This window comes from Paenibacillus sp. JCM 18996, from assembly GCF_055392555.1.
The window spans coordinates 920,936-977,949 of sequence record NZ_AP043884.1 but is presented as its reverse complement, the minus strand read 5'-3'; the positions used below and the strand labels follow the sequence as shown (position 1 = coordinate 977,949).

The window sequence follows — 57,014 nt, the reverse complement described above, 5'->3', positions numbered from 1 at the left end:
TAAAACAATTAAACAAATTGTCATTTTGGAAAAATACTACTTCACAAAATCCGTATTTTGTACATATGTACTCAAAAAGACTTTGCGCCCGTGGAAGTTTCATTACCCTTTCTGATGACACAAAGTTCCCCTCAAAAAACAAATTAAGGGGAACTTTGTGTCACAGCGATCCCTTATCCTTTTCCCTCTGTTTTCCGCAAAAAAATTAAGCCATGATCTCCCACATCTTTTCGCTGACTTCGTAGGATGTTTTCTCATCCTGTAGACCTCGGATGATATCCTCTACAACGGCTTCCATCAGCGCCAAATGGCCTTGAACCGAGGCACCAGCCACGTGTGGTGTCAGCAATACATTCGGCAGCCTGCGGACAGGATGATCGGCGGCTAGCGGTTCCTTTTCGAACACATCGAGCACTGCGAAGAAACGTCCGCTTTCCAATGCTTCCATGAAGGCTTGCTCGTGGAGGCATTGAGCGCGGGACGAATTGATGAAGATGGCTCCGTCCGGTATCCGGGTGATGAGCTCACGGCTTAACATTCTTTCGGTGGCCGGCAGATTCGGAACATGTACGGAAATAATCGGGCAGCTCATGACTTCCTCAAGCGTTGCCCGTGTCACGTTTAATTGGGCCGCTGCTTCCTCACTCAAGTAAGGGTCATAAATGAGCACATTCACATGAAAAGGAGCCAGCAGCTTAATAAAAGCCCGTGCCGTAGAGCTGGCGGAGACGATACCGATCGTGCTTCCCGTCAGCTCTCTCCCTTTTAGCCCCAGCTCTCTCCACTGTCCGACGCGAAGCGACGCATCGAAAGTGGGCAAATAACGCAGCGACGCAAGTAGCGACGCCAGACAATATTCCCCCACGCTTAATGCGATTCGCGGTGCTGCTGAAAAGACACGTACGCCTTTGGAGAAGATTGGCTTCGGAACAAGATACTTGACCGTACCCGCCGCATGCCCGACGGCACGAAGCTTAACCGCTTTCTCTAGAGCTTCTTCGGTAATGCCCGGAGATCCCCAGCTGGTAAGGATCACTTCCGCCTCGCTGATCATGTTGACCAGCTCCTCCCTTGTGTAATCCCGCCCTATCTGATTCCAGGTCGTATCAAAATATTCATTTAGTAGCGCACGGCACTTCTCGGAACATACTTCTTTCAAACGGGATTCGGGTGGTAACACGAATGCTTTCATTTTCATAGGAGGCCCTCCTGGTCGTTTAATGAAAAGAAGCTTTAATATCTATGTTAATGGCGCTGTTGTCGATTTCCGGTTTGCGATACGCAGAATTATGAATCATTTTGTTCAGCGTAAGTTCATATTCATCAGCGTTAATCGGTAAATACTGCTTGTAGCCCTGGACAGCGGATAATATCATGGCATTAACCATCATAAGCGAATTTATGCCTTCCGCAGCTGGGACCAACGGAGCTTTACGCTCGGTAATGGCCTGCAGGAAGTCCGACAAGATGATTTCATGGCCCGGATCTCCGGCATCGCTCAAATCGAACTCGGTCCATTCATGCTGCAGTGTACCAAACGCATCCTGAGAGGTTTGAATGTATTCAAGTGCCGATGCGGAATTTAAATAAAGCTTAATCTTTTTATTCTCACACACCAGCTTACCGTATTCACCGGCAATCTCCAAACGATCGGTGCCCGGGCTCTCGGAGGTGGAGGCAATAAAACTGCCAATCAATCCATTCGCGTACTCCATGATGGAGTGAACCTCGTCTTCCACCTCAATATGATGATACTTACCAAAAGAAGCGGTAGCCGTAATCGCTTCGGGCAGCCCGAAAAGCCACCATAACAGGTCAATGTTGTGGGCACACTGGTTTAACAGCACTCCCCCTCCTTCCCCTTTCCAAGTACCCCGCCAATTACCGACGTTAAAATAAGCCTGAGGCCGGAACCAGCTTGTATTTATCCAGGAAAAGCGCATGAGCTTCCCCAGCCGGCCTTCGGAAATCATTTTTTTGATCTTGACCCAGTGTTTAGATGTTCGCAGCTGATAAAAGGCGGCAAAAACGAGATCCGGTTGAAGCCGTTTCTGTTCCTCATGCGCTTCCAACATACGATAGGCGTCTTTGATGTGCGCTGCTATCGGCTTTTCCACCAAAACATGCAAATTTTTCCGAAGAGCCTCTATGGACATGTGGGTGTGTTGGTAATGAGGTGTGGCCACAATGACGGCATCCAATCCGCCCGCATCCAGCATAGCCGTAAGATCTGTGTAGCCACGGACCTGATATTCAGCGGACAGCTTCCGGACCTTTTCTTCCGTCTGGCTCCAGATGGAATCGACCCGGCAGCCGGGCATCTTGGATAGCAATTCCAAGTAATGCTGCCCCATATTGCCCAAGCCGATTAAACCGATGTTTATTTTTCGCTGCATGATGTTGATGTCACCACCTTTCCGACAGCTATAAATTTACCGCTGGATCAGGTAATGGTCTGGAGCTTGCCGCCAAATCGTAGCCGAATCCGTTCCCTTTTACACTGTCAAACCGTATTTTCCCATGCTGACGGTTGTATAACCCGGGATGAAATCGCGCTTCATAAGATGAGGCTTCCGGGTAAAACTGCATCCCGTTCGTTTCCACACCCATAATCGTTCCGGCATGATAAGCAAGAAGAACATGCGGGATTTGCGCCAGCATCGGGTTGGTTAAATCCTGCACCATCAGCGTCATGCCATGCGCTTTGGCCCAGCACATACTGAGCATAGCGCCGGTTTGTGTCTTGCACGTTTTGAGCGCGACTCCCGTCCATCCGAGCGTCCGGCCCAGCTTAACCAGCTCCCAGTCATGAGCGCTTTCATCCATAAAGAGCGGCTTTCTGGCACTCACACTGCGAACATCCAGCCGATACGCCTTCAGATCATACGGGAACGGCTGTTCAATGTACAGGATCGCTTTAAAAATATCCGGCTGCTCCACCATTAAGCGATCCAATATATGATTTACGTAATCGCAGTCGGTTACTTGACAATTAAAATCGGCCGTAAGCCAAGTCACTTTACGTCTTAGAGCAATTTGCCCTACCTGGACAAGCCGGTTATAGTCCCAATCCGAGTCATCTCCAGTCAGCTTGACTTTCAGGCATTGCAGCCCATCGCGTTCAATCCAATCCTCCAGCGTGTAAGGATAGCCGTCATCCGTCTCGTCACCTGTAAGCTCATGGGCAAACAGCTTATCCTTACCGCCGACCAAGTGCCAGGCGAGCAGCGCCCTCTCAGGCGGTATTTGGAAAAAATCCTCAGGATATAAGCCATCAAAGGAAACATCAGTATCTTCAGCCGGCCTTAAATACACGGAAAGATCCGCATTCATATAATAGCCGTTAAAGGTTTGATATACGGGAACCTCATTGGTTTGCCCATAGGCATCATAGAGTGCGATATCAAATAGGGAAAAGCAAACGAGCGCCGCCAAATAAGGCACAGGCTCCGACAAACCGGATAAGGCGTTAAAACGGTCGACAAGCTCAAGAAGCCGCTGCTTTTGATACCGATAGCCAAGCTCAAAAGGATGCCCCTTCTTTTTCCATTGCGCTAAATCCTTGGCGATCATTTCACAAATCTGTTTCAGGGTTTGCTCACGAACCTCATAGCTTAACGAACTGGGCCACACCCATTGTACGCTCAAGGGCGTCTCTCCCCAACCTTCCGCGCTTTTACCTTGCCGGTTTATTGTCCGAATACATACTCTTGCGCAGGTGACATGCGTCAGCACCTCCGCACCAAATTTCAAGGGAACTCGGGTTTCAATCGGCAAATAATAGAGTTTAATGCCTTCAATTGAAATATCGTAAGGCTTCATATAACCCTCTCCCTATAAGAATTCTATATTATGTTTAGTAAAGAATTAAATTATATCTTCAAACAAGTCAAAATTTTAGCGGCCTGCTAAAGGACAAGCCGCATAGAGCGTCAAAGACGTCGAAGCTGATAAAACTCATGTTAGGTACGGCTTTGGATTTATCCCGTCATGTCATGATAGCGAGCTGTTCCCGTTTTACCTCGAACAGCAACGGCTCCTGTTGGTACATTCTCCGAATGTCTTCCACCATGAGCCTGCCGATCCGCAGCCGGGAGTCCGGATTCACACCGGCCAGATGCGGCCGGGCGATCACGTTGGGTAGGTGCCTGAACTCGCTCTCCGCCGCAAGCGGTTCAACCTCGAACACGTCGAGTGCGGCGTAGAACCTCCCCTTCTTCAGTTCCTCCAGCAATGCGGATTCATCAACCAGATCTCCGCGGGCCGTATTGATGAACAGGGCGCCGTCCTTTATCAGCGAAAGCTGCTGGCGGCTGATCATCCGGTAGGTCTCCGGCACCTTGGGCGCATGCAGAGAAATAATGTCTGAGCCCGCCATTACCTCGTCAAGCGCCGACAACTGCACACCAAGCTCCCGGGCCGTTGCCTCAGGTACAAACGGATCATAGGCCAACACTTTCACGCCAAATGGCCGGAGCAGCTTAATGACTTCGCGGGCGACCATGCCGAGGCCGACCAATCCCACAGTTTTGTCGCGCAGCTCGAACGTTTCCATCCCGGCGTGTTTTTTGGTCAATCCCTGCTTCATTTCGCGTTCCACCGATAATATTTTATGTCCGAGCCCCAGCACCAACGCCAGCACATTTTCACTGACCGAGACGGCGATCGCAAAATTGCTGTTGAGCACCCGGATTCCCCGGTCAAAGACGGACCAGTTTGGAAATACCGGACGGATCGAACCGGCCATATGCGCCACAAGCTTTAGCTCATCCGCAGCATCCAACACAATATCCGTCACCGGTGTCGTCCTCCATGAGGTAACGAGCGTATGCACGCCCGGGATGCGTGCAATCAGCTCCTCTTCCGTCAAAGCGCGGTCGAACGGATTCCATTCCACTTCCCCTAGCGCTTCGATTTCCGCCATAGTCTGCTCGCTGAAAAAGGAAGAGATCAAGTCATTCTGAATTAACACAAGGATTTTCCGCAAGTGTCTCACTCCTTTCTAATATCCGCCCTGATTGATGGGAGCAGATTATTTTTTCTTTTTGGCATCCAGCGCTTTCTGGTAAATCTCCAGATATTTCTTCAAGTTCATTTTATCGAGAGTGCTTACATAGTTGCTCCATTCCTTGTCGATATCCGCTTCACCGATAATGAATTTCGCAGTCTTCGTCTTCACGTAATCGTTGATCGTTTTGTCCAGCTCGGCGAGCTGCTGAGCATCGGCTGGAGCGAAAAACAGAGGAGGCACGATTTCATCGATTTTCGGTTTATAAGGCTCGTAATTCTTTTTGGTCACATCATAGTACATCTTTTCTTTATCCGGCTGCTTGAGCACGGCCTGACCGGCATACCAATCCTTGTCGGTCCGGTAATTTAAGCCGTATTGCGACCACGATTCGTTTTGCACGCGCCCGAATGGAACCAGCAGCCGGTATTTAGCCGGATTGCCGTCACGACCTTTATCTCCAGGTTTGGCATCATCCCACGAGGAGCCCTTCACACCAAAGTTGGAATACAGATTCGCTTCAAAATCATACATGAAGTCGGCCCAGCGCATGGTCGCTTCGGGATATTTATTGGCACTTGTCATGATAAAGTTGCCGCCCCGGATTTTATCATAGGCCAGCCATGTCGTCTTCTGGTATCCGTTCGGCCCTTTCACAGGTGCGATCGGTTGATAGTCCAGCCAGCGGTTGCTCGAGCCTTCCACGATGGTGATATCCGATGGCGAGTGTGCCGGGATAGCGCCGCCGATGGCGATATTCGGATTCTCGGCGATTTTTTTCAAACCGTCTCTGTCCAGCGTGAACGACTCCTTCGACAGAAGCCCTTCCTTGAACAGGCGGTTCATGTATTTCAAGCCTTCCTTCCACTCATCTTTATTGTAGGCGACGTCGATTTTTCCATCTTTCACAAGCATGCGCTTGTAGCCGTCATCATAAATAAACGAGTTCATAATCCACACATCGATCTGCGATTTAGACGGACCGCTACCTGTGGAGATTCCGCCTACGAGTGGAATTTCGTCCGCCTTGCCGTTGCCGTTCGGATCCTTTTCCTTAAACGCCTTCAGCATTTGATAAAATTCCTCAGTCGTAGTCGGCTCCTTCAGTCCTAGCTTATCGAGCCACGGCTTATAGACGTACATCTTGTAATCGAGAGAGCAATGGTAGCATTCATTAATATAAGGCAAGCTGTAGATTTTATTGCCGGGTGCGGTAATCGCGCCCTTCACTTCCGGCATCTCCTGGAAAATCTTCTTCGTGTTGTCGCCGTATTTCTCAATGAGATCCGTAAACGAGACGAAGATGCCTTGCTCGCCATAAATCATCTGCTGCTCCGGAGAGACGTCGACATTCATAATAACGTCCGGTAAATCGCCGCTTGCCAGGGCAAGGTTCAGCTGCTCCTTATAGTTTTTGACATCGGCCACAATCCACTGCACATGCACGTTCGTCTTGTCCTCCAACCACTTGGTATAGCCGTTGGTTTCGAAATTTTCGACCAGCGCATTGCCGGCGACAAAAACCTTTAACGTAATCTTGTCGTTAACCACGGGAAACTTTCCAGGGGGATTCACCTTCGATGCGTTCGCGCTTTCCTTCGTTCCGCCCTCTTTGCCGGCAGGTGCTGGCGTTTCCTTCGAGCAGCCTGACAGTATCAGCGCTGAGGCAATTCCCAAAGAGAGCACCATTTTCAAAGTTTTTTTCATGCCTTTGACCTCCCTATACGGTAATTTCGAAATTTCCGTGCGGTGGATCCTGGATGCGGCTACCCTTTAATTGAACCGATCATCACGCCTTTGACAAAGTGCTTTTGCACAAATGGATAAATGATGAGAACTGGAACTGTTGCAACGACGATCAGGGAATACTTCAGTAAATCGGCCAATCCCTGCCTTGCAACGAGGTCCTCTTCACTGGTAACCATACTCGGGTCAATCTGGTTTTGCACAAGAATACTGCGAAGGACGAGCTGAAGCGGATACAGGCTGCGGTCCTTTAAATACAGGAGGGCGTTGAAATAGGAATTCCAATGGCCCACGGCGTAGAACAAGGTAATCACAGCAATAATCGGCCCGGAAAGCGGAAGCACGATGCGGAGGAGAAACTTCCAGTCGGTACAGCCGTCCACCTGGGAAGCCTCCAGCATTTCATGCGGGATGTTCGTTTGAAAATAAGTTCTCGTAATAATGACGTTAAACACGCTGAGGGCGGAAGGCAAAATCATGGACCAACGGGTGTCCAGCAGGCCCAGATCCTTTACAAGCAAGTAGTTCGGAATAATCCCGCCGGAAAACATGATCGTGAAGACAAAAATAAACATGATTCCATTGCGGAAGACAAAATCTTTGCGGGATAACGGATAGGCCGCCACAATCGTGAGAATGACGTTGATGACCGTGCCGACAACCGTATACAGCAGGGAATTGCCAAAGCCGATCCAGATCGCTTTGTACTCGAACACCGCTTTGTAGCCCTTAAGGCCCGGATCGACCGGCCACAGCCATACTTTTCCGGAAATAACGGCATCGCTCGAGCTGAAGGAAGCGCTTAAAATATAGACCAGAGGATACAGTACGGTCAGGAAAAAAAGGCTGAGTATGACATAGTTAACCACATTAAAAATCCGGTCGCCGGCTGACTCTCTAATGTTTGCGTTCATAGACTCCCTCCTCTTTACCATAAGCTGCTCTGGCCCAATTTTTTAGCTATGCGGTTGACCGTGATGAGAAGAATCAGGTTGATGACATTTTTGAACAGGCCGATCGCTGAGGAGTAGGAGAAGTTGACCACATTCGAGGCGAGGCCCACTTTGTACACGTAGGTGTCAACAATCTCCGAGGTGGTGAGATTCAAGGGGTTTTGCATCAGGAACGATTTCTCAAAGCCGATCTCAAGCATCCGACCGACTTCCAGAATAAGCAGGATCACGGCAATCGGCAGGATGCCGGGAAGATCGATATGCCACATGCGCCGCAGCTTGCTCGCTCCGTCCACCACCGCTGCTTCATGAAGCGACGGATCGATGCCGGCAAGTGCCGCGAGGTAGATAATGCAGCTGAAGCCGACATTCTGCCAGACGCCGGACCAGACATAAATACTGCGGAAATAATCGGCATCGCCTAACCAGTTGACGGCCTCGAAGCCGAACGCTTTGAGGATAATATTGACGATGCCGATCCGGGGATCAAGCATCTGAAAGATGATGCCGACCATCACGACAACTGAGATAAAGTGCGGGGCGTAGGTGACCATCTGCACCGTCTTTTTGAACTTTTCGTGCTTGACATAGTTCAAGCTCAGCGCCAGCAGAATCGGGAACGGAAAACCGGCAATCAGCTGGTAAAAGCTAAGGGCGACCGTGTTCCACATAATGTTCCAGAATTCATACGATTCAAAAAAACGAATGAAGTGCGCAAAGCCTACCCACGTGCTGCCCCAGATCCCTTTGACCGCCGAAAAATTGCGGAACGCGATTTGGGCGCCGTACATCGGCACGTATTTGAAAATGACAATATAAGCGAACGGCAGAGCCATCAGCACGTAAAGCTGCCATACACGGAGCATATCCCGGCCTAGGCGAGTCACTTTGCCCGAGATTCGGACCGCTGTTTTTTCTTTCACATTAGCAATCTCCACGATCGCATCCCCTTTCCTTTCCAACCGGGATCTTCTTAAGGCTTCATCATCTTCCTTCCAGAAGAGCCTGAGCCAATATGATCTCGGCCACTTCCATCGTCTTCAGCGCATCCCCAAAATGAGACGAGGGCAGCTTCCCTGCCTTGACACAGTCTATAAACTCCCTATGCTTCGTGCGGAATCCGGCATATTGGTAAAGCTCCGTTCCCTCGCCGATCTCCCTGGCGTCATATTCGACGCCTTGCGTATCTCCATCGGCATAAAGTACGCCCTTGCGCTCATGCTCGGCTTCCGCGCAAATGTTCGGGGCATGCATCTCGACCGAGAAAATCCGCCTGCCGCTGGACCAGCTGTTGATTAAGTAACCGGCGGAAGCGTTATCAAAATGCATTGTCGCCGAAATAAAATTGATATCCGGAACGTTGACGCGCTTGGTGGTGCTTTCCACCTTGACGACCTCCCCGCCGCACATCCAGCGCAGCGTATCTATCGAATGGACGGTATCGTCCATCATCCGGTCCCGGGCATGAAGATAAGGCTGCATCTCCGATTTATAGAACCTGCAAACCGCATGGGTGATCGGTCCGCGCTTCAAGCATTCCTCCCTCAGCTTCATCACCATGGGTGTACTGCGGCGCTGAAAGCTGACCTGGGTGATGCAGTTGTTTTTTTCCGCGGTATAAGCGAGCATCCTGGCCTGATGAATCGTGATGCCGAGCGGCTTTTCTATGTAAAGGTGAAGTCCCTGCTGCAGGCACCACATCCAAATGTCGAACATCAGATGAGGCTGCCCGATGACATAAACGGCGTCCGGCTTCACTTCCTGCACCATTTTGCGGTAATCGTCATAGCGGCCGGCAACATGGTACTTGTCAGCGGTTTCGTTTAACGCCTTTAGAGATAAGTCGCAAATGGCTGCGATTTCTACATCCTCGAAGGATGCAAGCGAAGGATAATGTACAGAGTTCGCCATACGGCCGGCGCCGATCATCGCTACTTTAAATTTAGAGGACATGCGGTAAGTACCCCCTTAATTCTGATTCTCGAATAAAGATTTAGCGAACGAGATATCTTCTTTAATCAAACGGTCTACGCCATGCTCATTATGGTATTCGGCGGTTAAGCAAATCACACCTTGATATCCGCGCTTTTGCAGATAAGCGGCCGTTCTCGGCCACGAGGCGAGTCCTTGGCGGCCTGAGGTGAAATAAGGTTTCCACTCCGCAACCTCGGCCTCCGGTCCGTTCTGTCTGCGGTAGAACGCATTCTTGAAGTTAACCATACACAAATGCTCCCAAACGATATCTAGGCCATGCTCCGGCTGCTGTCCGGCGAGCGCATCGTGTGCTGCATCCCAGATCGCCCCTACAGTCTTCTGATCGAAGCCCTGCAGAAGATGTCTGAGACCCATGGAGTCCACGACATAATTGCCGTAATGCTGCTGGACTCCGACCTGAACACCGTATTTCTCGCATAGCGGAACGATCGATTCCAACTGCTCGCGGGCTTTGCGCTCCGATGCAAGATAGCCCCCGTCCTCGTGCTTGATCGCAGGCATGACGCGGATCATCGGAATTTCGGCTTCGGCACATGCGGCAAAGACATGTTCATCGGTTGAGCTTGCCACGTTATATATCTTTAAGCCGTGATCGGCAAACTGCTGTACGAGACGGGGCAGCTGAGCGGCCTGGGAAGGCTCGAGCTGAAAGCCTTCACGGAGAGGAAACTCGACGCCGTCAAACCCCATTCCTTTTACAAATGAGCACAACTCCCACACGGATAACGTTTTCCAAGGCTTCGTAAATAACGAAAACTTGGTTGACATGAATGCACATCCTCTCCATGAAATGGTTTATTGTAAGCGTTTCCATTTATTTACTTCTATCTTAGTTTGCATTTTATTTTATGTCAATATTTAAATTAAGATGCATCAAAACATTTCTTTTTCATTCTTCCTTCGCCATTTTTAAAAAATAAACAACCCTTTTGAAATCGGTGTCTAGTTTATTGGACCCGACTATTGTGCCTATTCTCGTAATAGTCAGGATTATTTCCCAGCTTGTGCAGCACCGGTTCGGTAATTTCGTTTAACCGACGCAGAACGTCCGCACTAAGCTCAATTTGGGCGGATTGCGCGTTCAGCATTAGCTGCTCGGCATTGCGGGAACCGACAATGGTTGAAGTGATCCCTTCATTCGCTATAGCCCAAGCCAGGGACAGTACGCCCATATGAAGGTTTAATTCATCCGCCAGCTGCCTGATTTGAACTAAGGCCTCCATGATTTCCGGTTCAGCCCCCTCTTCGCCATGCCGGGTCCCCTGTCCTCTGGAATGATGAAAATGCCGGGACCTCGCCTGCATTGGCTTAATTTCCTCCAGGGCTTGGTATTTACCGGATAAAAGCCCCTGCTGCAGCGGCATGTAGCCGATCACACCGATACCCGCGTTCCGGCAGTAAGGCAAGACTTCCTCTTCGATAGCTCTGGACAGCAGATTATAGGCCAGCTCGTTTGTCGCGATCGGGGCTCCGGTGTGCAGCACCTCGCCGAGCTGGTTGACACCGTGATTGCTGACTCCAATGTGACGGATTTTGCCCTCCTGCTTCAACCGCTGTAGCCCCTCGAATACGTCTGCTAGACTTGGCGGATTAGCGATTAGCTCGTGGTCCGATGTAAAATGCTTCACCGCCAGCGGATTTACCGGCCAGTGCAGCATATAGACATCGATATAATCGGTTTGGAGACGCTTCAGACTGCCTTCGCAGTGCTTGCGCACCAGATCCGCCCGCACGTTTGCCGTACTGATCTTGCTTCCGATTATCGCCTCATGTCTGCACCCTTTCAGTGCAAGTCCGAGCGAGCGCTCGCTCTCCCCGTCGTTATATACCTCTGCCGTATCAAAATAATTGATCCCCAAATCTAAAGCTTGGTGTACGACCTGGTCAACATCCCGTTGATCCTGATTTCCCCAATAAGAGCCGCCGCCATATTGCCAGCAACCCATTCCGAGCACGCTCAGCTCGAGGCCCGACGACCCCATTTTCCTTCGTTTCATAGCCGCAGCTCCCCTCTGTCCATCTTTATTATTCGCGGACGACTCCCTTTTTCAAAATCAGATTCCCCTTAAAAGAAACGTCGCTTGTAGCGATAATTGCATAGGCCCTTCGTGCCCGTTCGTAGAACGCAAACCTTTCCACCAGTTCGAAATCAATAAAATCGGGCTTTACAAACCGGATCAGCTCCAAGTAGGTCCCCCATACCGGCGGTGCCGGATCCGCAGGAAGCAGCGACATCACCGCTGCCGGCCTTTCCACTGCATAGTCCAGCGGAAACAAGGGGATCATCGCTTGAAGCAGTGGGGGAATGTTGTGGCCGTCATACCGCAGCAGTCTGTGAGCGTTCGCAGCGGCCGGAAAGTTGCCGTCTGCAAGCACAATTTCGTCCCCATGGCCCATCTCCATCATGATTTTTACCAAGTCGGGCGAAAGGATTGCCGGAATTCCTATTAACATTTCTGTGGCCTCAAATCGGACTGTTAAAAGGTACGAATTTTCTTAATTTTCTAAAATGTTTACAGGGAGATTTTAACACCAGAATAACCTTCTGTAAATATTTAAATTATCTTTGTTCTCTTTGTGTTGTTACCCGACTTTTATATGTTATAATTGGAATAATCTTCGACGACAGGGTGCATTCGATGAATCAAATCGATATTAAAGATCAAAAAGGCAGTAAGCTGGCCATTTTGCAAACGCTTCGCGTCCACGGCAGCATGTCGAGGATCGAGTTGACCCGTGTGACCGGCTTAAGCCGGGCCACGATTTCCATCTCCATTGCGGAGCTGATTGAGAACAATCTGGTTTATGAAACCGATAACCGGCTATTGACCAAAGGTCGTCCGGCCACTACCGTTGAGCTGGCCCCGGGCTCTTGTATTATCATCGGGGCGGATTTGGATAACAAAGTTTGGACACTGGGGGCTTTCGACCTCATGGGCAATGTGGTGAAGTCTGTAAAAATTCCGGTCAGCTCGTTTGAGCCCGAGGCTACGTTTCGGACTTTAGCCTCTCAAATCACTCAGTTCGTGGATGGTCTGGAACCGAAGCCCGTACCTTTGCTTGGACTTGGTGTGCCGGGTTTGGTCGATGCAGGACATGGGATCATCCGAAGCGCGGCAGATCTGGATTGGCACAACGTGCAGGTCGCGGAGCTGATTCACAGGGAGATCGGCTGGCAAACCGTTGTTGTCAACCGGCACCGTGCCCGAGGCTTAACTGAATGCCGGTACGGCGCCGGGCAGCAGTATCACAATATGATATATATCGGTGTGGGAATGGGGATTGCGGCGGGGGTTTATATCGATCGTCAGTTGCTGTCCGGCTCGCTGGGGGGAGCCGGCGAAATCGGACATACGACGATCGAACCGGATGGCCCTTTATGCCCTTGCGGCAATCAAGGCTGTCTGCAGACACTATCGGCCGGACCTGCTATGGAGCAGCATTACCGCAAGCTGGTCCGTTCTTCTGATCTTCCGGTATATTCCGATCAAATTATCGATCTACAGACGGTTAAGATGCACGACGTTTGCGCAGCTGCTGAGCAAGGAGACATGCTCGCCGCTCAGGTAGTCAAAACCGCTGCTTCTTATCTGGGGATCTCAATGGCTAATTTACTTAACACATTTAATCCTGAAGCCTTCATCCTCGGGGGCACAGTACCAAGCGCGAGTCTGATTTTTGTGGAAACGGCCACGAAAGTCATGCACCAGCGGGCGATGCGGCCATTAGCTTCCGAAACCGTGGTCAGGACATCCATTTTTAAGGACATCGGCGGTGCTTTGGGTGCAGCCAACTTTGCCTTCGACAAGAACATCTCGATATCTTTTTTCACTTAGTTAGATATGACAAAAGAACCTCGCACTAAGAGGTTCTTTTGTTCATTAGACGTTTATTTCTGCCCAACAATGTCCTTTATCGCTTGCTCTAGTTTTTCGCAGCACTTTTGGTATGCCGAATTTCTGGAACGACGTGAACTTTCCGGACTGACATTTTCCGATCGGCTAAGGATACATGTTCATGTCCATTTCGGCTATGGATACAAGTTCTTGTCCTGCGCTTGTGACAAGAACTTGTATCCATAAAACAAAAAAACCGCGTGCTACGCGGTGCTTAATCAATATATGTTCTTGTCCTCCGACACTTTTGTACAATAATAATGTTCAGCGGCGATCTCTTTGCGTTATCGTCTCCATTAGTTGAGGCAGTTCATACCACGGTTAATCGAGATCGTGAGTGTAAACATCCCAAAATAGACGCCAATATCCTTGATCATCCTTGGCCAGATGGATTGTTTTCTTCAATCCTCCGCTTAGCTCAATATTCACAACAGCTACATCTTTCATAAGTCCTTGCGTACTGTAAAATTTATATTCGTCTAAGTGGGCTTCCTCCGTCGCTGTTGCCAGCTTAGGTGGTGTTTGCATCGAATTGAACTTTTCTTTCGCATGGTTGCCCGTAAGCTCCTCCACCTTGGCTACTGAAGGATGGATCAGATTCCAAGCTGCCTTATAATCGCCTTTTGACGCGAGAAAATAGTACTGCTGTACAACGTCAATCGGATTGTTGTTGTAATAATCCAAATAAAACATGCAAATGTTGACCATGCCCTCTTTGTGATGAATATCGGCTGGAGAATAGATCGAAACCCGGTATAGACCATTGACCGACTTCTCCCCTTTATCGGAGCCTAAGTTTATTTCCGTTGAAAAGGTCCCATCCTCGTTAAGGTTCACATAATGCTTTGTGCTGTCAACGATCCCTCCGCTCGGATTTTTCCAGCCTACATTGATCTCCAATTTGTCGCCAACTCGGTTCTGTACCTTACCTGAAATACGATACTTGGTTTCAGTCACCTTCTCATATCCTTGCTTCGGATTATCCAAAGTTACGCTGCTGAATTTAATCATGCCGTCTCCAGGCGGCTGATTTACCTCTAATGTCCAATTCTCTGCCGGACTTAACGCAGCCGTCGACGGATCATATTTCGTTTCTTTCAAAGGAGTCCTATATAACATATCCAGCTTCGTGTTCAAATTTTTGATGAAGGTTACGGCTTCCGCTCTTGTCAAAGAATCCTGCATTTGATAACCGTCAATGCTTTTATCCGTTTTTCCTTCGGATATATTCGTATCGAGAAGGAACTGAATTGAATCTTGGAAGTTATAATTTCTTCCGCTTGCATTGGTGATCAACTTCGCAATATACATGCGTGTTTTCGTTATATCAGATGTAGTAGGACTCATAAGTGCTCCATACCAGCCCATGCCGCCGGCATAATTGATATAAGGCGCTCCCCAATCCGTCCATTGATTTCCTTCCGTAGTAAATTCCGTCGGCTTGTAGGTGCGAATCAGCATGGCAAGAAATTCTTTTTGTCCAACCGGCTGGTCCGGCTTGAACGTCCCGTCTGGATAACCGTCGACGGTCTGATTGTCGGAAGCCCATTCAATCGCAGAACGAGCCCAATGATCCTGAGCGACGTCTTTAAAACACAGACTCTGCGCGGATGACGCTGAGATATTTAGATTGCTGAACAGACAGGCGGATAATAGTGCTGTTGACATAAATCTTTTGTAATTTCTCAATATCTCTCACTCCTACCGGTAATGTATGTTTCAAGTGAGTAATAAGATATTTGTTTAGCGTCATTTGTAGTTTGTTAGTTTTAGTAGGCATCAAGTTGCCGGAGAGCAACTGTAATTCAGCTATCGTATCCACTAATATTGTCTTAAGTAACCCTCACACATCACTCTCGTCTATTCATGATAATGCCCCAAGTCTCCCAAACATTTTTACCCCATTTCATCAGCATCGCTTTTCGCTTCATCTATTCTTCTGAGAGAACATTTGCAACCCACAAAACATATGGCATTGATGGAAGATCAAAGGCTTTCCATTGAAATTTACCTTTGATATTAATTACTCTGCTTTTTAAAACTTCTTTTCCACAATAAATTCCGTTAAGACAGTAAGAAAAATAAAATTATACTAGATGTGGTCATCACACCTTTTTTATTGCTGTATAAGGAATTTCTAAATCTCGTTTTAATGCTGCCAAGCTGGTTATACCTGTTAAGGTAATAATCAGCTTTTCTTCTTGCAAATCAACTTTTCTACTCATTCTAAGTACCTCCTTGGCATACCAAAAATTTAAGAACATTCTCGAAAAAATAGAATAATTCCGATTCTGACCATTTTAGGAACTTTTCGTGGAGCGGATCATGTGAAGCGAAATTGGGAGCTGTACGCACAATACGATTGGACAGGTCGCTCCATCACTTGCCATCGAACGCAAATCATGGAGTTTTTTGGCTTTCGAGAGGATACCGTCCACTGCGAATTTTTGAAAAAAGAACCTTCAATCCTAAGATAGATCAAAGGTTCTATGTTCTACACATCCAAAGAATTAACTATAGACCGGTTCTTTTTGGCTTAGACCAAGCGTCTGCGCTGTTGAAGTGTGAATTTCTTGAAGAAGCTCCGGGTTTTCCGCGAGTGATACACCATAAGAAGGAATCATTTCTTTTATTTTCGGTTGCCACTCTTTCATATGTTGAGGGAAGCATCTTTCTATTACTTCAAGCATGACGTGAACGGCAGTAGAAGCACCCGGAGAAGCACCTAGCAATGCAGCTATCGAGCCATCAGAAGCACTAACAACTTCCGTACCAAATTGCAGTGTTCCTTTACCGCCGGTCTCAGTGTCTTTAATAACTTGCACACGTTGCCCCGCTGCCACTATATCCCAATCCTCGATTTTGGCCTTTGGGATAAACTCTCGCAATTCTTCCATGCGCTTTTCATTCGATAACATAACTTGCTGGATCAGGTATTTTGTCAACGCTATCTCTTTTATCCCTGCCGCCAACATAGTGAAGACATTACTCGGTTTTACGGAACCTATCAAATCAAAATTTGAACCTGTTTTTAAAAACTTTGGTGAGAATCCGGCAAACGGTCCAAACAGTAATGATTTTTTGTTATCGATATATCTTGTATCAAGGTGCGGCACAGACATTGGAGGAGCACCTACCTTAGCTTTACCGTATACTTTTGCGTGATGCTGCGCTACAACCTCCGGATTGTTACATACCAAAAATAGTCCGCTTACCGGGAATCCACCAATATGCTTTGACTCGGCAATACCGGTTTTTTGTAGTAAAGGCAGGCTACCGCCTCCACCGCCGATAAAGACGAATTTTGCCGTATGGTATTCTATTTTACCGCTGTCGATATTTTGTACTTTCACTTCCCACGAGCCGTCGCTGGTACGTTTGATATCCTTAACACTATGCTTGTAGTTTATATCGACGTTTTTACTCTGTAAGTGATCAAACAACATGCGTGTTAAAGCGCCGAAGTTGACATCCGTTCCAGTGTCAATTTTTGTTGCCGCTATTGGTTCATTCGATGTACGGCCTTCCATTATGAGCGGAATCCATTCCATCAGTTTATCGGGGTCATCAGAAAATTCCATCCCTTTAAACAGGGGGTTGTTTGACAAAGCTTCAAAACGTTTTTTCAAAAACGTTACATTTTTTTCCCCTAGTACTAAACTCATATGTGGTATTGGCATGATAAAGTCCTGCGGATTACTTACCAGCTTGCTGTTTACAAGATAAGACCAAAACTGTCTTGAAAGCTGAAACTGTTCATTAATTTTTATCGCTTTGCTAATATCTATTGATCCGTCAGATTTTTCGGATGTATAGTTAAGCTCACACAGTGCAGCATGCCCTGTTCCCGCATTATTCCATTCGTTAGAGCTTTCTTCTCCTGCGTTTGCGAGCTTTTCAAACACTTTGATTTCCCATTGCGGTGCTAACTCTTTCAATAATGATCCCAAAGTCGCGCTCATGGCTCCGGCACCAATTAAGATAACGTCTGTTATAGTCTCTCTGTTGCTCATTTTTACCATCCTTATACCCTAAAGTTTGCAGAAAAGACGGTAGGCGCGACCTAGTCACACACCTTTTCTGTCTCAATTAACCATCATAGTGTATTATACTTATTTATAGATTAAAAAATCTACTATTCTCTGATAATTATAAACTATTTAAAGGTGGTAAAAAAGTTATAAATCCGTACACAAGTTTGAATAATTGCTCTAAATACCAATTCATCCCTGCTATTAAACTAGTGTATCCGCTTTATTTGCCCTGATTAACCATTATCCCAGAAAGCAAAAAGCCGCAAATTACGCGACTTTTAATGGGATAATGTTCTTGTCACCTTACTTTTTACAGTTCCCAATAGGGTTCAGGCAGAGTATTTTTTGTAATACTTCCCCATTTTTCCCGTCGATCCCTGGAAGTCGTGTTTTGTTCCAATCCACCATGAAACCATTTCATCTAATGAAGCCCTACTAAAATGCACCTCCCATGTTTTTAGCATCTACGGCTGCCATTTGAAAGGCATCAATCTGTTCTACCACCCTATGCGTCGGAAGGTAACAAAGCTCGGATGAAGGATAGGCTTCCTTCTACCTGGTCCTCAAGCAAACCGTGCAATATTAAAGCGCCATCAAATTTAACGTCTGAAAGCAGCTGCAAATAATGCCTATAATCAACTATGCCTTGACCGGCAGCTGCAAACTCAGATTCTCTGTCAATAATAATATCTTTGGCATGTGCAATTACTATATGTTCTCCCAGCAGATCAAAACTCTCGCTCAGCACGTCATTTAACGGTTTTTTTTGCCCGGGATTATACAGATTAGCCGCATCCATCACAATTTTCACGTTCGATGAGCTTATTTCATTCAGCAGTTTTTTTGCTGTTTTTGCATCGTATACGACATTGGCTAATTCAGGCTCGATTCCAAGATCAACCTTATATTCTTCGGCGACCGCAACCGCAGCAGCCATCGTATTCATCAAGTCATACCAGGCTTCGCCACTGCGGTTATCGGGATGCCGCCGCCACATGTTTTCGGTATTCCTGGTACCTGTACAAAGCGTAATAACCGATGTACCAAGGCTATTGCTCGCTTGTGCCAGCACTCGGAGTCGTTCAATCCCTTGCCTACGATTTTTTTCATCCGGATGCGCCATATTAAACGTACCGGAAACGGCGCACATTTCAATGTTCCGCATCCGGCAAGCTTTTCCGATCGAGCTTGCAAGCTCAGAATCAATCTCATCCGGCATCGATGGCAGTCCTGCGCAGGACATATTAAATTGAATCGAACACAGGCCATGTTCTTTGATTGCGTCCAGCACTTCTTCAACAGTGTTCCGACCAAAAGTTTTCGCGAAAATTCCTAATTCCATTACACAGATCCAGAAACGTCGGATAGTTTTACTTTCCCGCCGATTTCCGCTGACCTTGCTATCGCCACCATAGCCCTCATATTCTGTACGCCATCAAAGACTGTAGCCCCCAACATAGGTGCTCCGTTCAGAATCGTGTCGGCGAAGCCTGCTAGCTGCAGTTTATAGAAATGTGCGTCCGCGCCAAGTGGTTTACGGTACAGTCCATCCTTCACAGAAAAGACCTCCACATCACTCGACTTAAATATCCATGGATTGTAGGTTTTAGCGATTACGCTCCCATGCTCCCCATAGACCTGAAAACCCTCATGCCAATCCATGCGTACAGCTACCGTAAGATCAAGCTGACCTACTGTGCCATTCACATATTCGATTGTACAAAGCCAATTGTGTGCACCGAACTTTTCGGTATGCCAGGCATATACACTTTCGATTTCTCCACCCAAGTATCTGGCCGTATCAACAAGATGACTGCCATGGGTCATCATGAAATAACGCTGTCTATCAAGTTTGGGGTTGCCTTCAGGTTTTTTGGCTGCTTCGCTGGTAACCATAATAGGCATCACATTCTCAGTCATTACGTACCGGTACGTTGAATCGCAGTACCAGGCTTTCAGCGCAAGCATCTCGCCCATTTCTTCTTGAATAAATTTTCGCGCATACTCGATGCCGGGATCGAAACGCTTCATGTTGCCCACCTGAACAATCAAGTTCGCACTGCGGACGATTTCTTCCAATTCCTCGCACTCCTCTATGGTTACACCAAGCGGCTTTTCCACGAGTACATGCTTGCCGGCCAAAAGCGCTTTTTTGGCCATTGGAACATGAAACTGATCTGCAATACCAATCACGACAGCTTCCACTTCCGGGTCTGCCAGCATCGTATCGTAATCGTAATATGCAGCCTTTGGATTGTATTTGCTATTCATTTTTTCCACCAAATCATGAGCTACATCACAAATGGCATACAGCTCCACATTGCCTGCTCTAGTGCAAGCTTCTAAATGAGCTGCTTGGGAAATGACTCCGCATCCCAGTACTCCAACTTTTAACTTACTTTGTTCCGACCTCATTCTTTTCACCCTTCAATAGTTAGTAGAGTGGTTGAACTACATAAACATACCCAGACCAATGACAAGAGAACGCCAATCATTGCTCATTGCCACACATCTAAGTATTCGTGAGGACTGTTACGCTTTCCTGCCCATTGGTACACGATGTGACCAGTTCTTACTGTTGAAACTCAATTATTTCAGCTTGAAACCGTTCATGATCCCATCCCAGGCCTGGCTTGATCCCCTCCAATCGTCTCCCGGCGGTACCATGACAGAGCAAATTCCATCTAAGCCCCAGTCCTCGTGCATTGCTTCTTTCGAGCCGTCCAAATGTTCATTCACGATCAACAGCCGAAAATCACCTGTGATTATCGTCTTTAAAGCTGCTTGCAGCTCTTGCGCTTCGTTCATCGAAGTTTGCGTTCTGACAAACAGCACAGGTGACCTCTTTACTGTTATAAAAAAACGTTTTACTCTGCGGTTGAGCTTTTCTTTGAACTCGGGATAAGGCTCCCACCATCGGTCTGCCGTTTGGCTCAAAGGAAAATCGTGAAAAGAAATAATATCATTGACACTATCCCAAACGACAAAAGAATCCAGCGTTTTGTCAAAAAGCTGGAGTTGTTTGAATTCCATAAAACCGTTAAAGCGGTTTCGAATCAATTGGGTTAAATGGGGTACTGATTCAGACACAAACCAATCCAGCGGGCCTGCAGACTGCCGCAAACCAAGCCTTTGCAGCTGGTGAGCTGTTTGGCACGTTGACCCCAGGCTAATGTACGCCTTATAGCTGCCAATGCAATCATTCCATTTCACGAGCATCCCCCGTTGCTGAGATTTCATTTGATGCCAATATATGTACTTATGTCATGATATGGTTGGACTCATATCGTTGAAACTTTTGTGTAAATCCAACTGTGTTTATGTTACTATTTTGGAAGATACTTCCTTATCAAATCGGCAGTAAAGAAAGAACGACCGCCAATGAGGCAAACGCCAGACGCCGAACGTTCCTTCAACCAATTGCAAACGCCCTGCCTGGTGATCGATGCTGCCAAAATGAAAGCCAACATAGCCCTCATGGCCCAAGCTGTGGCAGAGCTGGGAGTCAACCTCAGACCTCATGCCAAAACTCACAAAATCCCCGAATTTGCACGGAATCAAATCGCTGATGGGGCATCGGGCATCACCGTGGCCAAAATCTCGGAAGCCGAAGTTATGGCTGTACATGGAATTGACGACATTCTTACCGTCGGAGTCGACAGCGAAACCGGGGCCCAAAGGCTGGAGGAACTGGCGTTCAGATTTAACCGGACATTGAGAGTGCGATTGGAAGTGGATATCGGACTCAAACGCACGGGAGTTGATTATGGAGAGCACGGAATGATCCGCATCGACAATAGAGATACCTTAAAAATCGGTGACCTTATCCATGTTATACCAAATCATATTTGCAGCACCTTGAATCTCCACAACCGGGTGTATCTGTTGGAAAATGGATCTTATCGGGAAATTGAAGTTGCCGCTCGAGGCATGCTGGAATGACAGTACGTTCTGGGAAAAAGGAGACGATGAGCCGTACCGTGCAGCTTTTAAACTCGGTAAGCGCGGGTTAATTGCTGAGGATTATGCCACAGACCTAATTTCGGAGCTTCATGCTTTGATTCTGAGCCTTCCAAGACAGCGCGTTCCTCTTGCAACCGGGCTTCGAGGCCCTCCGTCTCATCGCTGCCCCTATACCTCTACACCATTCCTGCGAAGGAATGCTGCCGCAACGCCAAATCCGGGTTGTTTACTTTTGGTTTAAGTTCCGTCATAATTACCCTCCTATTCCAAGCCTGAATAAAATTCGTCAACCGGAAACATGTTATTTATTAAATGGAAAGTTCGGACAGCCACGATTTTTTTTAAACATTCTTTTAGAGGAGGCATCAGACAAAATTATGGAATGGTACGAGAGATTAAACGATTATTTTCCGGAACATGAAATGAAAAACCCGCAGCAGCTAAAAGAATTGATTGAAGAAAACGAAGTGTATCACAAAGAGGAAACAGACAACTATATTTTACTATATGCCGAATTTCAAACATTCATTTTTATCGATTATTTACTTGTTACATCCAACTCAAGAGGAAAAGGGATTGGTACTAAAGTACTCGACAAATTAAAGGAGAAAGACAAGTTAATCCTATTAGAGGCAGAACCCCGATCCTCGGATAATCCTGATTCACATAAAAGACTTGCATTTTATTCTAAAAACGGTTTTAAAAAAGCGGAACTTATTGAATACACCCGTGTAGATAAAGAAAACAATCCGTATAAAATGCATATTCTGTACTGGTCACCGTCCGGAATGCCGCAATCTATAGTGCTGGAAAATATGGAAAAGATCTGTGAAGATATTCATAATTTCAAGGCAAAAAAGTATTATGGCAAACTTGTCGCAGACCCTGACAAGGCGCTCGAATGGAGACAGTAACTGAACTGAGTTACAATATTTGGATGAGCCACAGCGACTTAAAGGTAGTTTTTCTTGGTGTGGAAAGTTTCATTTCACGTTAATCCTTTAGAACTTAAACTCCCTCTGTAACAATAAAAAGAGACACTCCCAGAGTGCCTCCCTTCCTTCATTCGGATCCTCTTTAGTTGCTGATAAACCTTTGGCCGCCTATTCTTGTCAGGATGGCTTCTTCTCGCGAACCGAACCTTTCCAGTGCAGACTGATTCACACGGGTTCCTCCCGGAGCAAACTGGGATAAATACAGGAAATCCGGATAAATCACAAGATCCGTCAAATAGGCCGGTGTATGGCTTCCCGGTTTTCTGTGCCTGTTGAGCTTGGCTATCATTCCCTGCGCGGACTGAATCCCGATCCCGTGGCCGTAGTACAAATCTTTGCCCATTTTGACCACGTTCTCGCCCTGCCATTCGGGGGTCTCCGGATTGACATCGGGATTCTTGAAATATAAAATATCGCCGGAATAAGCGCCAGCACTCCCCTGTTCCTGAATGAGCCGCAGATCATCATCATAGTGCCAGTCGTACAGAAGCAAATCGGCGAAGAGCCGGTTAAATTCATGCTCCTCTATGGAATCCAATACAGCTTTATAGAGAACAATGACTATCGCCGTTGAACATTCAAAGGCGTATTTATACCCGTTCACAAAAATATCCCTGATCCCCTCAGCTGCAGTCACCGCCAGCTTAAGTGAGAAGCCTCCGTCACTTTTCAAATGCCAGAACCTGGCGTTGCACCGGGATTTGGCAAAAGTCGTAAACTTGGCCCCGCTCCGGTTTAACGCCGCGGCGGCCTCTACCAGCTTCACCCGAAGCAGCATTTCAAATTGCAAATGTGAAACCGATTGGTATTGGTATGCAACCGGACTTTTCCGTTTCTGCTCATATATGCTCTTCGCAAGCTGCGGCCATGTGGAAACTGCAACGGGCTGATCATCACCGGCAATCAAAATCATAGTACCCTGTCCTTTACGCCAAATTGTCAGTCTACGGCATAATATGAGGTTAGGGCTTGTTGGGTGTTGCAAGGATAGAATAAACGGGTTTTATCAGAAAGCGGGAGCAAACCTGGGATTTGACCGGGTTAAGTGAATCTAAATAAGTGCAGTCACAACAACCGGTCCGATCAGTCCAGAAGGCAGCGCATCGTGGTCAATGGAGTTGGCAAGACTGTTTGTAACTGCGATGACGAGTTCATTTCTCCCTGTCTTTAAATAAGCTCCGATATCAAGGGTATAAGGCTGCCACATTCGCACTCCGGCTTTTTGACCGTTCACCCATACTTCTGCGATTTCATGCACTTCTCCCAAATCAAGCAAAATGCGGGCATGCTGCTTCACTTGGTCGACTTCAAATGTAGTGTGGTACTGAACGGTTCCCGATTTAAACTCAAATTCCTTCCGTGAAGACCAAGAGCCGAGTCGTTGCGGCATAACTGGGAATTCAGGAGGCGCCTTCACACGCCACCCATCGGTGAGGGACCGAATACTTCGCACTGTCGGGGCGGCTTGATTGATTCGGGGTGACAGGTCCTCGGCAGTATTGATACGGTAAATTATGCTCTGCCTTCTCTCCAGACACAGTGAAATATGCATGCCTCGCTCGTCCGTTGATTGCACTTCGGCGTTAAGTATTTCTCCCTCCCAAGCATCCCATTTTTCAGCGCGGCCCGTCTCACAAAGAGTGATTGTTCCTTCATAGCGCTGCTCACCTTCGTTAACCAGTACAAAAAAATGGCTTCCTCCCTTCACTACATGGCTCACACGGATATGGACGGAAGCCGGTTGCAAGGTTATGTCTTGAGGCAGATGTCTGTTGAGTATCGGAATGAGTCCGTTCACATCCGAAATCTCATATGTAAATTGCAGATGGTCATCCAGTCCTTCAGAATGAAGGCTGATTACGATCCCGCCGGCTGCTCTGAACTTGGACAGGGCTTGCACGGTTTGTTCTTCCAACTGGTTCCCGTCTTCGACCAACAGTATAGTATAAATATTCTCAGCGATTCTTACGGTTCCACCTTCAAAAATGCAGGATGAGATCAGAAGGCGTTCTTCCAAATAGTTGAATTCTCTCTGATTCTCATACAAAGGCTTAACGATTCGCCAAGGCAGCCAGTCCTCTCTGCACAAAACTCCAATGGAGGTGACATTTCGGTTGTCTGTCATGAGCCAGCTCATTCTTTTCACATATTCGGCAAAAAGGTTGTAATGAGGCCACCATATGTTGTTAGGACCAACATCGGGCGGACGTTCGTTCACTCGGCGCGATCCGTCAATGGAATAATAGAAGGCATGAGGGCTCAGCAAATTGACACCTCGCACAAACAGCCAGTCCATATACCACTTGATATCCCCGGCGCTTAAATTCCAACCTCCGCCTTTGCCGCAAACACCAAATACCTCATTTAAATTTCTACGTCTTTTTCTATGCCGTGCTGAATCAGAAGAGCATTTGGCCGCTGTGCTGTGTTGTCCTTCCAATGCTTTTCCATCTTCCGGCGCTACCCATCGCCAGACCACATCCTGCCCGGGAATGTGAAAAAGTTCCAACAGCCCAATGTCTTCACTTCCCGCCGGGTGGCCTGTCAATGCAATGCCATGGAGCTCGCACCATTCACTAAGCGGCTTATAGTAGGAGGAGATCAAGCGTTTTTGCACAGCTTTACGATAAGTTCTGCGTATTCTGGAGAAGTCCTCACCTTCAAGCCACAGCAGCGGCAAATCCGACTCTTTGCTGCCTTCCTCGATATATGCCTCAAGGAAAGCTGAAGTCCATGGTTGCAGACCTTTCCTATGTCCGCGGCCCAGGATATCCGGCTCGTCGGTAAACATAGCGGTGATGGTATTTCCGAAGTACTTGCCTACCCATTCATAATATCGCTCATACGTTATCTGAATAAATTTACGAGTAGCCATCGGGTTCAACAAATCCGCAGACGCCGGGGCATCCGGTTCTCCGTCGTCTTCTCCGAAATGAATCCCTCTGATCGTTCCGCCGGAGTAAGCTTCAATAAATAAAAGAACAGACCAATCCTCTACATCAGCACACTCAAAATAGATCTCATTATCCTTCGCTTCCAGAATAACGGTGGCTTTCGTATCTATGGTACGGTCGGCTAGCTTTTTTACGGCCTGAGCCGAAACGAGGACATCGTCTGATTCCAGGATCGCAGACAGAGCGATCCTTTCCCCGCTTCCGAACTCGGCCATCTTCAATCCCCGGCTTGCATATTCGGGATTTCCTTCCACCACAAGCCCTTTAGCCGACCCTGAAGGGTACATCGCTTCATCGTAAAGAATGACGGTCATGCCCCGTTCGGAAGCTTCTTTCACCGCTGCTTCAACGAGAGACATGTACTCATCTGACAAATAAGCAATGCTCCTGGGGATCCCCAATCTTGGATGAATCACGAAGCCTTTGACCCCTTTTTGCTCAAAATCCCGGATTTGCCTTAACAGCTCTTCCTTGGTCAAAGCATCGTTCCAGAACCAAAAAGGAATTGGAGTGAACTCATCCGAGGGGGTCAGAAATTGTTGTTCCAATGTTCTTGCCGTCATATTTGCATCCATTGTCTCATTCGCCCAACTTTTGAATAGATGTGCTCAAGTCCATCTGCCTCCCTGGATTAGTTTACACTCATGGATTCCGTATCTCCGCCGCGACTCGGCAACAGGAACAGCCATTGGCCGCTGTCCATGATCATAATCGCGCCGCGTCCCGGCTCCACCGGCGAACGCAGCTTCAAAACGGGCACCCGTTCATACCAAGCGACCGATGCGGCAACGTCCGTCACCGGAACGTAAGCGCATTCAATGCGCTTTAACAATGCTTTCTTTTCCATGCAAAACGCCTCCTCATATTAGTTGTACAAATAGCAACTCAGTGCTTGTTATTCTGGTTGTTTGATTTTACGCTCTCGCTCACGCCTCGATCGGCAGCAACACCTGCTCAGGCTCGATGTTCGTATTTTGTTCTTATTCGACGCAATCTAATATTTTCCTGCTAACTTCCGGTCAAACATATAGTTTTATCACTTCCGATAATTTGATCGATATCCGAACACAAGCTCTTGCCCGGCTTGAGCAAATACGGAAAATGAAAGAGGAACAGAGACTCACCATTCAAGAACAATCGTGGCTTACCAGCCGCTGTCATGTTTAAGAGCTTCTTTATATGGTTAAGAAAACAAAATAACACATATGAAAACCAAAAAGGAGTGTTGAAATTGACAGCGGAAAACAGAGAACTGAACGATAATAAAGCGGCAAACATTCACGGGGCCAAGGGCAGCGGGGTCATAGAGCAATCCGAGAGGGGCAAGACAGCGGCCGCAAAAGAAGCGCAGATCGCAGCGGAAGTTGATCTGCACCATATACTAACTACTTATGGCGAACCTGTGACCGATCCCGAGAACCAGGAAGAAACGAAAAAAGAAAAATGAGCCAAAAGTTCATTTCCTTATAAAAAGCTGCCCTTGACACATTTAGGGGCAGCTTTTAACCGTTTTTCCTATTATTCCAGATTGCCTTCAGTGGTTGTTTCCGACTGCTGGCCAGCGGCGCCGGCTTCACTGTTTAATTTGGATGCCAGCTGCTTTACTTGCTGCTGCTCCTGCTCGCCTTCCGCGTTAGCCAGGGCCGCATTCAGTCCGTGAGAAACGACATTCTGCTCTTTGCCTGCCATTATGGTTCACCCCCCTCATTATGCACTACAAAGTATCTCTCCAAATCCAACTCATTATTACAACAATTCCTTTAACGATGGATGCCGCAGCTGAATAAATCAAATTCCATAAGTATAAAATAACCTTCAACTGGAGGTGTAACCATTGAGTGGACAAGGCAGCCTTGATCAAGAAGAACAGCAGGACAACCGTATTTTCAACAACAGACCGCCTGGTATTGCAGAGGATTTTGACATCATCGATGAAGAAGATAAGCTGGACCAAGTTTTTATGCCCGATCAAACAGATGACAAGAATAACACCGTCAATAAGGACAAAAGCCGCTGAACGCGGGATCTTGCCACGTCCTTGCGTAAAGTGAGCCGTTTACCTGATGGCAGGGCGGCTCGTTTTTTTCTGTTAATGCATTGCTCATCCCCGCTCCCCTCTGGGCAAAATATGGTTTGCCATTTACGTCTTCATGCGAGAAAAAGGAGAATCATGGATAACGCAAAAAGAAATGAGCATGAAAAAGCGCGGCTGCAGTGGTGGCAGCTGTCTTTGCTCGGGGTAGCCTGCACGATCGGCACCGGATATTTTCTTGGATCCAGCATCGCGATCAAAATCGGGGGGCCTTCCGTTCTGATCGCCTTTTTGCTGGCGGCTCTCGGAACGTATACCGTATTTGACGCCTTGGCAAGAATGACGTCAGCTGAGCCGCTCGAGGGGTCTTTCCGCTCTTACGCCAAAAAAGCCTATGGCCAATGGGCGGGGTTCAGCAGCGGCTGGGTATATTGGTGCTCTGAATTATTAATTATGGGCAGTCAATTGACGGCGCTCTCTATCTTTTCGCGTTTTTGGCTGCCGAATGTGCCTTTGTGGATTTTTGCGGCGTCATACGGGATTTTAGGGATTGCAGTGATTTTAACAGGAACGGCAGGTTTCGAACGTCTGGAGAACTTATTCGCCGTGATCAAAATAGCGGCCATTCTCATGTTTCTTATCATTGCGGCGGCGGCGCTTTTAGGACTTATCGACGGACAGTCGGCGAGTTCGCCGAGTTTTCCGCGAACGATCGAGACCTTTTTGCCTAATGGGGTGATGGGGCTTTGGTCTTCCCTGATCTATGCGTTCTACGCGTTTGGCGGCATAGAAATTATGGGCCTCATGGCGATGCGCCTGCGTAAGCCGCAGGATGCGCCGAAATCGGGCAAAATCATGCTCTCCCTTCTCGCGTTTATCTATGTGCTTTCGCTCATTTTGGCCATCACGATGGTCTCATGGACGTCTTTCCACTCCAAAAAGAGCCCTTTTGTCGTGGCACTGGACAGCTACCCGCTGCCATTTGTACCGCATGTGTTCAACGCCGTCCTGATTATTGCGGGATTCTCGACGATGGTCGCTTCCTTGTTCGCGGTAACGGGCATGCTGGTCACCTTGGCTGAAGATCATGACGCCCCTTCCCTCTTCACCAAAAAGCGAAAAGGTAAAACGCCGCTCACCGCTTTGGGTCTTACCACCGGAGGGCTGATAGTCTCCGTTCTTTTGTCGCTTATGATGCCGGGCCACATCTATGAATATTTTACAACTGCGGCCGGGCTGATGCTCCTGTACAACTGGCTGTTTATCCTGATCACGTCGGGCCGGTTGCTGGAGCTCTCGTTTTTGGGGCAGTTGAAACGCTATACCGGCGTCGTTCTTTTGCTGCTCGCGGTGAGCGGAACCGTTTTTCACGCAACGAGCCGCCCCGGATTTTTCATCAGCCTGTTGTTTATCGTCATCATTGCTTTGGTCACCCTCTTGATGCGCTTTGTATGGAAAAAACGCAGCGGGGCCGGAAACGGGGGCGAACTAAAGAAACAGCGCTTTGAACGCTTCCACTCCGAAGTAGAGACCGAACCCGATCAGAGACAACCCCGAAAGTACGGAGATAAATCCAAGGATTCGGCCGGTTAGCAAGTTCCGGAAGCTGCTCGCTATACAAGCCATCGTCACATCCCATAACAAGATCCCCAGTATGATGGCGAAGCTGTATAAAACCAGCTCATGCTGATGGTAAGTAGCTGCGGTCTCCGCCAGCACGGAACCGTAGATGCCAAGCCAAAAAAGAACGGTCAAAGGGCTGGACAGCGACATGAGAAAACCGGAAAGAAACGATTTGGCTGGAGACTCGTCGCTTTTATGACGTGTGGCCTGAATTTTTCCCGCTCCCCGCAAACTCTCCAGCCCCGTGTAAATTAATATGAAGCACCCGAACAGCCAAAGAAACGTTTTCATAAAAGGGGAATTAAGGAAGTGGATAACGCCCATATACACTAAAAACATATACAACGCATCCGCGGTCATCGCTCCGACGCCTACCAGCCAAGCTTGCAAAAAGCCGTTTTTGATGCCCCTGTCCAATTGGGCGGCATTGATCGGCCCTATCGGCGCTGACAACGATAATCCCAAGAAAAGATAGCTGATAAATATGCTCATTGCATATCCCCCTGGTCGTTTATGTTTGCATCAGGCTCGTACATATTTATGCACAGCCCGAAGAAACTATGACACCGCCAGGCAGGCCCATCTTCTTGTCCTGCAATGAATGCATGCCTTGCACGCAAGAAACTTTTTTTGGGTATGAACGAAAAGCACCTCTTCAAGCAGCCTAATAGGCTTCCTTGCAAGAGGTGCTTTATCCATAAGCTATTTTTTCTTGTTCTTCGCGTCGTAAGCCTGCTGATACACTTCCAAATAGCGCTTCAGGTTCATATTGTCGAGATTTTTCACATAAGAATCCCAGTTTTTGTCGATATCCGAGTCGCCAGTGACGAACCGGGCCATCATTTCTTTTACGTGGTCAAGTATCGTTTTCTCCAGGTCCGCTATTTCCGAAGCTTGGTCGGCGGTAAAGAATACAGGCGGCAGGACCTTGTCGATCGGCATTTGGTTCGGTTCCATTTTTTGTTTGGTTTCGTTGTATAGAATGACTTCCAAAGGCTGCTCGGGATTTACTGCTTCACCCAGACGGAAATCGTCCGAGCGGTAGTTCGGCCCTGTCTGCCCCCAGTTGAAATTCTGCACCCCTCCCCAGGGAGTGAGCTGCTTCCATATGGCCGGCTTGCCATTGATGCCGGTTTCTCCCTTCTCCGCATAGCGCCATTCTTTGCCTTCCGTGCCTGCGTACCAGTGCAAGGTGGTGTCAGGAGAATTATACAGGAAGTCCGCGAGGCGGAAAGCGAGTTCCGGATTTTTGGCGTTCTTGGTGATGATATATTGTCCGTTGCCCACTACGTAGGGATGATAGGCGGCTACTTGAAAGCCGCTTGGCCCTTTTAACGGAGGCACTGCCACATACTCCTTCCATCTGCCGCTTTTTGCGCCCAACTGGGTGAGCGAGCCCATATTATGCCCGGATGAAGCTCCAAGAATGGCTATATCCGGGTTCTCGCCCAGCTTTTTTAACTGGTTATTGTCCTGGGTCAAAGCTTGCGGATCTATCAGGCCTTCGGCATACAGCTTGCGCAAATACTTCAAGCCTTCCTTCCACTCCGGCTTATTGTAAGGCACCGTCACTTTTCCGTTTTCCAGGTACAGCTTCTTGTCTCCGTGGTCGTAAATAAACGAGTTCATCAAAAAGGAGTCGATCATCTGGGTGGTGAATAAATGGCTGCTTGACGCTTGGATCGAGCCTGAGAGCGGAATTTCATCCGCCTTTCCGTTTCCGTTCGGATCCTTGGTTTTAAACGCTTTCAAAACCTCGTAAAACTCATCTGTCGTCGTGGGCATCTTCAATCCCAGCTTATCAAGCCATGGCTTGTAAATCCACATCCTCTGCTGGTACATGCAATGATAGCATTCGTTCACCTGCGGCAGCGCGTAAATATTACCGTCGGGTGCGGTGATCAAATCTTTATAAAACGACTTCGCTTTGAACATTTTTTGAATTTCTACGCCATGCTTGTCAATCAAATCATTTAAAGGAAGAAATACTCCCTGGTTCCCGTAGATCATCATCTGCGTCGGCGACACGCCGAAGCCCATGATCACGTCAGGGTAGTCGCCGCTCGACAGCACCAGATTCAGCTTTTCGTTAGCCGACTTTTCCGGTGCCACTTCCCATTCGATGTGCACGTTCGTCTTTTCCTCCAGCCATTTTGTAAAATCGTTTGTGGCAAAATCTTCAACGCTCGCGCTTCCTTTTACCAGGATCTTCAGCGTCGATTTTTCCTTCGTGATCGGAAGCTGCCCGGGAGGATTGAGAGTAACCGATGATTTTCCCTTGTCCCCTGTGCTGCCGCCGCCGGTTTCCTCTTTTCCCGAACATCCGCCTAATGCCAAACTGAGACATAGAACGAACAACGAGATAACGGTCACTGTTTTTTTCAATATAAAACCCTCCTTTGTTAGTTGGCGAGGCGCGGCTATCCTTTCAAAGAACCGATCATGATCCCTTTTACAAAATATTTCTGCACGAACGGGTAAACCGCCAGAAGCGGTACGCTGGCCACGACAATCAAGGAATATTTCAGCAGCTCCCTGAGCCCTTCCCTTTTCGCCTGTTCCGCTACGTCCATCATCATGCTCAAATCCACTTCATTCTGCACCAGAATGTCCCTTAGCACCAGCTGCAGCGGATACAAATTCTGCTTTTTCAAATACAGCAGCGCGTTAAAGTAGGAATTCCAGTGTCCCACGGCATAAAACAGCGTGATTACGGCTATAATCGGACCCGACAAAGGAATGACAATTTTCCATATAAACTGAAAGTCGGTGCAGCCGTCGATTTGGGACGCTTCAAGAAGTTCATCGGGAATGGTGGTTTGGAAGTAGGTTCTTGTGATGATCATATTCCATATCCCCAGTGCGCCCGGCAAAATCATGGACCAAGTGGTGTTCAGCAGTCCCAGGTCCTTGACCACAAGGTATGTGGGAATCAAACCGCCGGAAAACATCATTGTGAAAACGAACAGAAACATAAACACATTTTTGCCGTAAAAATCTTTTCTGGACAAGGGGTACGCCGCGAGAACCGTCATTACCACGTTAATCAGCGTGCCGACAACCGTATAATAGAATGAGTTCGCAAACCCGCTCCAGATCAGCTTGTGCTTGAATACCGCTTTATAGCCTTCCATTGTCGGATCTATGGGCCAGAGCCAGACTTTGCCTGAAATGACCGCCTCCGAATTGCTGACCGAAGAGCTTATAATATAAATAAGCGGGTATAGGATCGTAACAAGGAACAGGGATAAAATCAAATAATTAATAACAGTAAATATCCGGTCGGCCCTTGATTCTTTTACAATCGAATCTTCCATAAGGATCCCCTTTCCGTTCCCCGCTTACCACAGGCTCGCCTGCTTGGTCTTCTGGGCAATCTTATTTACGGCTACGAGGAGAATCAGATTGATGATGGATTTAAACAATCCGATGGCGGAGGAATAAGAATAATTCATGGCCTGGGACGCCAAACCGATCTTATACACATAAGTATCAATGATTTCCGAAGTACGCATATTAAGCGGATTTTGCATTAACAAAACTTTTTCAAACCCGACATCCAGCATGTGGCCGGTGTTCATAATCAGCATAATAATCGCAATCGGCATAATGCCGGGAATATCGATATGCCACATCCTCTGCAGCTTGTTCGCCCCGTCTACCACTGCCGCCTCGTGAAGCGAAGGATCAATGCTCGACAGCGCGGCCAGATAGATGATACAGCCAAAACCGACACTCTGCCATATGCCAGACCAGACATAAATAGACTTGAAATACTCGGGTGTGCCCATAAAATTAACCGGATGCAATCCTAAAGCATGAAACATATGATTGACGATTCCGTTTCTCGGATCAAGCATTTCGAGGATAATTCCTACCATAACTACAATAGAAATGAAGTGAGGTGCATAGGTGATCATCTGCACCGATTTCTTGAAAAATTTGTTTTTTACGTAATTCAGGCTCAGTGCAAGGATGATTGGAAACGGAAACCCCGCCAGCAAGCCGTAAACGCTCAGAACAATGGTATTGCTCATGATCCTCCAGAAATCATAAGAGTTGAAGAATCTGACGAAGTGTTTCAAACCGACCCACTCGCTCCCCCAGATTCCTTTTGTCACTATGTAGTTCTTAAAAGCGATCTGGGCGCCATACATCGGCATATATTTGAAGATAATGATGTAAAGCAGGGGCAGAGCGATAAGCACATAGAGACGCCATACTTTTTGGATCTTTTTTAAAGGTATAAAGCTCTTTGCCTTCGCGGCGGCATTGGCCTGCATTCCCGGGGACGACGTTTGTTTAAGCGCTTCCAATTTCTCACCTCCTCATTGCTTCGCTGATTTCCATAGAAAATTGACCTGGTTGCGGTGCGGACAAAAATTTTTACCCCTCCTTCCCATTATGGTTGCGGCCTTCTTGGGCCCTGCTGATGGTCTGCCTAATCCAACGATAAGCGACTTACCGGGCGATGTAAATGTGAAAGCTTGTGGTTCGATGTGCAGGCATTCAGAACCGCTTTGTGCATTTGTGTTCAACTTGTGCATTTATTAAGAATACGCTTTCATTTTGCGCTTGAATCACGGAACTTCGTAGTGCTGACCCCATTGATTCGTTTAAACGCCCTGCAAAATGTATTGGATGAACTGTAACCCACCTGCTCCGCAATTTCGTAGACGGGCAGTACCGTATTCGCCAGCAGCTCCTTGGCCCGTTTCATGCGCAGGTGTTCCAGATAATCGGAGAAGTTCTCACCGGTCTGCTCTTTGAAAAATTGGGACAAATACCCTTTGGATATTGCAAAACGGTCCGCTACCGCTTCCAGGCAAAGGCCTGGCTCACCGTATGAATCGTGCATCAGCTCTACGATGTTTACCATAAGCTCGGTATTCTGGCTTTTCTTATGCTCATTCACAAAATCGCACACCTGACGGTAGGTGGCGACGAGCGATGTGAAGTTATTGTCCAATCCCTCGAAAGAAGCCATATCCCCGGAAAACGGCTTCATTTGCTCCAGAGCCTCGCCTTCATCCATACCGACCTGGGGCAAAAGCTTTACGATGGTCCCCCACATTTCATTCATAAAGAGCCGCAGCATCGTCACCGACAGGTTCCGTTCATCGAAATTAATCCGGTGCAGCTCTTGAAGCAGCGATTCCACGCCGGTTTGCTCACCCGCTTTTGCCATATTGCTCAGCCGGTGCTCCAAATCCGAAGGGTAATAGTATCCATTGGTTTCTTTAGGCAGCTCATCAAACCTCATGATTCCGTTCCTGTTTCGCCAAAGCAAATATTCCAAAGCCCGTTTGGCTTCCTCGTAAGAACGCGAAACATTGAGCAGGTCCTGATAGATACCGCCTAGAGCGAATCTCGCCGCCATATTCAAGCGGGTGTGGATCGTGTCGCTCAGCCGCCTTATCTTTTCTTCCAGCTTGGCCGCATCGTGCATGGGCGGATCGGAGCCGAAAGCGAACAACAAGGCGAACTGGTCTTCGGCCACATCATGGCAATGGGCGTCGCCGTTTGTCTCCTCGAGCAGTATCTCCTTGACCATGACGCGTTTGACATCCAGCTCTTCCAGGGCGCTGCGGTTAAAGATACTTTCGTACCCCCGAAGCTGGAGAATGGCCGCCATGTAATATTTGGCTTGCGTTTCTATGCCGACATGCTGAAGAAGCACAGGGAGTTCGTTTGGGGATACATATTCGCCCTTCAAGAGACGTTCAAAAAGGGCTGCCTGCAGCAGAGGGGCCTGCTTCGCCATTTTTTCCTTCATTTCATGATTATTGTCGATCAGCTCAGACACGGTATCCCGGATAAAACGGTACACATCCGAACCCGTCTCTTGCCGCCCGCCTGTTCGCTCCAAGATCGTTTCCATGATGGTTTTCAGCGGACGGCTGTTGCGGTAAGCAATTAAATAAGCGGTGAATAGTCCCAAGCACAAAAAAACGAAGGTCATGGTAAACGTGATTTTTTTGATATACAGAACTTTTTTGAGCACGACATCCGCTGGCTGGGCTACCAGATAGGTCCAGCCGTTATATTGGGAGGTGGTGTACGTGATCATCATCTTTTTACCGCCGACCTGCTGCAGCATGCTTCCCTGCTTGCCGGTTAAAATGCTTCGATCAACCGCATAGGAAGCATCGGAGGACACAGAGCTGACGATGTCGCCGTTCTCGTTTAAGATATAGGCCCACCCGCCGCCGGAGAGGTCAAGGCCGCCAAGCAGCTTGCGAATTTCCCGGCTGTCTACCGTAATGGCGACCGTTCCTTGCGGAGAGCCTGGCAATCCCAGCGATTGAATATAGGTCATCAGGGAATAATTGCTTCCTTTCACCGATACATCCTGAGTCGGCAGCACCTTCCGATAATTGTATTCTCCCATGAACAAACGTTCCCATGTTGGCTTGTCCATACTTAGATATTTGAAATATTCATAGAAATCCGGGAGCGTGTAAGTGGAGCTTTCCGAAAATACAAGCCTGCTGTTCTTGTAGACAACGAAATAATTGAAAATAAAATTATTCGTCAGGCTGAAATTGTGAATGCTTTTGCGGGTTTCCAGGATGCGGTAGGTGTTAGCGCCTTCAAAAGGCTCCGTTATATTCTGGAACTGCATAATTCTTGTATCATTAACGAGCTGAATGGCAATGGACGCGATCTCGGAGAGCCTGCGGTCCAGGATATCCCTGCTCTGCTGCAAAAGATTCATATTGCCCGTGATGACCTCCCTTTCCATTTCACGCAGCGTTTTATTATAGATCACCCAACCGAGCAGTAACGGGAGAAGCAAAAATAACATGTTAGGTATCAGAAGACGTAAGAAAACCCCATGCCGGCCTGCCTTGTTCCGTTTTACCATCCACATTTGGTTTCCTCCGTCGCTCAGCTTGACTCCATTGTAAAGCAGTTTTTTCAGGCAGACAACGAAAGAAAAGGTAATATTTTGAAAAAATCAGTCGGGTAAAAAAACAGACTGCCGCGGCAGCCTGTTTGAAATGTATATCCATTCCGGGCATACAACCTTTATTGTTCTCCCAAAAGCTTTCTTAGGCGGCCCGGGTAATCCGTTATAATGCCGCTCATTCCGTACTGTATCGCTTTCTTCAAATGCTCTTCTTCATTGACGGTCCAGGCATAAACGCGCAGTCCGTGCTCTATGGCTTTCTGCACGTCACCCCGGCGAAGCCTTGGGAATCTTGGATGCAGGGAATAAACTTCCAAGCCGGATGCTTCAGGCAGCTTCCAATGCCGTCCGAGCCATAAGTCGTACAATAGCCCGATCTTCACTTCGGGAGCGATCTCCTTGAGGTTGTGCAGACATTCGTAATCAAAAGAGGACACGACGACGGAATCCATCCGGTTCTTCTTCTTTAACAGCTCGGCCAGTACTGGTTCCAGCTTGCCGGTGTGGGCGCCAGCTTTGATCTCAACGTTAATCATGAGACTTTGCGGCGCCAAGTCGAACACTTCCTCAAGCAGAGGAAGGCGTTCGCCTGCGAACCTTTCGTGGAACCAGCGGCCTGCGTCCAGCTTCTTTAACTCTTCCACTGTCATATCGTGGATCGAGCCCGTGCCGTCCGTAGTCCGGTTGACGGTTGTATCGTGGATAACGACGAGCTGGCCGTCCTTCGATAGGTGCACATCCAATTCAAAAGCGTCGCAGCCCTGCTCGAGAGCCAGCTTGAAGGAAGAAAGCGTGTTTTCCGGCGCTTCCCCGGCGGCCCCTCGATGGCCGATTACTAACGGTTTTGCTTCAGACATTTGTTCATATCCCCTCTTCACTGTTTTAGTTGACCATAATTTTTATTATGTAAACAAAAATCAAGTTCACACTTTTCATCACCAGCTTACCCGCCCTTAAATAGGAAGATCTGTATTTACTGTGCTGATCTTATCGCCACGAAAATATGTTCGAACAGCAGATTCCTGGAAATTATTGCGTTATTTCTTCCGCTGGTTTTTTTTCGGATGACGGCGACGACATCGAGTCCAGGGACGATCATTAAATACTGGCCTCCATAACCGAAGGCAAAGAAACAATCCGCAACTCCGTTGTGTTCCTGCGGGGAAACCCACCAGTGATAACCATAGCAGCCGTAAATGGGAGGCACGTAGTTGGACAGCCCTTTATGCTTGAAGCTTGTAGACTGTTCCACCCATGCTTCGGGCACCAGCTGTTCCCCGAACCAGCTGCCTTTGCGCAAATAAAGCAGGCCGAACTTCAGCAAATCCGCTGTCGATAGATAAAGCCCGGCGCCCCCCTCGTTGATTCCTCCGCTGATATTCCATCTGGAACCTTTAAATCCCATTTTGCCGAAAAGCTTATCTTTGGCGTACTGCATCGCACTTTGGCCAGTGGCTTTCGTAAGGATGGCGGACAGCAGATGGGAGCCCCCTGTATTGTATGTAAAAGCTTGCCCGGGTTCGTGAGCCATAGGCCTGTCCAGAACAAAGCGAGTCCAATCGTCCGACCGCTTCATTTCGGCGTAGGGCTTATCAAAATCCGGCCACTCCCACCCGGGAGTCATCGATAAAAGGTGCTTGACGCGGATCGATCTCTTACGCTCGTCTGCGTACTGCCCGTCCAAGTCAAAATAATCTGATATAGGCTGCTCCACGCCTTGGATATTTCCTTCGGCGATGGCGATGCCGATCAAGGCGGACAGCACGCTTTTCGTGCAGGAAAAAAGGGAGGCGGGGCGATCTATCCCTTTATCGTGCCACTCCCAAACCAGATGGCCATGGAGGACGACCGCGGCGCTTTTTACTTTCCACTGCGGCAGCTTATCCTCCAGGCCTGTCAGCGGAGCCGGGTCCAATCCATGCTGTTCCGGAGAGCCGGCAGGAAGAAACGGATCCGGTTTTCGCCTGGTGACTGCTCCTGAATTGCTAATCCGCATAATCGTTCCTCCAGAACATTGGACTATAAGTGTTATTATATCAAATGGTCAGTAAAATACCGAGCCTCCACTTCTCAAACTAAAAAGCCTGCTCGACCGGCTCCTCTGAGAGCAGGATCTGCAGGCTGCGGCGGGTCCGATTAAACGCCTGACGGTTTATTCGGCCTCCGGTACTTCCATATAGCCGTTATTGCTGCGGATGACTTGGACGATTTGATCGTACTCCTCATCCTTCACCTTCGCTGATAACACATAATTCAGATCGTCCAAATCCACATCTCCGGCCTTTTCTACGGTATCATTCAACTCATTTATCGCAGCGAAAGGCGCCACTCCCGCCACTGCCATTCCGACGCCGTCGCCCGTCGTTCCCATCCCTGCACCGGCCGCACCCGCCGCGAATGGCAGGATGAACCTCCGGCCTTCCGAGCGCTCGCCCAATTCGCCAATCTCCAGATTTTCCGTTGCAAAAGGCTGCAGCAGAATCCTGGCGTCCTCCGCATCATTCTCCGTCCGAAAATAAGCTTGAATTAGTCTGGACATGATAGATCACTCCTTTATTTTGATGTGTGTTTAGAACATTTTCTTCTTGTTGCCGTCTTCCTTAGTGTCACCACGGCTTCACGTAACCTCATCGATTGAACGATCGCCTCTTCTCACTACTTACCACGCAGCGCAGGTTTAAAAACAAAAAGAACCTCGCAATTGCCGTCAGATTCTGTAGAATTCAAGCAAAACCGATGGATTTAATTCTTAGAACGGCCCCAAATTGAGTTAGCGTTATATAGAAGGTTGGGTATATAATACTATCATTAAAAGGAAGTGAGTTGATTCTATGAATAAGGTCCCTATAGTGTTATCCCTGTCTCTGGTTATGATTCTCACGGGATGCATGGGACATGCACAGACTGCAAAGCCGGAACCTCCAGCAGTAACACCCGTCACTGGAAACAATCAAGATCCAAAGACCGCGTCGCACACGGATCCGAACGCTGCCGCCAATGCCAATGCGGCAAGCACGAACCCAAGCGCCGTCAACGCCGATGCGGCAGGGTCGAACACAACCGCCGTCAACGCCGCTCTCAAAAGCAAGCTGATCCATTATTCAGGCCCGTCGGATAAAAAGCAGGCTGCACTCACTTTTGACGATGGGCCGGATGACCGTTATACGCTGCAAATTCTGGACATTTTAAAGAAATATAACGTTAAAGCGACTTTCTTTCTTATTGGCCAGAAGGCCAAAGCCCACCCCGATGTTGTCAAAAGGATAGTGCAGGAAGGCCATGCCATAGGAAACCATACCTGGTCCCACCCGGACCTGGATAAAATAGGCACGGTGAAGGTGATGGAGGAAATTTCGAAGACTCAAGACGAGCTGGCGTCCATTATCGGATATCGGCCTACTCTTTTCCGCCCTCCTTATGGAGCGGTGAATCCGGCGGACCTGCAGGCCATCTCCGATATGGGACTCAGCATTGTCAATTGGTCCGTGGATACCAGAGATTGGGCGGGTACTCCAACACAAGGCATCCTTAGCGCCGTCCACAAGGAATTGAAGCCCGGAGGGATCATACTGGAGCATTGTGCCGGAGGGAAGAACCATAACTTGTCCAACACGGTCAGCGCATTGGAACAGCTCATACCTGAACTGCAAAAAGAAGGCTACAGCTTCCAGACAGTCCCGCAGCTGCTGTCTATTCCCGCTTCTCAGCCATAATCTTTTTCTTGTATATGTATAGACAAAGACGGTTCTTGGAACCGTCTTTTTTATCGATCAACCTGCCCGTTTATCCCTCCAGCTTATAAAATGCTGCGGCATTGCGGCCAAACAAATCCTCCATCTCCTGTTCGTTCAGGCGGCCTGAAACAGCACCTCGCAGCACGTCCACTACCTCATCGTAGCCTGCTGCCAGCAGACAAACAGGCCAATCGCTGCCAAACATGACCCTCTTCGGTCCAAAAAGCTCCAGCGCATGAAGGATATAAGGATCAATATCCTCCTGCTTCCAATTGGCGTGATCCGCCTCCGTAACCATTCCCGACAGCTTGCAGTAGATGCCAGGATTGGAAGCAATGACGGCCATCTGCATTTGCCAGGGCTTGAACTGACGCTCGGCGATCAGAGGCTTGGCAATATGATCGATGACACCGCGCAGGTTCGGCACCTTGCCCAGAAGCTCCACGACGGCATGGAGCTGGCTCGAACGGCACAGCAGGTCCACCGGGAGATTTATGCTCTCCATGTACCGAATGACCTCCAGAGTATCCGGCTGGAGCACTTCGTCCGGATTCTGCATTTCCTGAATCATAATGCGCACCCCTGCGAATTTCTCATGGCCAAGGAATCCTTGCAGGATCCGTAGGTAGTCCGGATTATGAAGGTCAAGCCAGCCTACCACGCCGGCTATCGAATCGTGCCTGTCCGCGAGCTCCAGCAGGAAGTCGGTCTCCGCATGCGTTTGGGCGGCCTGCACCACGATCGAGCGGCTTATCCCGTTGCGCTCAAGCAGGCCGGCCAGATCGTCAGGCAGATAATCCCTGTAAAGCACTTTGTCTGCGGGCGTGATCCACCCGTAATCATTGCGTTCTAGCTTCCAATAATGCTGATGCGCATCGATTCTCACGTCCCATTCCACCTCTCTTATGTGGCGATTACCCCTTTTTTCAAAACGATGTTGGCATATAAAGCGCTTTCTCCAGTTGCGACAATGGCATAGGCTCTTTTTGCCCTTTCATAAAAAGCGAACCTCTCGATTTGCTCGAATGAAACCGGCCTGCCCTCACTCCGTTCGGCAATTTGCCGATAGGTATCCCAGATCGGCGTCTCCGTCGTATCCCCAGCTACGACCGCCATTAAGCCAACCGGATTCTCCACGTAAGTATCCAATGGGAAGAGCCGAAGAACCGCTTCCAGCAGCTCAGGTATGCCAAGTCCATCGCAGCGAACCACACGCGAAGCATGGCTTGCGGCAGGGAAGTTGCCGTCTGCAAGGACGACCTCGTCTCCATGGCCCATTTCCATTAAAATTTTAAGCAATGCGGGAGAAATCAGGCTTGAAATTCCTTTTAACATGACCGGCACCCTCTCTGTTACTCTATTGTTTCTTTTTTCCATTATATTATTTGCTGGAAATATAGTAAACGCACACCGCATTCCATATCAACAGAAGAGGAATTCCCCAGACGAACGAAGCATGCCTCGTTTTATGCCGCCAGACTCTCATCCCGAACCAGGCTCCAAGCGCTCCTCCTACAGCTGCGAGACCGAAGAGGCTTTTTTCCGGCACTCTCTGCTCCTTCCTGCGCGCTTGAGATTTATCGTATCCCATGGCAATAAAGGCAAGGACATTAATAACCAAAAGATAAAGAAACAATCCCGTCATCGCCGCGCTCCTTTCTTAGGCACAGTTATATGCACGTATAGTTCGTGTAAACTATATCGATAGTCTTTGGATAAACTCCACACGGTTGCCGAAAGGGTCTCGGCACTCGAACCGGTCATATCCCGGAATCGGTATTCCTTCCAAAGGCTTTAAGCCTTGGCTTTCGATTTTCGCCCTGTACACCGATAAATCCGAGACTTCATAAGCCAGGTGGGCTTTCGTCAGCTGCCTCTGTACTCCGTCTTCGGTGCCGATATGGATCTGACGGTAACCGGCTTGAATCCAGAAGCCGCCTCTGCCCTTCAGCGAGTCAGGCTTTTCAATTTCGGGAAGTCCGAGCAATGTGCAGTAAAACTGCCTCGCCTTTGTTTCCTCCCCGTTGGGAATCGTAATTTGAGCGTGATGCAGTCCGATTATCATATTGGCTTCCCTCCACATGTCCATTTAGGTAATTAATGTAATTAAATAAATAGTTAACATAACAAATATTAAATTCAATATCATTAATTATTATAGTTAATGTGGTAAGTTAATATATTTCATTCCATTAATTAATAGATACTTCCAGTCGCTCTTGATAGTTAATGGAATTAAATTTAATACTTTATATAATTAACTAATGAAATTAATTACATTGACTAATATAATTAATATGATTAAACCAATGTTTTTAACCGACTGTCTTTTGAGAACCACAGCTTGTAGCTCATCAACCCCAGTAGAATACCTGTCAATGCAGCTGAGGAAGAAAAAGCAAACATGATCAAGATTTGATACTTCACTGCTTCCACAGGGTCCGCCCCCGCCACAATCATTCCCGTCATCATTCCCGGAAGCTGCACCAGACCGACAGTTTTCATTCCGTCTATGGTAGGGATCATGCTCGACTTTATGGAACGTTTTAACGATTGCTGGATGGCCTGCCTCGGTGTTGCGCCCAATGAAAGCAGAGCATCAATTTCGCCTCCGGAGGTCTGCACCTCGCGGTTCATTTGGTTGAGGAACAGCCCTGACACTACCATCGCGTTCCCTATAGTCATTCCGCTGATCGGTATGATATATTGGGGAGTGGGCTGTATAATATGCAATCTGAGCAGCAGGACCATCGTTAAAGCTTCCGTGGTGGTCACCGCAAAGATAATTCTCCATAGTATCCCTTCCAAACCCTTGCCTCTTTTTGCCGCATTCCAGGAGGCCACCACAATCATAATGCCGATGATACAAGCAATGAACAGAGGATGGTTGCTTTGAAATACATACTGCAGCATATAGCCTACCAGAAGCAGCTGTACTGCCGTTCGGATCGCTCCGATCGTAATGTCCCTCTGCAATCCAAGGTTCTGCCACATCGAAATAAAAATCGTAATCGCAATAAAAACGACGGTAAATCCCAAGGTAATGATCGACATTCTATTCCCCCCGCTGCTGTGGAAGCTGTAAATAGCTGCGTGCCTGGGCGGACAGAGGCCGTTCGAAAAAAGCCTCCGTCTCCCTGTCTTCCTGAAGCGTGTTGTCAGACAAAAACCAGACGCGCGAGCTCACTCTGCGGGCCTGCTCCGGTTCATGTGTAATCCAGATTAATGTAGTGTTCTGCTCACGGCGCAGGGAGGCCATAACTGACTCCACCGCTTCTTTGCTGTTTGCGTCCAACGACGCGGTCACTTCATCCAGCAGAAGGATTTTTGGTTGAAGCAGCAAGGAACGAATCAGGGCCAGACGCTGCTTTTCTCCGCCCGACAGTTCGGTGGCGGACTTGCTCCAATTCAGCTTCCCGAGCCCCATCCGTGACATCAGATACCTGGCCAAGGTCTCGTCAAAAGCTGTCTTGTGAAGGAAGCTGACGGTCTTCAGATTATCCGCAACCGTGCCGGCGAGCATGACCGGATGTTGAGCTACGTAGCAGACTTGCTTCCTCCATCGTTCCGGCTGCCACTTGTCCAAGGGGACATCCTGGAACGCGATCCTGCCTTGGTCCGCTCTCTCCAGGGAAGCCACGATGCGCAGCAGTGTTGTTTTTCCCTGTCCCGAGGCCCCCAGGATCACTATCGATTCGGTCTCGTCCACATCGGCTGAAATATCGGACAGCAAATTAGCTCCTTTCTTGTCCGGATGAAGTTTGGTGATATGCTCCAAGCTTAATAACGCACCCATCGGGTAACACCCCCTTTCATTTTTGAGCAGACGGGCATTTCATTTACTGTCATTTCAATATAGCAGATTGCGGCGGGAATGACATCGTTCAGGTGCGCAATACACAGCGGCCGCTAAAGCCGGATTGGCGACTGAAAAATGGGATTCCGGGTTAATTTTTCCCTTAAACGTTTAGAATAATTTAGAGAGGAGGAATTCATTTGGCGTTTTTGACCGCTTGGCTTGAGCATTACGGATATTTGGTGCTTTTTTTCTCCCTGCTGCTTGAAATGCTAGCCCTTCCGCTGCCGGGAGAAGTGATGATGAGCTATACCGGGCTGCTTGTTTATGAAGGCAAGCTCCATTGGCTGCTCAGTATTACGATGGCTTGGGCGGGAGCTTCCACCGGTGTGACTTTATCCTATTGGATCGGGCTGCGTCTTGGGACACCCTTCTTTGAAAAATACGGGAGGCGCATCCATCTGGGGCCGGAGAAAATAGAGAAAGTGTCCGTCTGGTTTCAAAAATATGGAAATAAAATGCTGGTCGTCTCCTATTTTATACCTGGAGTCAGGCATATAACGGGGTATTTTTCCGGAATCACACGCATCTCTTATCGAAAATATGCTGTCTACGCCTATTCCGGCGCTCTCCTGTGGACGGGGTTGTTTATCTCGCTCGGCAAAATATTAGGTCCCAAATGGGAGAAGTACCACCATGTGATCAACCGATATTTGATTATCGGCGGGATCATAGGCGGAGCCATCGTACTTCTGGTCTATATGTATCGAAAATATAAGCATACGTTTCGTGATTGGGTGGCTGGCAGTTTGGACAAGGGCATCCGGCACTTTCACTCGCTTGGAAAAGTAAAATTCCTCCTGCTTTCCGCGTTCGCGCTCTTTGTCGTCTTTATTTCTTTAACTATCGGCTTGATACAGGACTTCTTGTCACAAGAATTTGCCCTGTTCGATGAAGTAGCTTCCTATATCGTTCATCGGACATTTGGTTCCGAATGGTCGCTGTGGATGGATCGGTTTGCATTGCTGGGTTCTTATTACGTGTACACTCCGCTTATCGCTGTGACGGTGGCTTGGATTATTTTGAAAGGAAAAGATCGTTTGCTGGAATTAACCTTCTTTGCCTGGGTTATCGTCGGCGGCGAAATGTTGGATGAGGGATTAAGGCTGCTTTTTCACCGGACCAGCTCCCTCCCTGTCGATTATGCATTCCCTTATTCGTTTCCGAGCGAACAGACCTTGATTTCCCTGACCGTGTGCGGGTTTGCCGCTTTTTTGCTGGTCCGTCACTATGGAAACGCCAAAATACGCATTGCCGCCACATTGGTCGTGGTCATTCTTTGTTTGCTGGTTGGCGTCAGCCGTATTTACTTTGATGTGCAATATGCGAGCGATGTAGCGGCGGGATATGTGTTTGGCGGGGCGTGGATCAGCTTGAATGTGATCTTGCTGGAAATCTTTCGTATGCTGCGGAAAAAAAACATTTAGTTTACATAAGTATTATTATGTGAACTTATTTAGCGGCGAAGGCCTCGTTCAGAAAAAAAGAGTGCTGCTCCTTCAAAATGGGTATACTTCACTTCGATTACCTAAACTGGAGGTCATGTCATTGAATCAGCAGCAAGCGATTGAGAAAATCCGTACTCATTCCATTGCCCTCACGGGGAACGACGACCTGCAGGCGCTTGTGGAAGCGGCCGGAGACGCCGAGATTGTCCTGCTCGGAGAAGCCAGCCACGGCACAAGTGAATTTTACAAACTGCGTGCGGAGCTGAGCAAGAGGCTTATTCAGCAAAAAGGCTTCTCTTTTATCGCTGTAGAAGGCGATTGGCCTTCATGTTATGAAGTGAACCTTTGGATCAAGCATGCTTCCGATGCCAGAGACACAATGAGCGATGTGATGCGGTCTTTTAACCGATGGCCTGCCTGGATGTGGGCGAATGAAGAAACGGAGCAGTTGGTGAAGTGGCTGAAGGATTATAACCATGCGCTGCCGGCAGAGAACAGGATTGGATTCTTCGGACTCGATGTATACAGTCTGTGGGAATCCATGGAAGAAGTGATCAAACACTTGGAGGAAACCGGATCTCCGGAGCTTCAGGCGGCGAAAGACGCTTTTTCCTGTTTTGAGCCGCATGGCCGGGAAGGCCAGAATTACGGTATGGCGGCGGCTTTTTTCTCTGAGAGCTGTGAGGAAGAAGTCGTCAAGCTGCTGATCGAGCTGCAAAAGAAACGCGCCCAATCCGGCCGCACACCGGGCGAAAAAGAAGCTGCGTTAAGCGATGAGTTAAATGCGCTGGTTGCGGTGAACGCCGAGAAGTATTACCGGGCGATGATCCGCGGCGGACCGGATTCCTGGAACATCCGGGACCGGCATATGGCAGAAGCGTTAAACAGGATCAGGCGATTCCACGGTCCCAAAGCCAAAGCGATTATATGGGAGCACAACACCCATATCGGGGACGCCAGGGCGACGGACATGGCTGACGACGGCATGGTCAATGTCGGACAGCTCGTACGCGAGCAGAATGGGTCCGAAAGCGTATTCGCTGTCGGCTTCGGCACGCATAGAGACACGGTGATCGCAGCAGATGCATGGGGACATCCTATGGAAGTAATGGAAGTGCCTTCCGCTGTGGCGGGAAGTTGGGAAGATCTTATGCACCGGGCGGGTGATAACAATAAGATCCTCGTTTTCAAGGGCATGGCCGGAGAAGAGTTCCACCGCCCCATTGGACACCGCGCCATCGGCGTAGTCTATCATCCGGAATACGAGCGGGGCAACTATGTGCCGTCCATAATGGCTGAAAGGTATGACGCGTTTGTCTTTGTCGACGAATCGCAAGCCCTTCATCCTCTGGAATTGGCAGCACTGGTCTAGGCTTTGGGCCGGACGCGGTTCGTCGGAACGGCGGCGAACGGATCGTCCGGCCAATAATGCTTTGGGTACCGGCCTTTGAGATCCTTCTTCACCTCGAAATAAGCCGTACTCCAGAAGCTGGCCAAATCCCGCGTGACCTGGACGGGCCTCTGTGCCGGCGATAACAAATACAGAGTCACAGGGACTCTGCCTTTCATAATCCTCGGCGTTTCCACAAGGCCGAACAGCTCCTGCAGACGGACAGAGAGGGACGGGGCCTCCGGGTCGCTGTAGTCTATAGCTATTCTCGAGCCGCTCGGTACAGTCAGGTGAGTCGGCGCGTTCTCCTCCAGAGAACGGCGCTGCTCCCAAGACAGATCGCCTTCCAACAAGCTTGCCATCTGCAGCTTCTGCAGGTCGCTGCGGCTTTTTAGGCCGTAAATATGCGGTCCGAGCCACTCGGAGAGAGTATGGGACAAGGCTTCATCCGACATGTCCGGCCAAGAAGGGTCGAATCGATGCATAAACATAAGCCGCTGCTGAAGTTGGCGTGCGGCTCGCGTCCAGGGCAGCACGGCCAACCCTTCCGCAGCTACGCCGGCCAGCAGTGCAGTTTGCGTTTCCTCCGGAGTCATTTGATGAAGCGGCATTTCTTCCAATACAAGCGCACCCAGCCAGGTGCGCTTTACCGCTCTTACCGACTGTGTCGTGCGATCCCATTCGACCAGCCTTTCCTCACGGATCCTCTCCTGCAGATATTTCTTCAGTTCCGCCTCGTCCACCGGCGAAGCCAGAAAGATACGGCTTTGGGACCCCCGGTCATCCAGCTCCGCTGCTGTCAGATAAGACGAATTAGATAGTGGCTGCTTCACCATAAAATCGGCGCCGCGTCCGCTGCTCAGCAGGAAGCTGCCCGAGCTCCGGCGCTGCCCGATCCGGTCGGGATAAGCAAAAGCAAGCAGCAGCCCGCATCCGTCGCTGCCGCTGCCATGGTCCTGCGGAATTTGCAGGGATCTTTTCCATTGATCCGCCTCGGCCCGGATGCGCCTGCATACTTCGGGATCTGCGTAATAATTGATGTAAGGGTCGGCAGCATTAGGCCCGCCTGCCTTCCCTGAGCTGCGGACAGCCTCAATGCGCAGACGCAGGTCCGCATCCCCAACCGCGGAATCAAAACGTAAAGGATCTCTATCGCTCAGCACAGCCGCCAACTCGCAGGCAAGCTCCCCCATGCCCAAAGGAATGGCTTTTTGAATCATATGGGCCAGACGGGGATGAAATCCCATCGCGGCTAATTCCCTGCCGTGATCCGTGATCAGACCGTGCTCATCAATAGCCTCAAGCTGAACAAGAAGTCCGCGCGCCTGCGCGTAGGCAGCTGCAGGAGGGGGATTTAACCATCGCAGATCCTCAGGTGCCGCACCCCATGCGGCAAGTTCGAGAGCGAGCGGGGCCAGATCGGCCTCCATAATTTCCGGAACATGATGCGGCTCCAATGTCCGGTTCTCCTGCACAGTCCATAAACGGTAGCAGATGCCGGGTCCAAGCCGGCCTGCCCGTCCTCTCCTTTGGTCGGCCGATGCCTGTGACACCCGAACTGTCTCCAGCCGGGTCATTCCCGATCGCGGAGAAAATCGGGGAACGCGCATCAAGCCGCTGTCGACCACCACCTGCACTCCTTCGACCGTCAAGCTTGTCTCAGCCAGAGATGTGGCCAGAACAATTTTCCGCACCCCGGGTACGCTTGGAGCAATCGCCGCATCCTGTTCCTTCTGCGGCAGATTCCCATACAGCGCGGCTATCCTCACTTTTTCTCCCAAGCTCATCTCGTTTAAACGGGCTTCGACCCTGCGGATTTCGTGGACACCCGGAAGAAATACAAGCATATCTCCATCATGCGTCTCGAGGGCTTTTCGTATCGCGGCTGCGGCTGCGGGCTCTATTGGCCCTTCCACCTTTTTATCCAAATAACAGGTTTCCACCGGATAGGTACGTCCGCCGCACTCTACGACAGAGGCATCGTCCAGCAGCTTCACGACAGCTTCAGCATCGATGGTTGCCGACATCACCACAATTTTCAAATCTTCCCGCAGGATGGCCTGCGATTGCAAACAAAGCGCCAGCCCCACATCCGAATGGAGATTGCGCTCGTGAAATTCATCAAAGATAACGAGGCCCACATCCTCCAGGGACGGGTCAGACTGCAGCATCCGGGTCAGGACTCCCTCGGTGATCACCTCTATCCGTGTCTGCGCGCTAACCATACTGTCCATTCGCACTCTGTATCCGACACGTTCCCCGACCCTCTCGCCCAGCAAGCCCGCCATATACTTGGCCGCAGAACGGGCGGCAAGCCTCCGGGGCTCCAGCAAAAGAATCCGGTGTCCCAGCAGCCAAGGCTCATCCAGCAATGACAAAGGCACTCGCGTTGTTTTCCCCGATCCCGGAGAAGCCACGAGTACCAGTCCGTTTCGGCTGCGCAACGCTTTTTTCACATCAGGCAAAACCTTTTCAATCGGAAGGCTCATGCACTCTCCTCCTTCTTCAAGGAAACACATCGTCCGCGATAGCTCCCGATTTCACATAGCGGATCATTTTCCTGCTTTCGATATTGACCAGGTTCCTTCCGCTCTCATGCAGCCACCAGTTATCGGCTTTTGTAGTGAGGTCATCCACCGGACACAAAGAATATTCAATCCAGGCCGGCATGTACTGCTTCAAGGTCAAGTAGCACCTTTTCATATGGTATGTCGTGGTTACAATCAGGAGCCTTCTAATACTATGCAGCATGAAAGCCCGGTCCAGAATCAGCAGCGAAGCGAGGACATTTTCCTTGGTATGCTTGGAATCGGTTTCGATCAGACAGGCCTCCGCCGGCACGCCCCGCTGCATGGCGCCCTGCCGCATAACGACAGCTTCAGGCTCTCCCTGGCCTTCCCAAACCTTTCCTCCCGAGAACAGGATTTTGCCCGCCCGGCCGGCTTTGTACAGCTCCACCGCCTTTGGTACCCGGAATTTCAAGCTGCCTTTGCTGCCAAACACGAAGATACAGTCCCCTTTGCGACCGTCATCGGCAATGCCCTGGAAAAGCAAGGCAGTCATCTGTTCGTTCGTAAGAGTATTTGGATTAAGACCGGAAATCAGCATGAACGCGCTCACCTCTATCTTCCGCAGTGCCTATCGGCAGTCCCTATCAAGATAATATGCCACACATATTTTACACCAATTCATCGCCGTATCATAATCAGGGCACTCCCCAGCTTTTTCGAATAAGAAGACCGCAAATTAGAAACCCTAGTGTTACAAGGTGTTACAAGATATTGCAAGGAGTGAAAAAAATGGATAATAACAAGTCTAACATACGGCAAAAACATGACCCAACCATTGCCCCCGGTATCGAAAATCATGAATTAAAGGAAAGCGCCGCTCCCGAAGCAGTGGAAAAAGGGGATTACACGCCCGTGCATACCATGATCCTGGACCGAACGGGCGATGACGACGAATAAAGGCCGGTCATTCACCGAATCACTCATTTACCAAAGAAATCTTGCCCGTTGCCTGCCCCGATTCCATTAAACGGTGGGCGTCGCCTGCCTGCGCAAAAGTAAACGAGCGCTCGTCCACAAGCGGACGGAATTTGCCGGCTTCAGCCCATGCAGCGATATCCGTCAGAATCTCGCCTTGGTGCTTCAGTCCCTCTGCATGGAGCGCGGACAAAAGCATGAACACTACATGCAAGCTCAGCCCTTTGCTGTGGAGAGGGGTCAAATCATGGGTAGAACGCGCGGCGATCGCACAGACGGTTCCGTTAGGGGCCGCAGCCTGAAAGGAACGGTCGAGATTTGCTCCGCCTACAGTGTCGAATACCACTTCAAAGCCCCGCCCGCCAGTGAAGTTATGTACGTATTCTTCTACGGCAGTTTCTTTATAGTTAATGATATGGTCCGCTCCCAGGCTGCGGGCGATGTCGGCTTTTTCTTTTGAAGAAACGGTTGTAAACACTTGGGCCCCGACTGCTTTGGCTATTTGTACAGCCGCATGCCCAACACCACCGGCAGCGCCGTGGATCAACACATTCTGGTCTTTCTGCAGCTTCGCGCGGTCGATCAGCGCCTGCCACGCTGTGATGGTAACCAAAGGCACAACGGCAGCTTCCGCAAAGCTGAGCTTTGAAGGCTTTAACGCAGCCGACGAAGCTTCAGCCAGCACATAATCCGCAAGCGCCCCGCCCGGGCTGTCGAATTGGTTGGAGGTGCACGCGTATACCGCGTCTCCCTTTTTAAAACCGGTCACTCCTTCGCCCACCGCCTCGACAATGCCGGACACATCTCCGTGCAGCACGGCGGGAAACTGCTTGACCACGCCTTTCACTGCCCCGTTTCTGACCTTCGTATCGATCGGATTTACGCTGGATGCCGCTGTTTTGATAAGAATAGCTCCCGGCTTGACTTCCGGCATGGCCATTTCGCTTCTTACAAAAACATCCGGATCCCCATACCGTTCAATGATCATCGCTTTCATAATTATACTCACCCGCCTTTTATATTCCATTTAAGAAAAGCTCTACCCGAGGCCATTCAAGGATGATTTCAACAATAGTGTAGCACACCTCTTTTGGACTCCACAAATGATAGGAACAGACAAGCTGCCGCCTGCCTGAGCATAACAGAGCTTTGGAACGCAAATACTGGTATTAGAGTGCCGAATAGTAAAGGAAGTGACAGCCAGATGTCCATCGAATATACAGCCAACTGTGATTTTTCACCGATGAAGCAGCACCTCAAAGAAAAGTTGGAACAAATAGCGGACCGCATCCAGCGGGGGCTGGACATATTAGACAACGAGGATCATTGCCTGCTGGGCGAATTTGAACATATCAAGGAGAGCTTTATCCAGATCGAATCGATCGCTTCCACCTTTTACTTGAACTGCTACCTCTCCGCTTATACCGATAAATATTCCGATCTTTCCATCAGCATACAAAATTTGGCTCAACGGCGGCACGGAGCGTTGATTGTAGTGGAACGCAGCGACCCGGTGGATCCTTTTATCCAGCCCGGCATCGCGCTTGGAGCGCAGGTAACGGCGCCGCTGCTGGAGTCCATCTTTTATCCGGGGAACCCGCTCCACGACGGAGCCGTATTGATTCGGTCCAATCAGATTATTTCCGTGAGGAATATACTGCCTCTGGCGAGCAGAGCCCAAGTTTCCAAAGGAATGGGCACGCGCCACCGGGCTGCCATCGGCCTGACCGAACAAACCGATGCGATTGTAATGGTCGTTTCCGAAGAGACCGGCCGGGCTTCTTTTGCAAACAGAGGGAATATTTATCCCGTCATTTCACCATAACCAAGGACAATCGCCTTCAACCCGGTATGGAGCGGTTGTTCTTTGACTGACGAAAAAGGCCGTCAAACCCATAAGCGAGTCCGCCAGCCCCATGCAGCATAGTATCAACCCTCCAGCACCGACTTAAACTCAGCCAGGAAGCCGGGGTCCCGAAGAGCCTCCACTACCTTCTCCAATTCTTTTTCATTGCCTTCAAAATAAACCCACTCCCGGAACTCCACTTCATCGCCCTCCGCTTCCTGCTGAAGCTCTTCCACGTTGGAAGGGTTAAACCGGACTCCGTTGCTCTTCCACTCGCTTCCATCGGGTGACACCAAGGTGACCCTGTATGGCTGGTCGTGACCATCGATTTCAAAAGAAACCTCAGCCACCCACCTGCGCATCAAATCGTCGTATTCTTTCCGCTGCTTATGCATATGGATCGGCTTCATCGCTCATACCTCCATTCCTGTCCAACATAGCGGTTTTCCCCAGCGACGTCAAGGCTATGCGTAACCGTACGTCTTCTTACTTGACAAGCGTTATCATTTGATAAACCTCCCGGTGATCCCCGGGCAGGGAGGCTCCAGCCAATTTCAGTTGGGAAGAACCGTCTCCGTCGAGAAAAATGCCGTCCACCAGCTCATCCCTCCCAATCGCTTCTCTCACCGCACTGCGGAATTGCTCCACCGTACTCAGGGTCGGCGAAACGATCAGATACACGCGGTTCTCCTTGTCGAAGACCAGCCCGGAGCGCATCCGGCCTTCATACATTATCGGCATGTCCTCCTTAACCGCCTGCTCCACCCAGCCGGACTCGTCGCGGTAACTCATGCTGACTCCACCCTGCGCCCAATAGCGTGAGCGGTCGGTGACTTCTAATTGGCCGGCTTCTTCCGCTACTTGAACCGAAAATTTACGGGCCGCGGCATCCCACACCAGCGTTCCTTTGGGCCGGTCGATATTGAGCCAACCCGAACCGTAATCCCCGGCCGCTCCTTTTAGAGGCTTATCGTTCATGACCGCCATGCTGAGCAGCTGCCCCTCCCAGAAAAATCCGCCGTTTATGCCGAAATCCCGAGTCTGCGTCACATTGCTGCTGATCGCCTTCAGCACGATGTTGTCCGGCTTGGTGCGAATGACATGCAGAATAACGCCGCTCGACGTTTTGAATTTTAAATATTCATAACCCGGCTTCGCGGAGATCAAAAACGCTAAGGTCGCTGCAAAGGAGATAAAAAACAATATGATGTTCAGCATCAGCAGCTTTCTATGTTTGTCGAGAAATTGAAACCAGAGCACGCCACCACTCCTTGTCCTCTTCCAAACTATGTACTCTATGAATATGTTATAGAATGCCATAAGATGACTCGGAAAAGGGAGCCCTCGTCTATAACCGGCAAAAGGACGCTAGGCAGAACCCTCTTGCTGACACACGCCTGTCGTGCGAATCCTCTGCGCTACCGTCCAGCCAGCGGAAATCTCGCCGCCTCTTCATACATCGGCGTGCGCCGCATGTGCGTACGGAACAGCACCGCTTCCCTGACCATCCACGGCCTGCTGAGAAACAATCCTTCCCCTGCTTCAGATAGATCCATCTCTTGCGGGAATTTAGCCTTGCCTTTATATTTCTTGGCTATCGTAATATGCGGACGGTAAGGCCTGTCCTCCGTCGGAAAGCCCAAGGGCCGCGTGGATTCCGTCACCCTCTTCTGCAGCTGTTCCAGAGCGGCCAAATCCCCGGCAACCCCCGCCCACAAAATCCGCGGAGAAGACGGAGAACCAAAGCTGCCTACCCCGGCGACATACAGCTCGAACGGAGCAGCCTGCCCGATCCGCTCTGACAAAATAGTGATAAGCTTCTCAGCCGCTGCGTTATCCGTCGCCCCGAGAAACTGCAAAGTGATATGGTAATCCTTGGGATGTACCCATTTGCTGAATTCGACCCGCTTCCTGAGCTCCCGGCAGCCTTTCTCCAGCCGGGAGCGCACCTCGTCAGCCAGAGGCACCCCGACAAACAATCTCGACTGCGTCGTTTCCATCGAACCCTTCCTCCCTTGTGACTTTACGCGTACTGTATTAGCGTTTCATCCCAGGTCACTTTCCATTCCACCCCTTCGGGCAAAGCTTCGCGAATTTTTTGCTCCAGAACGGCGTCTCCGTCCCAACTGCAGTCCAGCAAGGATACGATTCCCCGATCTTCGCCGGACCGGATCAGCCTGCCGGCTCCCTGCTTCAGCCGCAGCAGCATGTACGGCAAATCCACTTCCTCGAAAGGCGATTCCGAGACTTTGCGCTTTGCATTGTACACCGGGTCCTTAGGCGGCCAAGGCAGCGACCATACAATTACATTGGACAGCGACGGGCCGGGCACATCCAATCCCTCCCAGAGCGAAACGGAGCAAAGCACGCTCCGCTCTTCGTTCTGGAATTCGGAAATCAGGCCGCTAATTTCACGGTCTCCCTCAAACAGCAGCTTCATTCCCGCCACTGCAGGATGCTGCGAGGCTTGCTCCTTGAACCGCTTTAGCTCCTCCCGGGAGCTGAACAGCATCAATGCCCTCCCTTCCGTCAATTGAAGCAGCCGTTCAGCCCATTCCATTTTTTCCGCGAAAGTATCCCCGCTGCCCGACCGCGGCGAGAAAAACTTCATTTGTTCGCTGTATTTATAAGGAGACGGCACCGAAAATGACAAGTAATCCCGGATGCCCAAGCTGTCCGCCACGTATTCAAAGCTTCCCTCAACCGACAAAGTGGCTGAAGAAAAGACGACGGGGATGTTCTGGGAGAACACTCTCTCCTCCAGCACTTCCCGCACCATATGGGGCATAACGACGAGGGTCAAGCCGTCAGCGTCAGGGTCCCGAACCATCCAGGCGATCAATTTTTCGGAATCGTTGAATAATCCAAGCACCCGCTGTATCGTATCCAAATGCTCGTCGACAATTCTCAGCTGGTACTCGTTCAAAGAGAACGTCCCGCTCTCCAGCGCCAATTCTTCTTCCAGCCGGGAAAGCAGGCCGGTCAGCGTCCGCACCTCGTTATATACCGTTTTGTTCAATGCAATTTCCATCCGGTCGGAGCCTTCTACATTATGGGAGTTATTCCCCAGCACCCCGAATAAATATTGGCTTTGCTCAAGCACCTCTTCGATGGCAAGGGCGAGCGACTCGCGGATCTGGCCTTTCAGCAGCCGGGTCAGTATTTCTTCGAGGACGGTGTGCTTCATTTTGTAGGTCAGAGCCTTTTGCGCCGCAGTCTCCAGCAGGTGCCCTTCATCGAAAACGACCGAACTGTGCTCAGGCAGCAGCGGCAGCTGACCTTCCCTTATTCTCCCTTCGCGTGTCCATACATGCTCCATATAAAAATCGTGCGAGCAGATGATTATATCCGCCGATTTACGGTAATGGTCCCGGGATAAGGTCTGCCCGCAGCGGTGGCGCTTGTCGCACACCAGGCAGTCCTGGAACACATCCCAGCCAATCGCCTGCCACTGCTCGTCCGTCAAATGGCCGTACGCTTTGCGGTCTCCATACGGGTAGAAGGACTGCAGCGCCCGCCTCTTATGCACGAACTCGGGCAACTCCTCATAGATCAGCTCGAATATGCCTTGCGCCGACTCTTCCTGCAGCCTGCTCTCGTCCAGCTTCTGCAGACATAAATACTGGTCCGGCGACTTGGCGAGACGGGCGTCGATCGTCAGGTTCAGATGCCGCGCCAGCTTGGCGATATCCCCTTCCGGTTTCACCAGCTGTTCAATCAGCGACTCATCCGCACAGGCGATGATAGCGGGCTTGCGTGTGTACCGGGCATACCCCGCGGCATACAGCAAATAGACCAGAGTTTTCCCCGTACCTACTCCGGCCTCCGCGAAAATCGTCTTTTTGCCCGCATAAGCCCGTTCCAGCTGATACGCCATAAAGATCTGCTCGTCCCTCACTTCAAAGCCGGCTTCCGGCAGCAGCTCATAGAATACATCTCCAACCCAATCGCTAAGCTGCTGGATAAACGGCCGGGACGGATCATAGGCGAAAGGGTAGGGTTGTCTTTGCTGCATAGATTCCTCCTGATTAACCTCTGTCTTTGGCTGAACGCCAATAGCTTGCTCCATCGGCTCCGCAATTTTCTTAGCGTTTGCATCTCCGCCGCTTCCTAAACCTGCCTGGAGCCTCATTTATACCTGATTTGCTTCTAACCCATCTGCGCGGGCCGCCTCATAAAACGGTCTCCGTCCTTGATAAATCCATATTGCTGATATAAGCCATGGGCGTCTCTCGTCCCCAGAATTCCAGTGAGCCCGCGCAGCTCTTCCGCATTCACGATCGTTTCGATCAGCTTCTTTCCTACGCCAACGCCCCGGTGCCCTGTCTCCATAAATACGTCGCACAGCCAATACATTGTAGCATAATCCGTGACAACGCGCGCAAAGCCGACCTGCTTCCCATCGGTGTACACTCCATAGCACAGAGAGGTTTCGATCGATTTTCTTATGATCTCCTTCAGCCGCGCACCTGCCCAATAGCTTCTGGCCAAAAAGCCGGATACCGCGTCGAAATTAATTTTTTCCTTCTCATTACTGATGACATAATTGCCGTATTCAATCTGCATTCTGGCATTTCCCTTTCCGTTTATCGAGATCTGGCTGCGGTTTAACCGCATTTGCCGGGGGTAATATATGCTATGTATTCTTTCAATTCATCCTGAGGGAGGCTGTACCTGTGACAAAACAATACAAGAACGAAGATTTGAAAACTGTGGTGGAACACGATATTAAAGACAGGAAGGAACATAGCGCGGGGAGAGATATTTCCGAAGTGACGAACGGCAGTATGGCGCCGGATATGAAAGAGATCGAGCAGCTGGGCAAAGATATGGAGCGGATGAAGACAAATTCCGACCTGCAGGAGGAAGGCTTGGTCCCTGACCCCATACAGGGGGAAAAAGAACAACGTTAATCCCCTCTCCTCGTGGAGAAAAAAGAGAGCCTCGAGCAGGTTCTCTTTTTCGTTTAAGTATACCATATTTTACCTGCCTGTTGTCTCGCTATTTTTTCTCGATGAACGAAAGGATGCTGTCCAGATTCTGAGGCGGCACTTTGGCGATCAGGTCTCCCTTTTCCGCAAGCCTTTCCTCTATGGTCAAAAGGGTAAATTCCTTCGGATCCGCATTTCCGCGCACTTCTTCC

Annotated in this window: 56 protein-coding genes (1 of these 56 cut by a window edge); 12 read left to right on the top strand and 44 right to left on the bottom strand. The window is 49.4% G+C overall.

The window, feature by feature from the left end; translation table 11 throughout:
* Positions 1-205: 205 nt before the first annotated feature.
* The 11 genes from ACZ5N7_RS04760 to ACZ5N7_RS04710 form a co-directional block, all read right to left on the bottom strand.
* A complete protein-coding gene (locus ACZ5N7_RS04760) occupies positions 206-1,198 on the bottom strand; it encodes a hydroxyacid dehydrogenase (RefSeq protein ID WP_464657882.1) in 993 nt (330 codons plus the stop codon).
* Between the two features lie 19 nt (positions 1,199-1,217).
* The gene (locus ACZ5N7_RS04755) at positions 1,218-2,396 is read right to left on the bottom strand and encodes a Gfo/Idh/MocA family protein (RefSeq protein ID WP_464657880.1); all 1,179 of its coding nucleotides are present in this window, start codon (positions 2,394-2,396) and stop codon (positions 1,218-1,220) included.
* Positions 2,397-2,424: 28 nt separating this feature from the next.
* Positions 2,425-3,822 (bottom strand): hypothetical protein, encoded by a 1,398-nt coding sequence (locus ACZ5N7_RS04750; RefSeq protein ID WP_464657878.1) that lies wholly within the window; start codon positions 3,820-3,822, stop codon positions 2,425-2,427.
* 166 nt (positions 3,823-3,988) lie between these two features.
* Positions 3,989-4,987, bottom strand: a complete 999-nt coding sequence (locus ACZ5N7_RS04745) for a hydroxyacid dehydrogenase (RefSeq protein WP_464657876.1) — start codon at positions 4,985-4,987, stop codon at positions 3,989-3,991.
* Between the two features lie 45 nt (positions 4,988-5,032).
* Positions 5,033-6,715 carry an ABC transporter substrate-binding protein gene (locus ACZ5N7_RS04740; protein ID WP_464657874.1) on the bottom strand — a complete coding sequence of 561 codons (1,683 nt, stop codon included), beginning with the start codon at positions 6,713-6,715 and terminating at the stop codon, positions 5,033-5,035.
* A 59-nt stretch (positions 6,716-6,774) separates the two neighbouring features.
* Positions 6,775-7,668 carry a carbohydrate ABC transporter permease gene (locus ACZ5N7_RS04735; protein ID WP_464657872.1) on the bottom strand — a complete coding sequence of 298 codons (894 nt, stop codon included), beginning with the start codon at positions 7,666-7,668 and terminating at the stop codon, positions 6,775-6,777.
* 14 nt (positions 7,669-7,682) lie between these two features.
* A complete protein-coding gene (locus ACZ5N7_RS04730; protein WP_464659147.1) occupies positions 7,683-8,498 on the bottom strand; it encodes an ABC transporter permease in 816 nt (271 codons plus the stop codon).
* A gap of 193 nt (positions 8,499-8,691) precedes the next feature.
* Complete coding sequence (locus ACZ5N7_RS04725; RefSeq protein WP_464657870.1) at positions 8,692-9,660, bottom strand: Gfo/Idh/MocA family protein; 969 nt, start codon at positions 9,658-9,660, stop codon at positions 8,692-8,694.
* A 15-nt stretch (positions 9,661-9,675) separates the two neighbouring features.
* Positions 9,676-10,470, bottom strand: coding sequence for a sugar phosphate isomerase/epimerase family protein (locus tag ACZ5N7_RS04720; protein ID WP_464657868.1), 795 nt, complete (start codon positions 10,468-10,470; stop codon positions 9,676-9,678).
* 179 nt (positions 10,471-10,649) lie between these two features.
* Positions 10,650-11,699, bottom strand: a complete 1,050-nt coding sequence (locus ACZ5N7_RS04715) for an aldo/keto reductase (protein WP_464657866.1) — start codon at positions 11,697-11,699, stop codon at positions 10,650-10,652.
* 28 nt (positions 11,700-11,727) lie between these two features.
* Positions 11,728-12,156: an RbsD/FucU family protein gene (locus tag ACZ5N7_RS04710; RefSeq protein ID WP_464657864.1), complete on the bottom strand. Its 429-nt coding sequence runs from the start codon at positions 12,154-12,156 to the stop codon at positions 11,728-11,730.
* Positions 12,157-12,341: 185 nt separating this feature from the next.
* Here ACZ5N7_RS04710 and ACZ5N7_RS04705 point away from each other — a divergent pair, with 185 nt between their 5' ends.
* Positions 12,342-13,538 carry an ROK family transcriptional regulator gene (locus tag ACZ5N7_RS04705; protein WP_464657862.1) on the top strand — a complete coding sequence of 399 codons (1,197 nt, stop codon included), beginning with the start codon at positions 12,342-12,344 and terminating at the stop codon, positions 13,536-13,538.
* Between the two features lie 381 nt (positions 13,539-13,919).
* On the opposite strand, the gene ACZ5N7_RS04700 is transcribed toward ACZ5N7_RS04705, so the two are convergent.
* The 6 genes from ACZ5N7_RS04700 to ACZ5N7_RS04675 all read right to left on the bottom strand — a co-directional run bounded on the left by ACZ5N7_RS04700 (position 13,920) and on the right by ACZ5N7_RS04675 (position 20,845).
* On the bottom strand, positions 13,920-15,287 hold the full coding sequence (locus ACZ5N7_RS04700) for an S-layer homology domain-containing protein (protein ID WP_464657861.1): 1,368 nt from the start codon (positions 15,285-15,287) through the stop codon (positions 13,920-13,922).
* Between the two features lie 821 nt (positions 15,288-16,108).
* Positions 16,109-17,611 (bottom strand): malate:quinone oxidoreductase, encoded by a 1,503-nt coding sequence (locus tag ACZ5N7_RS04695; RefSeq protein WP_464657859.1) that lies wholly within the window; start codon positions 17,609-17,611, stop codon positions 16,109-16,111.
* Between the two features lie 350 nt (positions 17,612-17,961).
* Complete coding sequence (locus ACZ5N7_RS04690; protein ID WP_464659145.1) at positions 17,962-18,048, bottom strand: aminoglycoside 6-adenylyltransferase; 87 nt, start codon at positions 18,046-18,048, stop codon at positions 17,962-17,964.
* A gap of 89 nt (positions 18,049-18,137) precedes the next feature.
* Positions 18,138-18,974 carry a sugar phosphate isomerase/epimerase family protein gene (locus tag ACZ5N7_RS04685; RefSeq protein WP_464657857.1) on the bottom strand — a complete coding sequence of 279 codons (837 nt, stop codon included), beginning with the start codon at positions 18,972-18,974 and terminating at the stop codon, positions 18,138-18,140.
* Entirely contained in the window at positions 18,974-20,047 is a 1,074-nt protein-coding gene (locus ACZ5N7_RS04680) for a Gfo/Idh/MocA family protein (protein WP_464657855.1), read from the bottom strand. Before ACZ5N7_RS04680 ends, ACZ5N7_RS04685 begins: the two co-directional genes overlap by 1 nt.
* Before the next feature lie 174 nt (positions 20,048-20,221).
* Positions 20,222-20,845 carry a DUF1796 family putative cysteine peptidase gene (locus tag ACZ5N7_RS04675; RefSeq protein ID WP_464657853.1) on the bottom strand — a complete coding sequence of 208 codons (624 nt, stop codon included), beginning with the start codon at positions 20,843-20,845 and terminating at the stop codon, positions 20,222-20,224.
* A gap of 168 nt (positions 20,846-21,013) precedes the next feature.
* Between ACZ5N7_RS04675 and ACZ5N7_RS04670 the strand changes: the two genes are divergently transcribed.
* Together ACZ5N7_RS04670 and ACZ5N7_RS04665 are read left to right on the top strand one after the other, a co-directional pair.
* Entirely contained in the window at positions 21,014-21,574 is a 561-nt protein-coding gene (locus ACZ5N7_RS04670) for an alanine racemase (RefSeq protein ID WP_464657851.1), read from the top strand.
* 398 nt (positions 21,575-21,972) lie between these two features.
* Positions 21,973-22,509: a GNAT family N-acetyltransferase gene (locus tag ACZ5N7_RS04665; protein ID WP_464657849.1), complete on the top strand. Its 537-nt coding sequence runs from the start codon at positions 21,973-21,975 to the stop codon at positions 22,507-22,509.
* Positions 22,510-22,672: 163 nt separating this feature from the next.
* Here ACZ5N7_RS04665 and ACZ5N7_RS04660 read toward each other — a convergent pair whose 3' ends face one another.
* From ACZ5N7_RS04660 to ACZ5N7_RS04650, 3 genes are all read right to left on the bottom strand, one after another.
* Complete coding sequence (locus ACZ5N7_RS04660; protein ID WP_464657847.1) at positions 22,673-23,503, bottom strand: protein-glutamine gamma-glutamyltransferase; 831 nt, start codon at positions 23,501-23,503, stop codon at positions 22,673-22,675.
* 138 nt (positions 23,504-23,641) lie between these two features.
* Complete coding sequence (locus tag ACZ5N7_RS04655) at positions 23,642-26,119, bottom strand: glycosylhydrolase-like jelly roll fold domain-containing protein (RefSeq protein WP_464657845.1); 2,478 nt, start codon at positions 26,117-26,119, stop codon at positions 23,642-23,644.
* A 56-nt stretch (positions 26,120-26,175) separates the two neighbouring features.
* Positions 26,176-26,391 (bottom strand): VOC family protein, encoded by a 216-nt coding sequence (locus ACZ5N7_RS04650; protein ID WP_464657843.1) that lies wholly within the window; start codon positions 26,389-26,391, stop codon positions 26,176-26,178.
* Positions 26,392-26,775: 384 nt separating this feature from the next.
* Between ACZ5N7_RS04650 and ACZ5N7_RS04645 the strand changes: the two genes are divergently transcribed.
* A complete protein-coding gene (locus ACZ5N7_RS04645; protein WP_464657841.1) occupies positions 26,776-26,991 on the top strand; it encodes a hypothetical protein in 216 nt (71 codons plus the stop codon).
* 71 nt (positions 26,992-27,062) lie between these two features.
* Here ACZ5N7_RS04645 and ACZ5N7_RS04640 read toward each other — a convergent pair whose 3' ends face one another.
* A complete protein-coding gene (locus ACZ5N7_RS04640) occupies positions 27,063-27,233 on the bottom strand; it encodes a hypothetical protein (RefSeq protein WP_464657839.1) in 171 nt (56 codons plus the stop codon).
* A 145-nt stretch (positions 27,234-27,378) separates the two neighbouring features.
* On the opposite strand from ACZ5N7_RS04640, the gene ACZ5N7_RS04635 reads away from it, so the two are divergent.
* The gene (locus tag ACZ5N7_RS04635) at positions 27,379-27,561 is read left to right on the top strand and encodes a hypothetical protein (RefSeq protein ID WP_464657837.1); all 183 of its coding nucleotides are present in this window, start codon (positions 27,379-27,381) and stop codon (positions 27,559-27,561) included.
* Positions 27,562-27,714: 153 nt separating this feature from the next.
* Positions 27,715-29,169, top strand: a complete 1,455-nt coding sequence (locus ACZ5N7_RS04630) for an amino acid permease (protein WP_464657835.1) — start codon at positions 27,715-27,717, stop codon at positions 29,167-29,169.
* On the opposite strand, the gene ACZ5N7_RS04625 is transcribed toward ACZ5N7_RS04630, so the two are convergent.
* From ACZ5N7_RS04625 to ACZ5N7_RS04590, 8 genes are all read right to left on the bottom strand, one after another.
* On the bottom strand, positions 29,065-29,691 hold the full coding sequence (locus tag ACZ5N7_RS04625; protein WP_464657833.1) for a LysE family transporter: 627 nt from the start codon (positions 29,689-29,691) through the stop codon (positions 29,065-29,067). The two genes, ACZ5N7_RS04630 and ACZ5N7_RS04625, sit on opposite strands and share 105 nt — an antisense overlap.
* A gap of 210 nt (positions 29,692-29,901) precedes the next feature.
* Positions 29,902-31,584: an ABC transporter substrate-binding protein gene (locus tag ACZ5N7_RS04620; protein WP_464657831.1), complete on the bottom strand. Its 1,683-nt coding sequence runs from the start codon at positions 31,582-31,584 to the stop codon at positions 29,902-29,904.
* 35 nt (positions 31,585-31,619) lie between these two features.
* Entirely contained in the window at positions 31,620-32,516 is an 897-nt protein-coding gene (locus tag ACZ5N7_RS04615) for a carbohydrate ABC transporter permease (RefSeq protein WP_464657829.1), read from the bottom strand.
* A gap of 24 nt (positions 32,517-32,540) precedes the next feature.
* On the bottom strand, positions 32,541-33,482 hold the full coding sequence (locus tag ACZ5N7_RS04610) for an ABC transporter permease (RefSeq protein ID WP_464659143.1): 942 nt from the start codon (positions 33,480-33,482) through the stop codon (positions 32,541-32,543).
* Between the two features lie 281 nt (positions 33,483-33,763).
* Positions 33,764-36,073, bottom strand: a complete 2,310-nt coding sequence (locus ACZ5N7_RS04605) for a helix-turn-helix domain-containing protein (protein WP_464657827.1) — start codon at positions 36,071-36,073, stop codon at positions 33,764-33,766.
* A 158-nt stretch (positions 36,074-36,231) separates the two neighbouring features.
* Positions 36,232-36,969, bottom strand: coding sequence for a glycerophosphodiester phosphodiesterase (locus ACZ5N7_RS04600; protein ID WP_464657825.1), 738 nt, complete (start codon positions 36,967-36,969; stop codon positions 36,232-36,234).
* A gap of 116 nt (positions 36,970-37,085) precedes the next feature.
* The gene (locus tag ACZ5N7_RS04595; RefSeq protein WP_464657823.1) at positions 37,086-38,108 is read right to left on the bottom strand and encodes a serine hydrolase domain-containing protein; all 1,023 of its coding nucleotides are present in this window, start codon (positions 38,106-38,108) and stop codon (positions 37,086-37,088) included.
* Between the two features lie 156 nt (positions 38,109-38,264).
* Complete coding sequence (locus ACZ5N7_RS04590) at positions 38,265-38,651, bottom strand: hypothetical protein (RefSeq protein ID WP_464657821.1); 387 nt, start codon at positions 38,649-38,651, stop codon at positions 38,265-38,267.
* Positions 38,652-38,943: 292 nt separating this feature from the next.
* On the opposite strand from ACZ5N7_RS04590, the gene ACZ5N7_RS04585 reads away from it, so the two are divergent.
* Positions 38,944-39,825, top strand: coding sequence for a polysaccharide deacetylase family protein (locus ACZ5N7_RS04585; protein WP_464657819.1), 882 nt, complete (start codon positions 38,944-38,946; stop codon positions 39,823-39,825).
* A gap of 70 nt (positions 39,826-39,895) precedes the next feature.
* Here the strand turns inward: ACZ5N7_RS04585 and ACZ5N7_RS04580 are convergent, their stop codons facing one another.
* From ACZ5N7_RS04580 to ACZ5N7_RS04555, 6 genes are all read right to left on the bottom strand, one after another.
* Positions 39,896-40,732: an amidohydrolase family protein gene (locus tag ACZ5N7_RS04580; protein WP_464657817.1), complete on the bottom strand. Its 837-nt coding sequence runs from the start codon at positions 40,730-40,732 to the stop codon at positions 39,896-39,898.
* A 17-nt stretch (positions 40,733-40,749) separates the two neighbouring features.
* Positions 40,750-41,181 (bottom strand): L-fucose mutarotase, encoded by a 432-nt coding sequence (gene fucU / locus ACZ5N7_RS04575; RefSeq protein ID WP_464657815.1) that lies wholly within the window; start codon positions 41,179-41,181, stop codon positions 40,750-40,752.
* 46 nt (positions 41,182-41,227) lie between these two features.
* The gene (locus tag ACZ5N7_RS04570) at positions 41,228-41,491 is read right to left on the bottom strand and encodes a DUF1294 domain-containing protein (protein ID WP_464657813.1); all 264 of its coding nucleotides are present in this window, start codon (positions 41,489-41,491) and stop codon (positions 41,228-41,230) included.
* Between the two features lie 51 nt (positions 41,492-41,542).
* A complete protein-coding gene (locus tag ACZ5N7_RS04565; RefSeq protein WP_464657811.1) occupies positions 41,543-41,911 on the bottom strand; it encodes a VOC family protein in 369 nt (122 codons plus the stop codon).
* Between the two features lie 236 nt (positions 41,912-42,147).
* Positions 42,148-42,900, bottom strand: a complete 753-nt coding sequence (locus ACZ5N7_RS04560) for an ABC transporter permease (RefSeq protein ID WP_464657809.1) — start codon at positions 42,898-42,900, stop codon at positions 42,148-42,150.
* A 1-nt stretch (position 42,901) separates the two neighbouring features.
* Positions 42,902-43,642: an ABC transporter ATP-binding protein gene (locus tag ACZ5N7_RS04555; RefSeq protein WP_464657807.1), complete on the bottom strand. Its 741-nt coding sequence runs from the start codon at positions 43,640-43,642 to the stop codon at positions 42,902-42,904.
* A gap of 200 nt (positions 43,643-43,842) precedes the next feature.
* Between ACZ5N7_RS04555 and ACZ5N7_RS04550 the strand changes: the two genes are divergently transcribed.
* Together ACZ5N7_RS04550 and ACZ5N7_RS04545 are read left to right on the top strand one after the other, a co-directional pair.
* On the top strand, positions 43,843-45,129 hold the full coding sequence (locus tag ACZ5N7_RS04550) for a VTT domain-containing protein (protein ID WP_464657805.1): 1,287 nt from the start codon (positions 43,843-43,845) through the stop codon (positions 45,127-45,129).
* A gap of 115 nt (positions 45,130-45,244) precedes the next feature.
* Complete coding sequence (locus tag ACZ5N7_RS04545) at positions 45,245-46,522, top strand: erythromycin esterase family protein (protein WP_464657803.1); 1,278 nt, start codon at positions 45,245-45,247, stop codon at positions 46,520-46,522.
* Here the strand turns inward: ACZ5N7_RS04545 and hrpB are convergent.
* Positions 46,519-49,029: an ATP-dependent helicase HrpB gene (hrpB, locus tag ACZ5N7_RS04540; protein ID WP_464657801.1), complete on the bottom strand. Its 2,511-nt coding sequence runs from the start codon at positions 49,027-49,029 to the stop codon at positions 46,519-46,521. The genes ACZ5N7_RS04545 and hrpB overlap by 4 nt on opposite strands.
* A 16-nt stretch (positions 49,030-49,045) precedes the next feature.
* Positions 49,046-49,648 (bottom strand): YdcF family protein, encoded by a 603-nt coding sequence (locus ACZ5N7_RS04535; RefSeq protein WP_464657799.1) that lies wholly within the window; start codon positions 49,646-49,648, stop codon positions 49,046-49,048.
* 191 nt (positions 49,649-49,839) lie between these two features.
* On the opposite strand from ACZ5N7_RS04535, the gene ACZ5N7_RS04530 reads away from it, so the two are divergent.
* Positions 49,840-50,007, top strand: a complete 168-nt coding sequence (locus ACZ5N7_RS04530) for a hypothetical protein (protein WP_464657798.1) — start codon at positions 49,840-49,842, stop codon at positions 50,005-50,007.
* Positions 50,008-50,026: 19 nt separating this feature from the next.
* Here ACZ5N7_RS04530 and ACZ5N7_RS04525 read toward each other — a convergent pair whose 3' ends face one another.
* Positions 50,027-51,022 carry a zinc-dependent alcohol dehydrogenase family protein gene (locus ACZ5N7_RS04525; protein WP_464657796.1) on the bottom strand — a complete coding sequence of 332 codons (996 nt, stop codon included), beginning with the start codon at positions 51,020-51,022 and terminating at the stop codon, positions 50,027-50,029.
* A 207-nt stretch (positions 51,023-51,229) separates the two neighbouring features.
* Between ACZ5N7_RS04525 and cdaS the strand changes: the two genes are divergently transcribed.
* Positions 51,230-51,850 carry a sporulation-specific diadenylate cyclase CdaS gene (gene cdaS, locus ACZ5N7_RS04520; protein ID WP_464657794.1) on the top strand — a complete coding sequence of 207 codons (621 nt, stop codon included), beginning with the start codon at positions 51,230-51,232 and terminating at the stop codon, positions 51,848-51,850.
* Positions 51,851-51,954: 104 nt separating this feature from the next.
* Here cdaS and ACZ5N7_RS04515 read toward each other — a convergent pair whose 3' ends face one another.
* The 5 genes from ACZ5N7_RS04515 to ACZ5N7_RS04495 form a co-directional block, all read right to left on the bottom strand.
* Entirely contained in the window at positions 51,955-52,281 is a 327-nt protein-coding gene (locus ACZ5N7_RS04515; RefSeq protein WP_464657792.1) for a hypothetical protein, read from the bottom strand.
* A 76-nt stretch (positions 52,282-52,357) separates the two neighbouring features.
* Entirely contained in the window at positions 52,358-53,131 is a 774-nt protein-coding gene (locus tag ACZ5N7_RS04510) for a hypothetical protein (RefSeq protein ID WP_464657790.1), read from the bottom strand.
* 158 nt (positions 53,132-53,289) lie between these two features.
* Entirely contained in the window at positions 53,290-53,871 is a 582-nt protein-coding gene (gene thpR, locus ACZ5N7_RS04505; protein WP_464657789.1) for an RNA 2',3'-cyclic phosphodiesterase, read from the bottom strand.
* Between the two features lie 23 nt (positions 53,872-53,894).
* The gene (locus ACZ5N7_RS04500) at positions 53,895-55,886 is read right to left on the bottom strand and encodes an ATP-dependent DNA helicase (RefSeq protein WP_464657787.1); all 1,992 of its coding nucleotides are present in this window, start codon (positions 55,884-55,886) and stop codon (positions 53,895-53,897) included.
* A gap of 134 nt (positions 55,887-56,020) precedes the next feature.
* Entirely contained in the window at positions 56,021-56,437 is a 417-nt protein-coding gene (locus ACZ5N7_RS04495; RefSeq protein WP_464657785.1) for a GNAT family N-acetyltransferase, read from the bottom strand.
* A 110-nt stretch (positions 56,438-56,547) separates the two neighbouring features.
* Between ACZ5N7_RS04495 and ACZ5N7_RS04490 the strand changes: the two genes are divergently transcribed.
* Positions 56,548-56,784 carry a hypothetical protein gene (locus tag ACZ5N7_RS04490; protein ID WP_464657784.1) on the top strand — a complete coding sequence of 79 codons (237 nt, stop codon included), beginning with the start codon at positions 56,548-56,550 and terminating at the stop codon, positions 56,782-56,784.
* 88 nt (positions 56,785-56,872) lie between these two features.
* Here ACZ5N7_RS04490 and ligD read toward each other — a convergent pair whose 3' ends face one another.
* Positions 56,873-57,014: the final stretch of a non-homologous end-joining DNA ligase gene (ligD, locus tag ACZ5N7_RS04485; protein WP_464657782.1), read on the bottom strand. It continues 749 nt past the right edge of the window; only the last 142 of its 891 coding nucleotides appear in the window; the start codon falls outside the window, past its right edge; it ends in the stop codon at positions 56,873-56,875.

Excerpts from the sequence above, each read along its gene's own strand:
- ACZ5N7_RS04725 (WP_464657870.1), bottom strand. The coding sequence starts at position 9,660 with ATGTCCTCTAAATTTAAAGTAGCGATGATCGGCGCCGGCCGTATGGCG.
- ACZ5N7_RS04665 (WP_464657849.1), top strand. The coding sequence starts at position 21,973 with ATGGAATGGTACGAGAGATTAAACGATTATTTTCCGGAACATGAAATG.
- ACZ5N7_RS04525 (WP_464657796.1), bottom strand. The coding sequence starts at position 51,022 with ATGAAAGCGATGATCATTGAACGGTATGGGGATCCGGATGTTTTTGTA.
- ACZ5N7_RS04570 (WP_464657813.1), bottom strand. The coding sequence starts at position 41,491 with ATGACGGGATTGTTTCTTTATCTTTTGGTTATTAATGTCCTTGCCTTT.
- ACZ5N7_RS04565 (WP_464657811.1), bottom strand. The coding sequence starts at position 41,911 with ATGATAATCGGACTGCATCACGCTCAAATTACGATTCCCAACGGGGAG.
- thpR (WP_464657789.1), bottom strand. The coding sequence starts at position 53,871 with ATGGAAACGACGCAGTCGAGATTGTTTGTCGGGGTGCCTCTGGCTGAC.
- ACZ5N7_RS04585 (WP_464657819.1), top strand. The coding sequence starts at position 38,944 with ATGAATAAGGTCCCTATAGTGTTATCCCTGTCTCTGGTTATGATTCTC.
- ACZ5N7_RS04670 (WP_464657851.1), top strand. The coding sequence starts at position 21,014 with ATGAGGCAAACGCCAGACGCCGAACGTTCCTTCAACCAATTGCAAACG.
- ACZ5N7_RS04515 (WP_464657792.1), bottom strand. The coding sequence starts at position 52,281 with ATGAAGCCGATCCATATGCATAAGCAGCGGAAAGAATACGACGATTTG.
- ACZ5N7_RS04610 (WP_464659143.1), bottom strand. The coding sequence starts at position 33,482 with ATGCAGGCCAATGCCGCCGCGAAGGCAAAGAGCTTTATACCTTTAAAA.
- hrpB (WP_464657801.1), bottom strand. The coding sequence starts at position 49,029 with ATGAGCCTTCCGATTGAAAAGGTTTTGCCTGATGTGAAAAAAGCGTTG.
- ACZ5N7_RS04690 (WP_464659145.1), bottom strand. The coding sequence starts at position 18,048 with ATGGTTTCATGGTGGATTGGAACAAAACACGACTTCCAGGGATCGACG.
- ACZ5N7_RS04680 (WP_464657855.1), bottom strand. The coding sequence starts at position 20,047 with ATGAGGTCGGAACAAAGTAAGTTAAAAGTTGGAGTACTGGGATGCGGA.
- ACZ5N7_RS04760 (WP_464657882.1), bottom strand. The coding sequence starts at position 1,198 with ATGAAAATGAAAGCATTCGTGTTACCACCCGAATCCCGTTTGAAAGAA.
- ACZ5N7_RS04545 (WP_464657803.1), top strand. The coding sequence starts at position 45,245 with ATGTCATTGAATCAGCAGCAAGCGATTGAGAAAATCCGTACTCATTCC.
- ACZ5N7_RS04560 (WP_464657809.1), bottom strand. The coding sequence starts at position 42,900 with ATGTCGATCATTACCTTGGGATTTACCGTCGTTTTTATTGCGATTACG.
- ACZ5N7_RS04640 (WP_464657839.1), bottom strand. The coding sequence starts at position 27,233 with ATGGCAGGCAAAGAGCAGAATGTCGTTTCTCACGGACTGAATGCGGCC.
- ACZ5N7_RS04650 (WP_464657843.1), bottom strand. The coding sequence starts at position 26,391 with ATGGAAAAGAAAGCATTGTTAAAGCGCATTGAATGCGCTTACGTTCCG.
- ACZ5N7_RS04605 (WP_464657827.1), bottom strand. The coding sequence starts at position 36,073 with ATGTGGATGGTAAAACGGAACAAGGCAGGCCGGCATGGGGTTTTCTTA.
- ACZ5N7_RS04685 (WP_464657857.1), bottom strand. The coding sequence starts at position 18,974 with ATGGAATTAGGAATTTTCGCGAAAACTTTTGGTCGGAACACTGTTGAA.
- ACZ5N7_RS04735 (WP_464657872.1), bottom strand. The coding sequence starts at position 7,668 with ATGAACGCAAACATTAGAGAGTCAGCCGGCGACCGGATTTTTAATGTG.
- ACZ5N7_RS04750 (WP_464657878.1), bottom strand. The coding sequence starts at position 3,822 with ATGAAGCCTTACGATATTTCAATTGAAGGCATTAAACTCTATTATTTG.
- ACZ5N7_RS04660 (WP_464657847.1), bottom strand. The coding sequence starts at position 23,503 with ATGATTTTGATTGCCGGTGATGATCAGCCCGTTGCAGTTTCCACATGG.
- ACZ5N7_RS04615 (WP_464657829.1), bottom strand. The coding sequence starts at position 32,516 with ATGGAAGATTCGATTGTAAAAGAATCAAGGGCCGACCGGATATTTACT.
- ACZ5N7_RS04555 (WP_464657807.1), bottom strand. The coding sequence starts at position 43,642 with ATGGGTGCGTTATTAAGCTTGGAGCATATCACCAAACTTCATCCGGAC.
- ACZ5N7_RS04530 (WP_464657798.1), top strand. The coding sequence starts at position 49,840 with ATGGATAATAACAAGTCTAACATACGGCAAAAACATGACCCAACCATT.
- ACZ5N7_RS04495 (WP_464657785.1), bottom strand. The coding sequence starts at position 56,437 with ATGCAGATTGAATACGGCAATTATGTCATCAGTAATGAGAAGGAAAAA.
- ACZ5N7_RS04710 (WP_464657864.1), bottom strand. The coding sequence starts at position 12,156 with ATGTTAATAGGAATTCCGGCAATCCTTTCGCCCGACTTGGTAAAAATC.
- ACZ5N7_RS04535 (WP_464657799.1), bottom strand. The coding sequence starts at position 49,648 with ATGCTGATTTCCGGTCTTAATCCAAATACTCTTACGAACGAACAGATG.
- ACZ5N7_RS04655 (WP_464657845.1), bottom strand. The coding sequence starts at position 26,119 with ATGGATGCAAATATGACGGCAAGAACATTGGAACAACAATTTCTGACC.
- ACZ5N7_RS04600 (WP_464657825.1), bottom strand. The coding sequence starts at position 36,969 with ATGTCTGAAGCAAAACCGTTAGTAATCGGCCATCGAGGGGCCGCCGGG.
- ACZ5N7_RS04590 (WP_464657821.1), bottom strand. The coding sequence starts at position 38,651 with ATGTCCAGACTAATTCAAGCTTATTTTCGGACGGAGAATGATGCGGAG.
- ACZ5N7_RS04500 (WP_464657787.1), bottom strand. The coding sequence starts at position 55,886 with ATGCAGCAAAGACAACCCTACCCTTTCGCCTATGATCCGTCCCGGCCG.
- ACZ5N7_RS04625 (WP_464657833.1), bottom strand. The coding sequence starts at position 29,691 with ATGAGCATATTTATCAGCTATCTTTTCTTGGGATTATCGTTGTCAGCG.
- ACZ5N7_RS04740 (WP_464657874.1), bottom strand. The coding sequence starts at position 6,715 with ATGAAAAAAACTTTGAAAATGGTGCTCTCTTTGGGAATTGCCTCAGCG.
- ACZ5N7_RS04730 (WP_464659147.1), bottom strand. The coding sequence starts at position 8,498 with ATGTACGGCGCCCAAATCGCGTTCCGCAATTTTTCGGCGGTCAAAGGG.
- ACZ5N7_RS04595 (WP_464657823.1), bottom strand. The coding sequence starts at position 38,108 with ATGCGGATTAGCAATTCAGGAGCAGTCACCAGGCGAAAACCGGATCCG.
- ACZ5N7_RS04720 (WP_464657868.1), bottom strand. The coding sequence starts at position 10,470 with ATGTCAACCAAGTTTTCGTTATTTACGAAGCCTTGGAAAACGTTATCC.
- ACZ5N7_RS04630 (WP_464657835.1), top strand. The coding sequence starts at position 27,715 with ATGGATAACGCAAAAAGAAATGAGCATGAAAAAGCGCGGCTGCAGTGG.
- ACZ5N7_RS04705 (WP_464657862.1), top strand. The coding sequence starts at position 12,342 with ATGAATCAAATCGATATTAAAGATCAAAAAGGCAGTAAGCTGGCCATT.
- cdaS (WP_464657794.1), top strand. The coding sequence starts at position 51,230 with ATGTCCATCGAATATACAGCCAACTGTGATTTTTCACCGATGAAGCAG.
- ACZ5N7_RS04715 (WP_464657866.1), bottom strand. The coding sequence starts at position 11,699 with ATGAAACGAAGGAAAATGGGGTCGTCGGGCCTCGAGCTGAGCGTGCTC.
- ACZ5N7_RS04755 (WP_464657880.1), bottom strand. The coding sequence starts at position 2,396 with ATGCAGCGAAAAATAAACATCGGTTTAATCGGCTTGGGCAATATGGGG.
- ACZ5N7_RS04695 (WP_464657859.1), bottom strand. The coding sequence starts at position 17,611 with ATGAGCAACAGAGAGACTATAACAGACGTTATCTTAATTGGTGCCGGA.
- fucU (WP_464657815.1), bottom strand. The coding sequence starts at position 41,181 with ATGTTAAAAGGAATTTCAAGCCTGATTTCTCCCGCATTGCTTAAAATT.